Source organism: Magnetospira thiophila (assembly GCF_054657015.1).
On record NZ_BAAHXF010000001.1, the window covers coordinates 1,469,168 to 1,526,838 of the forward strand.

The following is a 57,671-nucleotide window of genomic DNA, read 5'->3' on the forward strand; positions in this document are numbered from 1 at the left end:
GCTGATCCGGGCGCGATAAGCCGCAGGCTCCATCCGCCACCGCGATCAGCTCGAACAGAAACCGGCTCGGGGCCAGCGCGCTGAGGGTGCGGGACTGGAACTTTTCCACCTCGAAGGTCTTGAGACTGTGGAAACAGTTGTCCCATTGGCGTTCCCCCCCCGACCGCCATTGTTTCCATTGATCGGCGGGCAGTAACAGATGGGTCACCCCGAGGGTATGCAAGGCATCAAGGAACTCCTGCGGCTCCTTGGCGGTCGGCGCGAGATCGACGACCCCCTGCGTATAGGGAGAGACGAACAGGTTGGGGATGTCCAGATAGTACATGATTTGCCGCTCCGAATGGAACAGCAGATCGGACTTTGATAAATGGGCGTTGATCCAGGGCACCACGGAATAGCCCGACAGGCTGCGCGTCAGATAGGCCTCTCGAGTCTCCGAGCCCAAGACATAACGCACATATTTCAAGCCGAAGACAGTGGCTCCGGCAAATTGCAGCGCGATGACCGCGACCATGGCAGCCAACAGGGGAGCCCGAAGTTGCCGGGTGTCGGTAAAGCGCACGGCGGCGACGGTAAAACAGATCATCAGAAACGGAAAGACTGTCAGGAGATGGCGGACCCGCTGCGAGGGGCCACTGAAAAACCATAAGACATAAAACAGCAGCGCCAAAAGGGCGTAGGTGCTGACGGCACTGTTCCGCAGCCGCGCCCGGAAAGCCCAGACCCCGGCCAGGGCGAACGGCAACAGGACCAGCCCGAAGGGGCCAAGGCCGATGCGACGGCCTTCGGTCGCCGCCGGGGCGTCCAGGGTGACCAGGAAAGGATAGAGCAGGAAATTGAGCGGGGTGCGGTCGAACACGCGCTCGTTTTTCAGAAAGTTCTGACCGAAAAAGTCGTTCTGCGCCTGCGTCCAGAGGACCAGATCGTCGCGGCCCAGCCACTGAAACAGCATGGGGAAAAAGGGATCACCCGTGTGGACGGCGTTCCAGACATACCACTGGGACCCCATTGCCAGGGCTGCCAGTCCGAACAACAATCCGTGCAAAAACCAGCGTTTTTGCATCAAAAGGGCAATGCCGCAAACGGCGGCAAACAACAAACCGATATATTTGGAGCCAATATAAAATCCCGTTGCCAGCCCGGCCAGCAGGGCAAAGCGCGGATTGCCGGTGGACAAGGCTCGGGCGACAGCCCAACCGGAAAGTAGGGCAAATAGCGTCATCCTGACTTCCACCTGACCGGTTCCGGCCCCGTAAATCACCGCTGGAAGGGTCAGAAAGATCAGCGCCAGTGCCAGCCCCCAGTTGCGCGTCAGCACCTCCCGCACCAGAATGTAGACCAGGGCTCCGGCGGCCCATCCGGTAGCCATGGTCCAAAGAGTCATGGCCCGTTCCCCCCCCAGGGCGAGGACCGGCAAAAAGGTCATCTGGGTGAGGTAGGGAATGGCCCCGTCGAGCGGGCGCAGAATGAACAACAGGCTCCCCCGCTCGAGAAACAGCTTCGGGGCGTTGAAGTGATAGGCCAGGGTATCGGCATCGGCTGGCGGTGAAAGAGCCTCCGCCAAATCCAGAAACAGCACCCCCCCGATCAATACAACAAGGGTCCAGCCCCAGGAATCGAGCTTGTCCGTGGCGGCGAGGGCGCGCCAATCCAGGAACGGCAACCCGGCGGCACCGATTAGAAGCAGGGCGGCCAGCCAACCGGGCGTGAGCATTCCCGCCAGTCCGAGGAAAAAAACCAGCCACCCCAGGAGACCGACGCCCAGAGCGAACGAAAGAATGCCGCGCGTTCCCGGTGCCGTACATCGTGTCAATCCGAGCAGGCGCAGCAGCCCGGCGCCCCATCCCAGGCAACTCAATACCTGCAAGGAGAGGGCAAGCAGGGCGCTCATGTGCCCCTCAAGGCGCGGAGGATGGGTCCGGCGAGCTCACCAAATTGGGCGAGATAGGCGGCCACGGCCAGGATCACCCATAGCCAAAAAATTCCTGCGATCAGAGGCCTGTTTTTCGGTGTCATTCGGGGACCCATCGAATTCAGTTCGTCTTGCTGCCGGTTGGTCGTCTGGAGGTGCCGGCGGCGAGGCAGGCGGCACAAATCCAAAGCGTTCCCTGCCACCAGCTTGACCAAGTGCTATAGGCCAGCAGCCAGATGACCAGACCGGTCATCAGCGCGCCGATGTCGAATCCGCGCTGGAAAACCGAAACTTCCCGCTGGATGCGCCCGATGAGCGCGATCACGAAACCTGATATCAGCACGGCTCCAAAAACCCCGAGCTCAAGCCAGATTTGCAGGGCGGCATTGTGGGGGTGAAGGGGAATCGCTTCCGTCTGCCGGCTTTGTGCCGTTCCCGGAATAGTGAAGGTGACCTTGGACTCGGAGGAGGAAAGGGTTCGCGAGGTGTTCAGCCCGAGACCCACAATCGGAGCCTGCTCGATATAATCAACAGCGGATTTCCAGATAAAAATGCGTGGATATACGGCATTGGGAAGTCCCGGATGGTCGACTTCCAATTGACCCGGATCGGGCAGCAGCGGCGGCAGGGTTGGCATCGCGAGAATGCCCAGAGTGAGCCCGGCGGCAAACAGACGACCGGCCCATTTGGGGCAGACCAGGAAAATCGCCAGGGAGGCGGCTCCGGCAGCCAGCCCCAGGAAGGCGGCCCCACTGTCACTCGCCCAAATCACGCCGCCCGCGAAAAGACCGAACAAGGCCATCACGCTCGTCCGTCCGGCCCGCCACAGGGCGGCCAGCGCGGGCCACAGCATGACCGCGGCAACACAGGCGCCCGCTTTGTAAAAATTGGCCGCCGTGTAATTGTAGATGACGTTTTCACCGAGCAGCAGGCGCCGGAAGAACGTGGTCAAAACAAGAGGCGACCAGATCTCGATCGCCAGAATCACCAATCCGGCCAGGACGCCAAAAACCACGTATCGGTCAATGAGCCGCCGATTGTCTGCATCGGCATTCGACACCACGCCCACCAGGAAAAATCCGCCGACAAACATCGCACTCAGGACCGGGAGATAGCGGATCCCTTCTGCGGGCGACACGGACCAGCTCAAACTGAGCGCCGCCCACAACACAAAGGCCAGCGCCGTCAAACCCGTCGCCCAGTCCGGTCGTGGCAGCGGGGATTTTTCCAGCAGCAGGAAGGCCAGACCGAAAATCACCGCTGCGACGAATACAGGGGCGAGCCCTTTGGTGGCAAACATGGCCAGGGGAACGGATGACGCGGCCAAAAAACCGAACAGGTGCCCCAGACGGAAAGCATGAAACGTCATAAATTTGACTACCTTCAGCGAGGAACAAGAAGAGGGCGGGATGGCCAACCGGGTAGGGGGACCTCTTAATCAAGCACTGGGTTATAGCGTCAGGCCTCTAAAACCGCAAGATCCCGGCCCCTTTAGAGAGATGGGGTCTTTTCGTTGAAAACAGGGCTCCCTATATGTAGGGTGCAGCAGCGCGCAAAGTGCCTTTGCCCGGGGGCGATTTCGTCTTGATGGCAAGGTGTCGGGTATTCACGAAAATATTTTCTGAGGGTTATGCACACCATGGCAGAGATCGTCCTAATTCAACCCTACACCGGGAGCTGGGACGAAATGTCTCTGCGCTATCCTGAATCCTTGTTGGCAGTGGCTTCGGTTCCGGTTTCCAAAGGGTACGATACCGTGCTCGTCGACCAGCGGGTTTCGGATGATTTCGAGGGCGATCTGGCGCGCGCCGTGGGGCCGGAAACCGTGGTTTTCGGAGTGACCGCCATCACCGGCGAGCAGATCAAGTACGCGCTCAAGGTTTCCCGCCTCCTGAAAGAGAAATACCCGCGGATTCCGGTGTGTTGGGGCGGTATCCATGCAACATTGGTGCCCGAGCAGACGGCCTCCCACGAACTGGTCGACTATGTGGTGGTCGGGGACGGCGAGTATGTGTTCTGTGAACTGTTCGAGCGCCTGCGTGATGGTCAGTCGCTGGAGGATCTGCGGGGCCTGGTCTATAAAACCGGCGATGCCGATCTTGTCTCCACGGCGGGTCAACTCGAACGGCAGGCTGTCGGGAAAAAAGACAGTTACATCTATGTGCGCAAGAACGGCTCGGCCGATGTGATCCGCGACATGGACGCCCTGCCCCCCATTCCCTACGAACTGCTCCAGTTGGATAAATACAACGTCTTTCATGTGGATGGGAATTTTCGCTCGGCGACGCTCAATACCTCGCGAGGCTGCCCGTTTCGCTGCAAGTTCTGTTCCGACCCGGTGATCAATGAGGGGCGTTGGCGGGGCTATTCCGCCGAGGTGGTAATCAAGAAGGTGCGGGAGCTCTATGACCGCTACGGCGTCCGCATGGTGTATTTCCAGGACGACTATTTTCCCGGCAGCAAAAAGCGGTTTATCAGTATTCTCAATGGATTGGCCGAATTCGGTCGGGACCTCAAATGGTCCACCCTGGGGATTCGGGCCGACACCTTGTCGAAACTGACCGACGAGGAGTGGGACCTGCTGTGGCGCTCGGGCTGTCATTCCCTGGAGGTCGGGATCGAAAGCGGCAACGAGCGGGTCCTGAAAGCCCTCAGCAAGGGCGAGACCCTGGAAGAGATGCGTGTGGTCAATGAGCGGCTGGCAAACTATGACATCAAGGTCAAATACACCCTGATCGTCGGCTTTCCTGGGGAATCCGAGGCGGAAATCAAGGACAGTCTCAAGTTTGCCGCCGATCTGGAGGCGGTCAACCCCCATGCCTATTGCCTGATTTTCAACTTCATGCCGATCATCGGCACGCCGTTTTACCATGATGCCCTGGCCGAGGGGTTCAAGGAGCCCCAGACTCTTGAGGAATGGGCCTACATGGACTTCGACAAATGGCTCCAGCATTACCAGGGCTGGGCGGCAAAGGATAAGATTGGCTGGTTGCAGGCGGTCAATTTCGTCTCCTACTTCCACAACAAGAACGTGGGCTACAAATTCGGCAACTCACCGCTCCTTCGGTTTTGCTTCATGCTCTACCATCCGGTGGCCCGCTGGAGGTTCAATCACAGCTTCTACGACTATTGCTTCGAGATCAAATTGCAGCGCTTCCTGGTGGCGACCAAATTCGCCCTGCGCCGCTGGCGCCAGAGCATGAAAATCGGCGTGCGGGCGGAGGAGACTTCCCCCCAGGCGGCCAAACAGGAAGTCTAACCCGCCGAATTGTTTTTGAGCCACAGAGTCAGTCCCGCGCAGGGGAGCGGCTGGCGCGTGTAGTGCGTCAGCCGCCCTCCGTCGTGGCTGTCCCCGTCGTGGGACAGGGCGATGGAGGCAAAATATCCCTCCTCGACCAGGCCGCCGATGCCGCCCCGCTCGAACGGAACTCCGGCGGCCCGCTGGAGCGGATAATTGTAGTTGAGAATAAAGGCCTGCTCGGAAAGGTTCATCCAGGGCAGCGACAGATACTGCGTATCGGTCAATGTCGGCTTCGGCAGGTCGGCAATGCAGGCTTTGTATCGGCTATTGAGCTGGTGTTGGTCATCGACCGAAATCACGCCCTGCACGCCGCCCAGGACCAGTCCGATGGCGGCGATATTGGCCGACCACCCTGCCGCTCCGAAATGCAACGGCAGGCGCCGCCAGGGGCCGTCTGACTGCAAAGCCAGGACCAGCGCATGATGCGTCGCGGCCAGCAGGAAGAACATGGGCATGAAATAGTAGTTTTCCGCCGCACCCTCCTTGGCGGTGCCCGGCAGCATGAACAGGAACGAGACGAAAACGCCGATCCCCAAAAACAGGCTGGAGGGTGCCCGGTGCAGGTCGCGCCGGAAACCGGCATCGCGGACATAAAGCAGCAACAGGGCGGCCAAGGGCAGGAGGACCGGCGTGGCCTTGACCATCCAATTGACAAAGATATGAACAGTCCCGGCCAAATTCCAACTGACCTGGGCGGTTTGAAACAGGGAACTGAAATAGAGCGGCCCGCCTATGACGAAGGTCAGGCCATAGGCACCGAACAACAGGGCGGAAAACAGCATTGCCAGACCCCAGCGTCGCGTGGCCAGCAGGTAGAGGGCAACGGTCACCGTCGCAGTGACATTGACATGCTTGAAAGACCAGGCCCCATAAAACAGCAACGCCGCCATGCCCACGGCGACCAGCGGTCGCCGGGGCAGGTTGCGCCAGAAAAGCAACAAGCCCAGGATTTCCAGAGCCATGGCCCAGATATCCGGGCGCACGGTGAACCCCCAGAAACCGACCAGCGGGCCGAAAAACAGCAACAAGGCAAAGGGCAGGGCAAGCCCGAGCGGAGTGGGTTCCGATCCGTCCCCCGTACGCCGTAACAAAGAGGTCGTCCACCCCACGCCGAACAGGCACCCCGCCAGGGTAATGAACCGGGCCACGGTCGGCAGCCAGGCATCGCCCAGATCGAGAAGGCGCAGCCCGAGAGCCGTGAGCTCCCCGTAGAAGGCGTAGAAACCCCAATTATAAAAAGCGATGGCATAGGGGATGCGCGTCACGTCCGTGTAGAGGGGCATTCCCTTGACCGCCCGCCAGATGTCGTAGAGGGGCTGTTGTTCCCAACCGCTGGTGATCAATTGCAGCGGCTCGCGGGTGGAGAAGGATGAATCGATCCGTAGACCCATCAACAACAGACAAGCCAGCACGCCCAGGAAGGCGGTAGACAAAAAGAGCCGGAAGCCGGGATTAGTGCTCATCGGAAGCGGTGTCGTTGTGGGCGGGATAAAGGGTCTCGGTTTCCATGACGAACTTCGCGTAATCAATGATCGGGATGATCATCCGATGCATGCGACCGGAAAGGATCAAAAACACCATCAGAATGGCGGCCACCAACAACTGGAACAAAATACTGCCCAACAAGGTCAGAATTTGTGACGTCCAGCCCAGGATAAACAGATCCGTGAACAATCGGAGCAGGATAATGCCGCCCATGCTCAGGGTTAGGATCAGGCCGAAAATCAATATGCCCAGGAGCATGCGCACGACCACGATGTCCGCATGAACGGCCAAGCCGCTCAGGCCATGGATCAACAGGCGGACGAAGGCCATCTTCGATTGCCCGAAACGCCGCTTCCCCCGGCTCGACGGCAGGGTCGCGAGGGGCACCCGGGCCCGCATGATTCCGGCTGGGAAATGGCTGCTGATTTCCGAGATTCCCGCCACCCGCTTGACCAGCCGCGCCGGAATGGCACTGAAGTTGCCGATGGAAATGGGCAGCCCGGTCAACAGCTTGTAGAGCCACTTATAGACCGCGTAAAACATCTTGAAAGAACGGCTTTCCGAACGCTGGGTCCGTTCGGCGAATACGATGGAGGTCCCCAGTTGACGCGCCTCGGCGACCAATTGCGGCACATAATGGGGCGGGTCCTCGAAGTCGGAATCCATCAAAACCGTCAGGTATCCGGGCATTTCATTGGCGATGTAGCCAAGCCCAATGGCCTGAGCCCGCTGGTTACCCATGTTCCGCAGCAGGGTCACCAGACGAATTTCCGAAATATGATGCAGGTTCAAGGCGGCAAAGGCCGCGGTGTCGGCGAAATGCGGTGATCCGTCATCGACGATCACGATTTTGGCCTTCATCGCTGCGGCCCCGAGTACTTCGTCCAGGCTGTCGATCAGAGCCAACACGGATTCCCAATCATCATAAATCGCGGTGAGAATGATGATTTCGTCGTTTTCCGACACCGATGCAAGACTCTGGGGCAATGGGACAACAACTGAAGTGGCGGAAACGCGGGCTAAAGTGGCGGCAGTCTAGTCGGGATGCCAGGCTTGTTCAATTGCTATTGAGGTCCCTCTCGCCATCCCCGAGCACCTTTACCACATCAACGGCGAGCTTCAGGGAGGCCAGGTCGGTCCCCCCTTTTCGGATTGCCGCCGCGAAATCCAGAACCACCTGATCCAGAGGCAGGATCTCCGGCAGGTCGGGTTCGGGAAAGGCCCCGGTCGGGGTCCGCGAAACCAGGGGCCGGGGACCCACAGCATCGTAAATCAGGGTGTCCTCGTCCCGTTCGACGGTCAGGGAACGCCTTTTTTCGGGCCTCAGGTTGCTGAGTTCCAGATGAGCCGTGACACCCCCGGGAAACGTCAAGTCGAGCCTGACCGACTGGCCCGGGCCCGCTTCCGTGTCCCGTGTTTCGACGATCCGGGCGCGGACCGAGGTGGGTTTTTGTCCCAGCAGGTCGAGGCACAGGGCGACGTCATGCGGCCCCCAGTCCCAGAGCACAGAGGTGTCCGGGCGAAAGGGTCCCCAGGCTCCGGCCTGTCCGTGAATCGCGCGGATCGCTCCCCCGCTCTCGCAGCGCTGCTTCAGGCGGCGATAGGCGGGATGGGCCAGATGAATATGGTCCACCTGCACGATGGCATGGGGCTGTTGTTGGGCGTATTGCAGCAGGGACAGAGCTTCGGCGACGTTGAGGGTCAGCGGCTTCTCGATCAGGACCGGGGTGCCGACGGCCAGGGCGGCGCGGGCCATCGGGGCATGCAGGTCCGGCGGCGTGGCGATGATGAGGCCGTCCAGATCCGTCGCCCTCGCGACTTCGTGCCAATTGTCGCTGATTTGGCAGGTTTCCGGCACCAGTGTCCGGCTTTCCGGGTTGCCGCTGGCCAGCCGCGTCAACGTCAGTCCCGCCAGCCGCGCCAGGGTGCGGATGAAGACCCGTCCCCAGCGCCCGGCCCCGATCAGTCCGAGCCGTAGCGGTGGGTTATTGTTCGCCGGTATAGATGCCATCCGACCAGTCGAAGAACCGTTTCAGGCCTTCATCCAGCTTGACCGAGGGTTCGTAGTCGAGTTGCAGCCGGGCCTTGCGGATGTCCGGGGCGCGCCGGTTCGGTTCATCGGCCGGGTAGCTGTCGGGGTATTCGACGATGTTGTAGCTGACCGGCTTTTTCGACAAGGTTTCAATCCGTTTGACCAGATCGACCATGGAGATTTCCGGTTTCGGATTGCCGATGTTGTAGGCCTCGCCGGGCACCCCTTTGAGAATCACCAGCATGAAGCCGACCATGGCGTCGGTAATGTAGCAGAAGGTCCGGGTCTGGTTGCCGCTGCCATACACGTTCAGCGGCAGTCCCGCCTTGATGCGGCTGGCGAAATTGGGCAGTACCCGGTAATCGGTTTCCTGCATCCCCGGCCCGAAGACGTTGAACGGGCGGATGGTGTTGGTTTTGGTGCCGTTGGTGGTGTGATAGATGTAGCACAGGGTTTCGCCGACCCGCTTGCTTTCGTCGTAGCAGGCACGCGGCCCCTGACAGGAAACATTGCCGCGATAGCTTTCGGCCATCGGCACATGTTTCGGGTCCGGGTCGCCATATATTTCACTGGAGGAGAAGAACGTGAATCGTGCCCCGTGCCGGTCGGCCAGTTCGAGCATCAGCCGGGTGCCGGTGATGGCGACCTCCAGGGTTTGCAGAGGGTAGGCGCGGTAATAGAACGGCGAGGCGATCCCGGCGGCATGGATGACATAATCCAAAGGCCCCTCCCACTCGAAAGGCTGGATCACATCGTGGTTGACGAAGGTAACGTTGGCCATCTCGGGGATTTCGGCCCCTTCCTTGCCCGCCGTGATCAGATTGTCCAGAGCGACCAGCTTCACCGGCTTTTCGAGCACGGTTTCGTTCAATCGGGAGAAAATCTCCATGAAATATCGCCCGAGGAACCCGCGGGCTCCCGTCAGCAGCACGGTCTTGCCGGAGAAATCCTGGGCCGCCTCGGTCAGGCGCTGGCAGATCTCATCGATATCGGATTTGAGCAGGAAGTCGGACATGGGGTTCCATTTTCTCTTGTGTGATCAATATACGGCGACAGTCGGCAGAGGGACGATGAATTGACCCCCGGACTCTCGGAAGGCTTTGTGCTTGTCCATGATCGGCTGGGCGAAGTTCCAGGCGAGGATCACGATGTCGTCGGGCTTTCTATCGTATATCGCCGTCGAAGGCACGACCGGAATGTGCATCCCCGGTGAATAGAGTCCCTGCTTGAGGGGACTGTCGTCGACGATGAAGTCGATGACGTCCGGCCCGATCGCGAAGTGGTACATCAAGGTTGTCGCCTTGGCCGGAGCCCCGAAGGCGGCAATGGTCCGTCCTTGGTGTTTTTTCTGGCGCAGCAGCCCGGACAGTTCGAGCTTCAGGCTCTGGATACGCTGCCCAAAGTCCCGATAGGTCGCGGCCCGATCCAGACCCATTTGTCGTTCCCGGTCCATCAAGGAGTCTACCGAAGAGGACAGCGGCCTTTTGCCCCCCGATTTTTGCGCCACGGCACGTAATGATCCACCATGCGAGGCCACCCGCTCCGCACCGATTAGCTCCATGCCGTGGGCCTGCATGAAGGGGACCAGAGGGGCCACCGCATGGTAGGCCAGATGCTCGTGGTAAATGGTATCGAACAGGGTGTTTTCGAACACATCAAGCAGATAGGACACCTCGAAGACGAAGACTCCGTCATCGGCCAACAGGGTCCGTACGCCCTCCACGACCCCACCCAGGTCGTCGATATGAGCAAAGACATTGTTGGCGGTGATCACGCTGGCCGGGCCGTGGTGGTGGCGGATTTCCGTGGCCTGAGAAGGCGAAAAGAAGCCGCAGATGGTCTCGATTCCCGCCGCCGTCGCCTGCGCCGCGATGTCGCGGGCCGGGTCAATGCCGAGCGTCGTATATCCCTTGGCCTTGAAGGCTTTCAGCAAGGTGCCGTCATTGGAGCCGATATCGAACACCAGCGATCCGGGAGCCGGGGCGTAGCGTTCGATGACGAAGGCGGCATAATCCTCGAAGTGCTTGACGAACACCGGCGAGGTGCCGGAAACGTAAACATAGTCCTCGAACAGGACCGCCGGATCAACCACGTCGAGCAACTGGACGTGATGGCAATCCTCGCAGAAAAACACATCGAGTGGAAAAGTCGGCTGTGGTTTGCCCAGATGGGCCCGGGACACAAAGGCATTGGCCGGCGGCGTCGGGGCCAGGGAGAGGACCTCGCTCAGGTTCGAACGACCGCAAAGACGGCACGTGGTTCGGCGATGACAGGCAATGGTCATGGGTCTAGGAATCGTCGTCCGGTCGCCAGGAAATGCTCCCCGCGTCGTCGAGCATGTCCACCCGCACCACGTCGGCCTCGTAGGTCGCCTGGTCGCGGGGGTTGCGGGACAGGGTGAGGAAGGTCGTGTCGACCGGGAATTTCATGCCATGATCGACCATCGGCGGGGTGAAGACCATCTGTCCTGCTTGGACCAACAGCAGTTCGGGGTCTTCGGTACTGCCGGTCGGGCGATGGTAATATTCGATGGTCCCGGACAGGACGTAGCAATAATGCCAATCGGTCTTGTGGTAGTGGTTGGCGCGCAGGGCACCTGCCTTGGAGTCGATGAGCACCGCGCTTTTCATCATCCGATCGACCAGCGGCTGGATGGCTCCCCGGTCATCCACGAACGGCCTTTCCAGCGGTACGATGGCCTGATCGGGCCAACTCATTTTTTCCTGGTCGCTGACCGGGTCGATAGGGGTAACTGACATGGAAGGCGCTCCTCTTGTTGCCATTCCTTGGATCACCTTCGATTGCGCGGCGATACTAACCAACTCGCCATGGCATGGGAATAGCTTTTAAAGCAAATTTCACTCGGTTTCAGGATAGGTCTGTACTGTGCAGCCGAGTGTGATATTTTCCTGCCACTTCGCCCGGCAACTCTTAGACAAGAAATTGATGTCCCATACAGCCCTTTCAAAACTGTCCATCGTCATTCCTTGCTTCAACGAAGAAGCAACACTTGAAGCCTTGGTTGATCGGGTTCTCGGGTCGGATACCCTGGGAATGGAAATGGAATTGGTCATCGTCGATGATTCCTCGCGGGACAACTCGCGCGCGATCGCAGAGAAGCTGGCTGCGGCGGATCAGCGCATCCGGGTCCTCACCCATGACCGCAACCAGGGCAAGGGGGCGGCCCTGCGCACCGGCTACAGCGCGGCGACCGGCGATATCATCCTGGTACAGGACGCCGATTTGGAATACGACCCGGCGGAATATCCGAAGTTGTTGGCCCCGATTATCGATGACCGGGCCGATGTGGTTTATGGCTCCCGTTTCCGGGGCGGCAGTGTGGTCCGTGTACTGTATTTTTGGCATACGGTGGGCAATCGGTTTCTGACCCTGCTGTCCAACATGATGACCGACATGACCCTGTCCGACATGGAAACCTGCTATAAGGTTTATCGAGCAACAACCTTGCGACAGATCATCATCCAAGAGAACCGCTTCGGCATCGAGCCGGAGGTGACCGCCAAGATTGCCCACCTGAAACCGCGTCCGCGTATCTACGAGGTCGGCATCAGCTATTATGGCCGGACCTACGAAGAGGGCAAAAAGATTGGCTGGAAAGACGGGGTGCGGGCCATTTATTGTATCTTGAAGTACAATCTATTTCGATAACCCAACAGGTGAGCGGCCCCAGCCATGTGCGGTATTGCCGGAACGACCCGTGCCGACCCCGCGACCCTGGCCGCTTTTACCGAACGGATGCAGCATCGCGGCCCCGACGCCCGGGGGATCTGGTCCGAGGATGGCTTCGGACTGGCCCATACGCGGCTGGCGGTGATCGACCTTAGTCCCGGCGGGGCGCAACCCATGGCCTCGGATTGTGGGCGCTATGTGCTGGCCTTCAACGGCGAGATCTACAATTACCGCGATCTGCGTCGGGATCTGCAAGCGGCAGGTGACGTTTTCCGCTCCGACAGCGATACCGAAGTCCTCCTCAACCTGTTGCGCCGCTATGGGGCGGGTGCGCTATCCAAATTGGTCGGTATGTTCGCTTTTGCTTTTTGGGACAAACAGGAAAAAATTCTGTTACTGGCCCGCGACCGGCTCGGCATCAAACCTTTGGTTTATGCGCCACTGACCGGGGGGCATCTGGCGTTCGCCTCCGAGATCCAGGCCCTGCGCGCCCATCCGGGGATCGAACTGGCGGTGGACCGGGACGCCTTGTCAGAGTATCTGGCCTGCCTTTATGTCCCTGCGCCGCGTACCATCCACCGGGGGATTCGCAAGTTGCCGCCGGGCCATTTATTGACCTGGAAAAACGGCCATACAGCAATCACACCCTATTGGGTGCCAAATTTTGACGGTCATCGGCACCCCTCCTTCGACGAAGCGGTAGAGGAAATCCTGCCGCTGGTCCGTCAGGCGGTGGTGGATCGACTGGTCTCCGATGTCCCGGTCGGCTGTTTTCTTTCCGGCGGGATCGATTCCTCGGTCATTGCCGCATTGATGGCCGAGGAGGCGCGACGCATCGGGGCACCGCCGGTGCGCAGCTTCACCATGACCTTCGATGAGGCGGCCTACGACGAGCGGCGCAACGCCCGCCGGGTGGCGGAACATATCGGCAGTGAGCATGTGGAGCTGCGGGCCAGCCCGACCCTGGTCGATCTGTTGGATGACTATCTGGACGGTTTCGGCGAACCTTTTGGCAACCCCACCGCCTTGCTGATCAACGATTTGTCGCGCAAGGCCCGCGAGCATGTGACCGTGGCCCTGGTCGGCGATGGTGGCGACGAAGTGTTCGCCGGGTATCCGCGTTACAAGGGGGGGCTGCTGGCCCGGCGCTACCGCAAGCTGCCGGGATGGCTGCGTCGGGGAATCATCGGCCCTGCCGCCGAAATGATCCCGGAAAGCAGTACGGGACGCCACGGACTGCGCCGGGTACGGGAATTTCTGAGTGCCGCCAACCTGCCCGATGCCCAGATGTACGCGGCCTGGGTGGAATATTTCGACCCCCGGGAGCGCCGGGACCTGCTCGGATTGCCCGACCTGCCCTCCCGCCCCATTGCCGAACTTTACGACACCGCGCCGTCGGATGATCCGCTGGACGCCATGCAGCAGACCGACCTGTTGTCCTTTCTGTCGGGCAATCTGTTAGCCTATGGAGACGCCATGAGCATGCGTCACGCCCTCGAACTGCGGCTGCCCTTGATGGATCACCGGCTGCTGGAGGCGGTCGGCAAGATCGCCCCCGGACTTCGTGTCGAACACGGAATGAAGTCGCTATTGCGTGGCGTGGCAAGGCGTTTGCTGCCCCCGGATATCGTTGACGCCCCGAAACGAGGCTTTAATCCGCCGATGGGGGTCTGGTTGCGCCAGGATCTTGCGCCGATGGTCGCCGAGCGACTCACCGCGGGCCGGATGGCCGATCTGGGTCTGGACCCCAAGGCCGTGCAGCGTCTGCTGGCGGTGCAGGCGACGGGCCGCCGGGATGTGGCGTTGAAGGTTTGGGCCTTGCTGGTGTTCGAGGCCTGGGAGCGGCGGCTATGAAAAATCTGGGACGGTTGCTGCGCACTTTGCGTTATCTGCGCCCGGAACAGATTTGGCATCGTTTGTGGCTGCGTCTGCGCCGTCCCTGGCATCGCACCGACTTATATCGTCGCCTGCGCCTGGAGCGGGGGGCGGAGCCACAGATAGTGCGCTTTATGCCCGATTTATGGCCCGGCAACGGGGCGCATGGAGTCACACTTCTCGGCGGTCGGATCACCCTGTTGGGGCAGACACACCCGTTCATCCTGCCGGTGGATTGGGCGGCGGCGGACAAGTCGCTACTGTGGCGCTTCACCCTGCATTATTTCGAGTGGCTGGCCGACTTGCAGGCCGAGGGCTCGGACGCGGCGGCGGAGTTGGGACGGGCGACGGTCGAGGACTGGATCGCACACCATTCCACGGCGGACAGCGTGGCATGGCATCCCTACCCCCTGTCCCTGCGGCTGGTTGCCTGGTTGCGCCACGGGCCGTTTCTCCTGGCTGGGGCGTCGGCGGATTTTCAAGCCCGTTTCGAGACCGCCCTGGCCCAACAGGCCCGCCATCTGGCGCGGGTGCTCGAATGGGACGTGGGCGGCAATCACCTGATCAAGAATCTCAAGGCGCTGACCGCCGCTGCGGTCTGCCTGGGTCAGCGGGAGATTCCCCTGGCCGCCCTGCAAAAGCAGCTGGCGCGACAGATTCTGGCCGATGGTTGTCATTATGAATTATCCCCGAGTTATCATCTCCAGGTGCTGATGGATCTGATGGATTTGCAGGCGCTATTGGAAGAGGACTCGCCTTCCTGGCTGTCCGACAGCATTGACAGGATGTCGGCGGCATTGGCCTTTTTCCGCCATGGCGACGGCGGTCTGGCCCTGTTCAATGACGGGGACGAGGGATCAAGGCCGTTGATTGAGGCCCTCGACGCTCGTTGTGGTGGACGGCCCAAGACGCCAGATTCCCTGCCCCAGGCCGGGTACTACCGGCTGCAACAAGGGGGGCTTCATGTGCTTTTCGATTGTGCCAAATGCGGTCCCGATGATCTGCCCGCCCATGCCCATGCGGATGCCCTGTCGGTCGAGGTCTCGGTGGGGGCACAGCGGCTGATCGTCAATTGCGGTACCTATGCCTATCAGGACCCGGTCTGGCGGCAGAAACTGCGCGGCACGGCGGCCCATAGCACCCTCAGCCTGGACGATGAGGACAGTGCCGAGGTCTATGGGGTGTTCCGTCTGGGGCGGCGTCCGCAAAAGGTCAGCGGACAACGGGACGGCACCCGGGTCATTGGTCGTCACGACGGCTATCGGCACCTGGGGGTGAGTCATCAGCGCATATTGAATCTGACCGGCACGCCGGCCCGTCTGGAGGGTCTCGATCGTCTGGACGGCAAGCTGGACGGTCGTCTGGCACGGGCGCATTTTCATATGCATCCGGACATCACGGTCACCCGCGAGGCCGATCACCTTTTACTGACCCTGCCCGATGGAGAGGTTTGGACTTTTCAGGCCAAGGGCGGGCGGCTGGCGTTGGCCGAGAGTGTCTATTCTCCGCAGATGGGTCGGCTGTTGCCGTCCCGGCAGATCATCGTGGAGATGAAAGCGTCGGGCGACAGGTTGCTGTTCTCCTGGACCCTGCGTCCGGCAGCCTTGCCAGGGCCGAAGGCCGCCGTGTAGAAGAGTCGTCATGTCCTGGACCTTCCTCGCCCCGTTCTTGGTGATTATCTTTACCGCCAGCACCCTGGCGGTCGGGCTGCTGGTACGCCTGTTGCGTCAGCGGGAGATTCTGGACCATCCCAATCATCGCAGCAGCCATGATCATCCGACCCCGCGGGGCGGCGGTCTGGCGGTGATCGGCGTGCTCCTGATCGCCTGGGTCGGGGTCGGTTGGTCGTTCCCGCCTCTGCCCGGGGGCTGGATCTTGCCCGGTGCCGCCCTGGCTCTGGCCTTGCTGTCCTGGGCGGATGATTTGTGGGGGCTGTCGGCCCCTTTGCGGCTGGGAATCCATCTGCTCGCGGTGGTCGGTGCGCTTTTGCTTTGGGCACCGGCATTGGGCATGGCGGCCCTACTCGGTGCGGCCCTGTTCTGGGTCTGGTTCATCAATCTGTATAATTTCATGGACGGGATCGACGGCATTACCGGTGTCGAGACGGCCAGTCTCGGCGGCGGCATTGCCCTCGTCGCGGCGCTCTCTGCGGATCTGGAGCCGACGTTGATTCCGCTCGGCTTGAGCGCCCTTGCGGCGGCCTTGGGCTTTCTGGTCTGGAACCGTCCACCGGCAAAGATTTTTCTCGGCGATGTGGGCAGTGTGCCGCTGGGCTTCCTGCTCGGCGGTCTGTTGCTGACCCTGGCCGCCGAGGGGGCCTGGGCGGCGGCCCTGATATTACCGGCCTATTATCTGACCGACGCCACACTGACCATTGGCAAACGAATGTTGCGCGGCGACAATATATTACAGGCCCACCGGGAGCATTATTACCAGCTGGGGGTGCGCAGCGGACTTTCCCATGGGGCGGTGAGCGGGCTTGTTCTGCTGGTCAATCTGCTGCTGACGGCCCTGGCGGTCATTTCCCTTTCTCACCCGGGGGTGGCGTTGGCGGGAGCCGGTCTCGTCTCGGGCGTTGCGCTGATCTATTTACACCGGCGTTTTTTACATTCCCAACGGGCGGTCCCATGAAAATCCTGTTTCTCACCGAAAATTTCCCGCCCGAAACCAATGCTGCGGCGACCCGGGTCTATGAGCGGGCGCTGTATTGGGTGCGCGACGGCCATTCGGTGACAATTCTCACCTGCGCGCCCAATTTTCCCCAGGGCAAACTCTATGACGGCTGGCAGAACAAGTGGGTGCAGATCCAGCATATGGACGGACTGAAGGTGGTGCGGGTCAAGACCTACATGGCGGCCAATGCCGGGTTCGGGCGTCGGATGCTGGATTTCCTCAGCTTCATGGTCAACGGCTTCGTGGCCGGGCTGTTCCAGACCCGTCCGGATGTCATCGCCGCCACCTCGCCGCAATTCTTTTCCGCCGTCGCCGGCTGGGCGTTGGGCAAGGTGCGCCGGGTGCCCTTCGTGTTCGAACTGGGGGATATCTGGCCCGCCTCCATTACCGCCGTGGGGGCAATGAAAGACAGTCTGGCCCTGCGCTGGATGGAAAAACTGGAACTCTATCTGTATCGCTCTTCGGCCTCGGTGGCGGCACTGACAAAGGCCTTCAAGGTCAACCTGACCGCTCGCGGCATCGACCCGGACAAGATCGCCGTGGTGCGCAACGGGGTCGACCTGCAACGCTATGCGCCGCGCGAACTGGATCAGGCGTTGGCCGAGGAATGGGATCTGCTGGATAAATTCGTGGTCGGCTATGTGGGCACCCATGGCATGGCCCACGGGCTGACCAATGTGCTGGAGGCGGCGGCGCTGCTCAAGGATCTGCCCGATTTCCGGTTTCTGCTGGTGGGGGCCGGAGCGGAGCGCGAGATGTTGAAGGAAATGGCCCAGCACAAGCATTTAACCAATGTGGTGTTCGGGCCGCCGCAGCCCAAGGAGGCCATGCCCCGGGTGTGGTCGCTGTGCGACGTGGCCTTGGTGCATTTGCGCAATACGCCGGTATTCGCCGAGGTTATTCCGTCGAAAATGTTCGAGGCCATGGGCATGGGGCTGCCCATCCTGATGGCGCTGCCGCGGGGCGAGGCCAGCGAAATCCTGGAAGCCGACGGGGCCGGGCTATGGGTGGCCCCGGAAAACCCACAGGCGCTGGCCGACGCCTGTCGTAAACTGGCCGACCCGGCGTTTCGCCGGGTCCTGGCGGCGCGCAGTCTGGCCGCCGCGCCGCTGCATACCCGGGAGAAGCAGGCCGAGGAGATGCTGACGGTGCTCGAAGCGGCGGCGGCTGGAAACGGTGCGCAGGTGGCTAACGATTGAGCCGCTGTTCGATTTCGGCGCAAATGTAATGATAGATTCCCAGATGCGCCTGTTGGATGTCAGGCGTATGGCGCGACGGCACATCAAGCAGGATGTCGCTGACCCCGGCCAACCTGCCGCCGCCTTCGCCGGTGAGTCCGACCGTGGTCATGCCCTGCTTGCGGGCTTCGACAAAGGCCAAAACGACGCTTTCCGAGTTGCCCGAGGTGCTGATCCCGAACAATACGCCCTTGGGGTGGGCATGGGCTTCCACCTGGCGGGCAAACACCGAATCGTAGCCGCAGTCGTTGCTCCAGGCGGTCAGAACCGCCGGATTGGAGGCCAGGCAAATGCAATTCAACGCCCGGCGCTCCATCAGGAACCGTCCCACAAGCTCGCCGGTGATATGCATGGCATCGGCCGCCGAGCCGCCGTTGCCGCAAACCAGCATGGGATGACCGGCCCCCAGGGCGCGGGTCATGGCGACGATCGCCGCTTCCACTTTTTCCTCGGCCAGGGAACCGGCAGTTCGATCCAGAACCTGGATGGCATTCAACAGGTAGGCGGCGAGAGTCATGCGTGGGAACCTTCGGTCATCGGTTATCAAGGTCGTTTGGTATAAACCCTCGTCTTGCAGGCGCAAAGGGCTTTGCTCCATTGACGCCATCGAGTGCACGGGGTAGTTCCCTGGTCAATCATACCCACCACCATTCACGGAAGATGATGAGCAAGCGGGTTCTGGACTGTGTTTTGTTCGATTTCGACGGCACCCTCGTCGATAGCGCGCCGGACGTGCGTCATGGGCTGAACAAGGCGCTGGCCCGTCGTAACCGGGGGCCGCGGAGTCTGACCGAGGTCAAGTCCTGGGTCGGCAGGGGGGCGCGCGATCTGGTGATCGCGGCACTGGAAGCCGGGGGCGGGAGTCTGCCCGAGGCGGAAATCGACGCCTTGAATCAGGATTTTCTGTCCGCCTATGCCGCCGAGCCGATTATTGATACGGTGGTTTTTCCCGGGGCCATAGAGATGCTCGACGAGTTGCGACGACGGGGGAAGAAACTCGGCATCTGCACCAACAAGCCGTCACTGACCTGCGCCCCGGTGATGGCGGCATTGGATCTCGACAGGTACTTCGAGGTGGTGCTTTGTGGGGATCAGGTGACCCATCGCAAGCCCGATGGCCGCCACGTCCACGACTGCATCAACGCCCTGGGCGGCGTGCCGGAACGGGCGGTGCTGGTCGGCGACAGTGAGAATGACGCCTATGCGGCCCGCAATGCCGGGATCGCCTGTGTCATGGTCTCTTTCGGATATACTCAGGAACCCCTGGAAAGCTTACCTATGAATTTGTTGATCGACCACCTATCGGAACTGCCTGGCGCTTTGGACCGTCTACGATGAGCCAGCGCCGTTCTGTTCTGGTCACCGGGGCCAATGGGTTCGTCGGTCAGGCTCTATGCACCTCATTGGAGGTCTGTGGCGACCGGGTGGTGCGCGCCACCCGCGACCGGGTCGGCCCCATCGGCTCGCAAACCGATTGGATGCCGCTGCTGTTCGGCGTCGATGCGGTGGTGCATCTGGCGGCGCGGGTGCATGTAATGCAGGACCGTTCCCGTGACCCTCTGGCCGAATTCCGTTTGGTCAATGTGGAGGGTACCCGGCGGCTGGCCGAACAGGCGGCGGCGGCGGGCGTGCGACGGTTCGTCTATCTCAGTTCTGTCAAGGTGCATGGGGAGGCAACCGCTGACCGGCCATTCCGCGTCGAAGATGTGTTGGCCCCCCAGGACCCCTATGGTGTTTCCAAGATGGAGGCCGAGCAGGTGCTGCGGGCGATCAGCGAACGGACGGGACTTGAAGTGGTCATACTGCGTCCGCCCCTGGTCTATGGTCCACGGGTGAAAGCCAACTTCCTGGACTTGATGCATCTTTTACGTCGCGGCCTGCCGCTGCCCCTGGGAGCAGTGGACAATCGACGCAGTCTGCTCTATCTGGGAAACCTCGTTCGGGCCTTGCGATTGGTGCTGGAGCATCCGGCGGCGGCGGGGGGGACCTATTTGATCCGCGATGGCGAGGATTTATCGACCGCCGAATTGGTGCGCCGCATCGCCCGGGTGATGGATCGTCCGGCGCGTCTGCTGTCTTTGCCGCCGCCGCTGTTGACCCTGGCCGGTCGGGCCAGCGGCAAGTCGGCGCAGGTTGGACGGCTGATGGGCTCGCTGACGGTGGATGACGGTAAGCTGGTCAAGGACCTGAACTGGGTGCCCCCCTTCACGGTCGATCAGGGATTGGCGGAAGTGGCCGCCTGGTACAGGAGAACCCATGGCTAGATTGGCCCAATTGCGACGCGGTTCGGTGGTCTTTCTGCATGACGTGGTGATGTCGGCGGCCTCCTTCGCATTGGCCATCTATCTGCGCACCGGAGACGATTTTCAGGAGATCTGGCGCCATGGTCATGGCGGCGAGGCGATGGCGCTGTTTGCCGTCATCTGCGGCATCGTGTTCTGGATGATGAATCTCTACCGCGGCATCTGGCGCTATGCCTCGCTCAACGACATGGCGGCAATCACCCGCTCGGTGACCCTGGCCATTTTGATTTTCACCGCTGTGATGTTCATCTGGACGCGGCTGGAGTTGGTGCCCCGTTCGCTGCCCCTGCTCAACTGGTTCATCCTCATGGCGCTGCTGGGGGGGCCGCGCTTTCTCTACCGGCTGGCCAAGGACCGGCGCATCGACCTGACCGAAGAGGGCAACCGACCGGCGGTGCCGGTACTGCTGGTGGGGGCCGGGGACGGCGCGGAACTGTTTCTGCGCGCCCTGCGCAATGGTGGCATGGGCTATCGGGTCGTCGGCATACTCTCGGAAACAACCGGCCGGGTCGGTCGGCGTATTAGGGATATCCGCGTGCTCGGCACTCTGGAGGAACTGGAAACGGTTCTTGATGCCCTGGACGAAGAGGATCAGCCGCAAAAATTGATCGTCACCAAGGATTCCATGGATGGCCCACGTCTGCGCTCCCTGCTCGAACAGGCCGACAGCCTGGGTCTGACTCTGGCCCGTCTGCCGCGGCTGACAGATTTGAAAAGCGGTCTGGCCGACGGCATGGACGTCCGTCCCATCGACGTGGAGGATCTGCTCGGACGTCCTCAGGCCATTCTCGACCGGGACGCCATGCATGGGCTGATTGCCGGCAAGCGCATTCTGATCACCGGGGCGGGGGGGTCGATCGGGTCCGAGCTGGTGCGCCAAGTGTCGGATCTGGGGCCATGTTTGTTGGTCCTGTTGGAAAATTCCGAATTTGCCCTGTACCGCATCGACCAGGAAATGGGGCGACGGCACCCGGGGATCGAGCGCCGGGCGGTGATCGCCGACGTGCGGGACCGGAACCGGTTGGAGCGGCTGTTTGATGAGATCAAGCCGCAGGTGGTGTTTCATGCCGCCGCCTTGAAACATGTGCCGCTGGTCGAGGCCAACCTGCTGGAAGGCGTACGCACCAACGTGCTGGGCACCCGCAACCTGGCCGACGCCTGTGTCACCCATGGGGTCGAATGCATGGTGATGATTTCCACCGACAAGGCGGTCAATCCCTCCAGCATCATGGGATTGACCAAGAGGATGGCGGAAATCTATTGCCAGGCTCTGGATATTGCCCAAGCGGGTCAGGCCACGAATTTCGTCACCGTACGGTTCGGCAATGTGCTCGGTTCCACCGGTTCGGTGGTGCCGCTGTTCCAGAAGCAACTGGAGGCGGGCGGGCCGCTGACCGTCACCCATCCAGACATGAAGCGTTATTTCATGACCATCCGCGAGGCGGTGGAACTGGTGCTTGAGGCCTCGTCCCTGTCCGGCCGCAGCCACGACGAAGGCAAGATCTTCGTGCTCGACATGGGTGAGCCGGTGAAGATCGTCGATCTGGCGCGGCAGATGATCCGGCTGGCCGGGCTGCGACCGGACGAAGATGTCAAAATCGAATTCACCGGCATCCGTCCGGGGGAGAAGCTGTTCGAGGAAATCTTCCACGGGGCCGAGGATCTGGTGCCGACCGAATACAAGGGCATTCTTCTGGCTGCGCCGCGATTGGTCGATCTGGAGAGGCTGATTTCTCTTCTCGACCGCCTCGACACCCTGTGCAATGAAGGTGCGGAAATTGAAGTGCTCGGTCTGGTTCGGGAGTTGGTCCCGGAATACCAACCCGGCGGATAAGGTCGACAGACGAGGAATCGAGCGACATGCCGGAAACACGCGACGCGCAAGTCTACGAAGGCCGAGAATTCGAGGCGACAGCCAATCTGCAAAATTACTATCGTTGGATCACCGAAATCTTCGCTCCCTATCTGCACGGCGAAGGTGTCGAGATCGGGGCCGGGCAGGGCAATTATGCGCGCTATCTCAAGCCCTATTTCAGCCACCTGGATTTGGTCGAGCCGTCTTCGGCGCAGACACGAAAATTGCAGGAGCTGGCCGACGAAGGAGCGGTCAGCGTCTACGCGTCGACCATTGAAGACTATCGAGCCACGGTAGGTCTGCATTCGCGGGATACCCTTTGCTTGATCAATGTGCTTGAACATATCGAAGATGACAACGCCGCCCTGAGAGAATTTCATGCCCTGTTGCGTCCCGGGGGCCACCTTTGTCTGTTCGTTCCGGCGTTGCCCCTGCTCTATAGCAAGCTGGATGGGATCGTCGGTCATCACCGCCGCTATCTGCGCGAGGATCTGAACCGCAAGGTCGGCGTTGCCGGTTTTGATGTTGTGCTCAGCCACTACATGGATTTTAGCGGCATTTTTGCCTGGGGTTTGATCAATACGCTGCTGGGTAGCACCAATCTCGATCCGCGCATGGCGCAGATTTATGACCGGTTCGCGGTGCCGGTGACCCGGGCCTTCGAACGGCTCGTGCCCCTGCCCTTTGGCAAGAGCCTGATTATGGTGGCGCGCAAGACGGGATAGGCGGACGGTTTCGGGACTTTCTCCCCGCCGCCGCACCTGCTATACCCGGCGAAGCTTTCATACATGCAGGGGGATACCGTCATGGCCGACAAGATCCGGCGCGCGTTGATTTCCGTTTCCGACAAGTCGGGACTGGTGGAGTTCGGGCGATTCCTGGCCGATAACGGGGTCGAAATCCTGTCCACCGGCGGCTCCGCCAAGGCGTTGGCCGAGGCCGGGGTACCGGTCAAGGAAGTGGCTGACCATACCGGGTTTCCGGAAATCATGGACGGCCGGGTGAAGACCCTGCATCCGAAAATCCACGGCGGCCTGCTGGCTGTGCGCGGCAATGCCGAGCATGAAAAAGCCATGGCTGACAATGACATCCAGCCCATCGACCTGCTGGCGGTCAATCTCTACCCCTTTGAATCGACGGTCGCCCGGGGGGCCGACTTCGAGACCTGCATCGAGAATATCGACATCGGCGGGCCGGGCATGATCCGCGCCGCCGCCAAAAACCACGATGGGGTGACGGTGCTGGTCGATCCGGCCGACTACGAGACCGTGAAGGCCGAGATGCTGGCCCATGGCGGCACCACGACGCTGGACTTCCGGCGTAAGATGGCGGCCAAGGCCTATGCCCGCACCGGGGCCTATGACGCGGCCATTTCCGGCTGGTTCGCCGAGCAACTGAACGAGCCCTTCCCGCCGACCATCGCCCTCGGCGGCACCTGGGTGCAGACCATGCGCTACGGCGAGAATCCGCATCAGGCGGCGGCCTTCTACAAGAGTACCGAGAACCGTCCCGGCGTTGCCACGGCGGAACAGCTTCAGGGCAAGGAGCTGAGCTACAACAATCTCAACGACACCGACGCCGCCTTCGAACTGGTCGCGGAATTCGACGAGGAAGCGGTGGTCATCGTCAAGCATGCCAACCCCTGCGGCGTCGCCCTGGGCCGGGATCAGAAGGACGCCTACCTGCGCGCCTTCTCCTGCGACACCGAAAGCGCCTTCGGCGGCATCGTCGCCTTCAATCGGCCGCTGGACGCCCCGACCGCCGAGGAGCTGGCGAAGATCTTTCTCGAAGTCATCATCGCGCCGGAAATCACCGACGCGGCGCGCGAGATCCTGGGGGCCAAGAAAAACCTGCGGGTGTTGCGCACCGGCGGCCTGCCCGACCCACGCGCTGGCGGCATGACCTTCAAGAGCCTGTCCGGTGGTATCCTGCTCCAGGGCCGCGACAACCGGCTGATTCAGGACGAGTTGAAGGTGGTCACCAAGCGCGCCCCGACGGCCCAGGAACTGAAGGACCTGCAATTCGCCTTCACCGTCTGCAAGCACGTCAAATCCAACGCCATCATCTATTGCAAGGACGGTATGACGGTGGGCGTCGGCGCGGGGCAAATGAGCCGCGTCAACTCGGCCCGTATCGCCGCCTGGAAAGCCCAGGCCGCCGCCGACGTGGCAGGGGACAAGGAAAGCTGGGCCAAGGGCTCGGTGGTCGCTTCCGACGCCTTCTTTCCCTTCGCCGACGGCCTGCTGGCCGCTGCCGAAGCCGGGGCCACGGCGGTCATCCAGCCGGGCGGCTCGATCCGCGACGACGAAGTCATCGCCGCCGCCGACGAACAGGGCCTCGCCATGGTGATGACCGGCATGCGGCATTTCCGCCACTGAGGCACGGGGGCGAGGGGGCTGGGAGTGTGGGGTCAATCACCCCCATGACTCCCACCTCTCCCTCCTCATGCTGAGATGGCCTGTCGAAGCATGAGCATGCTGGTGGGGAACGATGGGTGAAATGATGGCGTTCTGTCGTGATCTAAAAGAATAATTTTGTTAAGATTTATAATTCATGTGGTGGTCAATTAGGTATTTTTGGGCCGACGACAAGAAAAACATAAATTGTTCATTTCCAGTATCCTCGCCCTTAATCTCTCTTGCTTTAATGATATAGGACTTTGCCTTTTCAAGACTTGTTACGGATAAACCTCTCCTGTAAAATTTCTTACAAATTTCAATGTGGGATTCAACTTCATGTAATAAAAAATCAAGCTCAACCATTAAATGGTGAGACAAGCCTCTTCCGCTTGCCGATTGTAATATCGACTTGCACCGAAAAATCATTCGTTCATGCTCAATTAATCTATGTTTAAATGTATCAGTTCTATCAGGAGGGTGGCCCAAGGCTTTTCCCTTTCAATGGATTTGTCGAAGAAATAAATCCATTTATAAACAGTGTATACATTATGACATCATTAGTAAATAAGCATATAATTATAAATTGTACTAAATAAGGATGGCGCGGCGGGCCCAAACCGGGATTCCCGGATCAGAGATAAGGTAATAGTACTTTTTTTCGCAGAGTGTCGGCTGCCAGTCGGGCCCCGCTGCCCCAGTCCTCACTCTGGCCAAATGTTGTTTCGGTCCAGCTCTCAAAGGATTTTCTGGGTGAGATCATTTCCTGTGTTGGATCAGAGGAGGCCCGCTTATCAGGATTGCCCGCCCAATGGATCTGCTGGGGTAACTCTGGCCGAAACCAGTAAAATCGTGGCTCATTGTGGGATTTCGGATGAGCGAGTTTGACGCCGATGAGGCCGCTTGCCCAGTCGCGCCAGGCTTCCGCCGCCGGGAATAGAGACATCAACTTCGTTGTGATCAGGGTGGGGTCTGGACAATGCTTGATAAACCAAGCGTCGATCTCTCGGATCGCCGTCTCCGGTGGGGTCGTGCCGAAAGGCACAAAAGAGTAACCATCAATATAAGCCCCTCCGGTGGCTTCGGTCAGTTGCAGCCAAGCGACGCCACCCTGGCGTATTTTATCGCAGAGCGAAGCCTCCGCAGAGGATCTGGCGAGCAGATCAGAAATGTTTTCACCAACGGAATTTAAAAAACGCATTTTCTCCCCAGTCAGCCAGGTTGACAGGGCAAGGGCGTAATAATCCGCAGTCTTCGCGCATTGGGCACGGGTCTCCAGGCTCAGGTGACGGGGTGTCGGATGATGACAGGCAATCAATCCCCACAGCTGCTTCCGTACCATGATGGATAATGAAAATGAGGCACCGACGCCCATGTTTTTCAGGTATTGGATGTGAACGGGCGAGACGCTGCGCAAATCGGCATGGGTCAGGTCCAATATCCCGTTTTCGGTTTCACCCAAAATGGGCTCCGGCGATTGCGAAACGTCTGAAATCAGTCGATAGGCGTTTTGTTCGTAAAGCTTGCGGGCAATTCTGGGTATGTCGGAGGCGGGAAACCGCAGTCCCAGATAGGAGTCAAACGCCTCGGATCGGGACAATTCAGTGATCACCTCCCCCGACCAGTCGTCGTGAAAGCGATAAATCATCACTTTCTCAAAGCCGGTTAAGTCCTGAATCGTTTGCGCCGCATTCCGATGCAATGCCATCACTTCTGCTGCCGCTTCGGGGACCTTGAAAAATCTCAAAACAGAGAAAAGATCGGTGTCTTTTTTTCCCGGTTCAGCCGTGGGTTCCAACTCTATCAACAGACGATCCTTTTGAGGGATCAAGGTGACTTCGCACACCACTCCAGAGCCCAGGGATCTGATGCAGGGTAAGGTCCGAGGGGTTCCGCCATCCTTCACCCCACGAATGCCGGCGATATCGAATCCCAAGATTTGATCTGCGGCCTGTCCGATGATTTCCGTAAGGGGGCGATGCAAAAGGGCCGATGCGTTTTCACTGGCATGCGTAATTGAGCCGCCCACGCTGTCCACGGCAAGCAGGACACCAAATGGTTGGATGGCTGAAGAATGGTGGAGTTGCTCCAGTTCACATTGCTGCAAAAGCTGCGTTAATTTCTGGGCTTCGTCCATTCGATGACCTCATGGGGGGTGGCGGCGGAACGACAGTCACGCAAACGACAAGGAGGGGCGTTCAATCGGATATATATTGGAAAAAGCGAACTTCGGTTTCAGAAGGGAGCACCTTCAAACCCGGCGGCATATCTTTGTGAGAGTCTTTGAAATGATGACTCTTATGCCATTTGTCATAGCTGCTCTTGTCTGTCCAATAGGTGAGTAGCCATATTTCCTGCGGATGATCGTCCGGGCTGATGACATCCATGCGCAGAAAACCGGGTGCAGAATCGACCAGTCTTGGACGGTTTCGGAAAGCCGCCTTCACCGTGTCTTCCAGGCCTTCGATCACCACAAATCGGCTTGACGCGACGTATCCGGGATTTGGGCTCACTTTCTTGACAGGCATTTGCTCTTCCTTTTTCGCATCTCAAGAATAAAGAACATTCATTCCAAGTACTCAACCCAAATTTGATCCGGCTCGAAGCTTATTTGTAAAGTATTCTATAAACAATGGCGGAAAATCATTCATCATCGTCAGTCGGGAGTTTAGTGCCTGAGAATCAAATGTTCCTTCCAGCGCCAGTAAATCTCTCAGGTGATGGATATCCTCCTGAACGAATCCCATTGTCCAGTCCGGGAAAGACCGCTTTTCGATGCTTTCGTTAAGCAGTACGTGAATATTCCAGTGACGATAATCCTGGATTATGGCTCGGAGCGTGGTATCGACGCGATGGCTCTCCCCCTCCAGAATTTGAATGAAAAGGCCATCAGCGTAAACGAGGAGTCCCGTCAGGCCATTTTTCTGATTGTTCAGCCTGGATTTTTCCAGGATGGACTGCAAATCAGTCTGACCGAGTCCATCTTGGAAATTGGAACTGTATATCACATGCTTCAGGCCCATTGGGACGCAATCCTGGTTAATCTAATACCGCTCGGAGTCTTGGGCTTCGCCTCAGGAGAACATAGTCTCGCCACATCACATATTAAAGTGCAGGGGTGGGTTTATGTCAGCACTATTGACCTAGTTGCCCCTTTGGGACACAATGGGGGCCACATGTCGGATTCTATCCACTAGGGCTTCCGAAGCCGGGCCGGACATGGTAAGAGCCCCCACGCGCCCGCCACAGCGCGTGAGTTTTTGGCGCGCTGTCGGCGGCGCGCGACACGACGAAAATGCTTGATGGTCGTTGCCTGCGGCCTTCAGGAGAAGACGAAACCCCGCTTTTGAGGGAGTGAGTTGATGAGAGCTGCTGGTTATCCGGCGCCGCAGGGTCTGTATGACCCGGCCCATGAACATGATGCCTGTGGCGTCGGTTTCATCTGCCATGTGAAGAATCAGAAAAGCCACCATGTGGTCACCCAGGGTCTGGAGATCCTGAAGAACCTGACCCACCGTGGGGCCGTCGGCGCCGATCCGCTGGCTGGCGACGGGGCCGGAATCCTGATTCAGATCCCGGATGCCTTTTTGCGCGAGGAAGCCGCAGCGCTGAACATCACCCTGCCGGACATCGGATTCTATGGCGTCGGCATGATCTTCCTGCCGAAAGAGGAAAGCAGCCGCGCCACCTGTATCGCGCGAATCGAAAAGATCGTTGCCGAAGAGGGTCAGACGGTGCTCGGCTGGCGCGACGTGCCGACTGACAATTCCGGTCTTGGCGAAAGCGTGGTGAAGGTCGAACCGGCGATTCGGCAACTGTTCATCGCCCGCGCCGCCACCCTGGCCGAACAGGATGCCTTTGAACGCAAACTCTATGTGATTCACAAGCGGGTGCAGATCGAGTGCCGCCAGATCGACGTGCCCGACGCCCGCATGGTCTATGTGCCCTCCATGTCCTCGCGCACCCTTGTCTACAAGGGCATGTTGCTGGCCGATCAGGTGGACGCCTACTACGCCGACCTCAACGACGAACGCATGGTTTCGGCCCTGGCCCTGGTGCATCAGCGGTTTTCCACCAATACCTTCCCAAGCTGGGAGCTGGCCCATCCGTTCCGCATGATCTGCCACAACGGCGAGATCAACACCCTGCGCGGCAACATTAACTGGATGAACGCCCGCCGCAACAACATGGTCTCCGACCTGCTGGGTGAGGATTTAGGCAAAATCTGGCCGGTGATCGCCGAGGGGCAGTCGGATTCGGCGAGCTTCGACAATGCGCTGGAACTGCTGGTGCAGGGCGGCTATTCCATGGCCCATGCCATGATGATGATGATTCCCGAAGCCTGGTCGGACAATCCGTTCATGGATGCCCACCGCAAGGCCTTCTACGAATATCACGCCGCGCTGATGGAACCGTGGGACGGTCCGGCCGCCGTCTGTTTCACCGACGGGCGGCAGATCGGGGCCACCCTGGACCGCAACGGCCTGCGTCCGGCGCGTTATCTGGTCACCGACGACGATTTCGTGGTCATGGGTTCGGAAATGGGCGTGCTGCCGGTGCCGGAACACAAGATCGTGCGCAAGTGGCGGCTGCAACCGGGCAAGATGCTGCTCATCGACCTGGAACAGGGCCGCATCATCTCCGACGAGGAAATGAAAAAGCAGCTCTCGCGTAGCCAGCCCTATCGCCGCTGGCTGGCCGAAACCCAGATCATGCTGGAACATCAGGCCCCCCAGGTGGCGGCCATGGCCCCCGACGACGACACTTTGCTGCTACGCCAGAAGGCCTTCGGCTATACCCAGGAAGACATCAAGTTCTTCCTCAAGCCGATGGCGGTGAGCGGCCAGGACCCGGTGGGCTCCATGGGCTCCACCTCGGCCCTGGCGGTGCTGTCCGACAAGTCGCGGCTGCTCTATGACTATTTCCGGCAGAAATTCGCCCAGGTGACTAATCCGCCCATCGACCCGATCCGCGAAGAGCTGGTCATGTCGCTGATTTCGCTGATTGGCCCGCGGCCCAATCTGCTCGACCTACGTACCGGCGGCAAACATATGCGCCTGGAAGTGCGGCAACCGATCCTGACCAATGTGGATCTGGAAAAAATCCGCCGCATCGACGACGCCCTGGGAGAATCCTTCCGCACCAGTACGCTGAGTATCTGCTATCCGGCAGAACAGGGCGAAGCCGGTCTTGTGCTGGCCCTTAAGGCGCTGGTGGATAAGGCCGAACGGGCGATCCGGGAACAGGGCTATAACATCCTGATCCTGTCGGACCGCGACGTGGATGCCGACCATGTGGCCATTCCGGCCCTGTTGGCGACCTCGGCGGTGCATCATCATCTGGTGCGTCAGGGCCTGCGCACGGAAACCGGCCTGGTGGTCGAAACCGGCGAGGCCCGCGAGGTGCACCACTTCGCGGTGCTGGCGGGTTACGGGGCCGAGGCGATCAACCCCTATCTGGCCCTGGATACCCTGGCCAGCCTGCAACCCCTTCTGCCCGATGAACTCAGCCTCGATGAGGTCCATCACCGCTACATCAAGGCGGTGGCCAAGGGGCTGCTCAAGGTGATGTCGAAGATGGGCATCTCCACCTATCAATCCTATTGCGGAGCGCAGATTTTCGACGCGGTGGGGGTGTCCAAGGAGTTCATCAAGACCTACTTCACCGGCACCGATACGACCATCGAAGGCATCGGCCTCGCCGAGGTGGCCGCCGAGACCCTGCGGCGTCACCGACTGGCCTATACCTCCAGCAAGACCGACGATCTGGAGCCGGGCGGCTATTTGAGCTATCGCCTGACCGGCGAGGAGCACGTCTGGACGCCGGAGACCATCGGCGATCTGCAACATGCGGTGCGCATGAACGACCAGCAGCGCTATGACCAATATGCTCAGCGGATCAACGACCAGTCGCGCAAGCTGTTGACCCTGCGCGGCCTGTTCGACATCCGGGACGGCGCCGCGCCGGTGCCCCTGGACGAGGTCGAACCGGCGACTGAGATCGTCAAGCGGTTCGCCACCGGGGCCATGTCGTTCGGCTCCATTTCCTACGAGGCGCACAGCACCCTGGCCGTGGCCATGAACCGCATCGGCGGCAAGTCCAATTCCGGCGAGGGCGGCGAGGAACCGGAACGGTTCGTGCGCGAGGCCAACGGCGACTTGAAGCGGTCGGCCATCAAGCAGGTGGCCTCGGGCCGCTTCGGGGTGACCACCCATTATCTGGTCAATGCCGACGACATCCAGATCAAGATGGCCCAGGGCGCCAAGCCCGGCGAGGGCGGTCAGTTGCCCGGTCACAAGGTCAACCGGACCATTGCCCGGGTGCGTCATTCGACCCCCGGCGTCGGCCTGATTTCGCCGCCGCCGCACCACGACATTTATTCCATCGAGGATCTGGCGCAGCTCATCTACGACCTGAAGAACGTCAATCCCAAGGCCCGCATTTCAGTCAAGCTGGTGTCCGAAGTGGGCGTCGGCACGGTGGCGGCGGGGGTCTCCAAGGCCCATGCGGACCATGTGACCATTTCCGGGTTCGACGGCGGCACCGGCGCGTCGCCGCTGACCTCCATCAAGCATGCGGGCAGTCCGTGGGAAATCGGCCTCGCCGAGACCCATCAGACCCTGGTCCTCAATAAGCTGCGCGGTCGCATCGCGGTACAGGCCGACGGCGGCATGCGCACCGGGCGGGACGTGGTGATCGGGGCCTTGCTGGGGGCCGACGAGTTCGGCTTCGCGACGGTCGCCCTGATCGCCGAGGGCTGTATCATGATGCGCAAGTGCCATCTGAATACCTGTCCGGTGGGTGTCGCCACCCAGGACCCGGAATTGCGCAAGAAATTCCTCGGCCAGCCGGAACATGTCATCAGCTATTTCATGTTTGTTGCCGAAGAAGTGCGCAAGTACATGGCGCAGATGGGTTTCCGTCGCTTCGAAGAGATGATTGGGCGTTCTGATATGCTCAACATGCGTCAGGCCATTGATCACTGGAAGGCGCGTGGGCTTGACTACAGCCGCATTCTCACCCTGCCCAATGTCGGCCCCGAGGTGGCACGCTTCAACTGCGAGACCCAGGATCACGGGCTGGACAAGCAGTTGGACAACAGGCTGATTGCCGAGGCCAAGGCGGCGCTTGAGAGCCGTACGGCAGTGCAGATCAGCAGCCCGATCAAGAATACCGACCGCTCCGTCGGGGCCATGCTGTCGGGCCGGGTGGCCGAGAAATATGGTCACGAAGGCCTGCCCGAGGATTGTATTTCGGTCAAGCTCAAGGGCACCGCCGGTCAGTCCTTCGGAGCCTGGGCCGCCCGCGGGGTCACCCTTGAACTGGAAGGCGAGGCCAACGACTATGTGGGCAAGGGTCTGTCCGGCGGCCGTCTGGTGGTCTATCCGGCGGCCGATTGTCCCATCGTCGCTGAAGACAACATGATCGTCGGCAATACGGTGCTCTATGGGGCCATCTCCGGGGAATGCTATTTCCGGGGTATTGCCGGGGAGCGTTTCGCGGTCCGCAACTCCGGCGCCATCGCGGTGGTTGAAGGCACCGGAGATCACGGCTGCGAATACATGACCGGCGGCGTGGTGGTGGTGCTCGGCGCGACCGGGCGCAACTTCGCGGCGGGCATGTCCGGCGGTATCGCCTATGTGCTCGATGAGGCCGGCGATTTCGAAATGCGCTGCAACATGGCGATGGTCGAACTGGAGCCGGTCATCGACGAGGCCGACGCCATGGAGGAACTGGTGCATCAAGGCTTGGATATGGAAACCCATGGCCGGGTGGATGTGATGACCGACATGACTCGCCACGATGCCCTGCGTCTGCGCCAGTTGATCGAGAAGCACGCCCATTACACCGACAGCGCCAGGGCCAAGGAGATCCTGGCCGATTGGGAGGACATGCTGCCCAAATTCCGCAAGGTCATGCCGGTGGAATATCGCCGCGCCTTGCAGGAAATGCAGATTGCCAAGAGTGTGGAAAAGCAAAAGGCGGGCCGTGGCCTGCGTAGGGGGAAGTGAGCCATGGGCAAGCCGACCGGTTTCATGGAGATCCATCGTCAGGCACCCGGCTATGCGCCGGTCCACCAGCGAATCCGACACTACAAGGAATTCGCCATCCAACTGGACGACAAGGAGTTGGGGCGTCAGGGGGCACGCTGCATGGATTGCGGCATTCCTTTCTGTCACGGGGGATGCCCGGTGGACAACCTGATCCCCGACTGGAACCATTCGGTGTTCCGGGGACGCTGGGACGAGGCTTCCCGGACCCTGCATTCAACAAATAACTTCCCGGAATTCACCGGGCGGGTCTGCCCGGCTCCCTGCGAGGCGTCCTGCACGCTGAACCTGACCGACGAGGCGGTCACCATCAAGAATATCGAACTGAGCACCGTCGAACGGGCCTGGAATGATCATCTGATCAAGCCGCAAATCGCCAGCCACCGCACCGGCAAGCGCATCGCTGTGGTCGGGGCCGGGCCGGCCGGACTGGCCGCGGCCCAGCAATTGGCGCGGGTCGGTCATCAGGTCGTGGTGATGGAAAAGAACGCCCGCATGGGCGGCCTGCTGCGCTACGGCATTCCGGACTTCAAGCTGGAAAAATGGACCATTGACCGGCGCATGGCCCAGATGCAGGCCGAGGGGGTGGAATTCCGTCCCGGCTGCCATGTGGGGATCAACTATCCGACCGCCGAACTGATGCAGTCCTTCGATGCGGTGGTGCTGGCCTGCGGGTCAGAGAAGCCGCGTGATCTGCCGGTACCGGGGCGCGAGCTGGACGGTGTCCATTTCGCCATGGACTTCCTGACCCAGCAAAACCGGCGGGTGGCCGACGAACTGTATGACGACGCCAAGGAACTGATTGCCCGCGACAAGCATGTGGTGGTCATCGGCGGCGGCGACACCGGCTCCGATTGTGTCGGCACCTCGATCCGCCATGGGGCGAACAGGGTGACCCAGATCGAGATCATGCCCAAGCCGCCGGAACAGGAATTCAAGCCGACCATTTGGCCCAAGTGGCCGTTGAAGCTGCGCACCTCGACCTCCCACGAGGAAGGCTGCGAGCGGCAATGGAGCATCATGACCACCTCGTTCGAGGGCAACAACGGCCGTCTGAAAAAAATCAACTGCATCCGGGTGGATGACAAGTTGCAGCCAATCAGTGGCACCGAATTCGTGCTCAAGGCCGATTTGGCGCTGCTCGCCATGGGCTTCGTCCATCCGGTGCACGACGGCCTGGTCAGCGATTTGCAATTGGATCTGGACCCCCGGGGCAACGTCCTGGCCGACTACGACAATTTCCAGAGTTCCAACCCCAAGGTCTTCGCCTGTGGTGACATGCGCCGGGGACAGTCTCTGGTGGTCTGGGCGATCAAGGAGGGCCGCCGCTGCGCCCGCGCCGTCGATGCCTTCCTGATGGGCGAGAGTCGCCTGCCGGGGTGAGCCTGCATAGGGGTGAATGAAAAGGGCCGGTGACGGACATCACCGGTCTTTTTCATGTCAAAATTTGCGCAATCCGATCAGGGCCGGGTCCATGTTGTCGAGGCGGATGTATTGGGCCAGAACGTGCATCAATGATTGGTGACAATCCTCAATGACGCCGTAGTTGTCGGCCTCCACATGCAGATGGTAGGTCGCCAGACCGGCCAGCCGCCCACCGTCGAAGCCGGTGAAGGCGATCACGTCCACCCCGTTTTCCCGCGCCCATTGGGCGGCGCGCACCACGTTTTCCGAATCCCCGGATGAACTGATGACCAGCAGCAGGTCCCCCGGGCGGGCATCGGAGCGCAACTGATAGAGAAACACATCGGCATAGGACATGTCGTTGGCGATGGCCGTCAGCATGGGAATGTTCGACGACAGGGAGATGATCCGCGGCTTCAGGGGAGTGTCCGATTGCACCAGCTTGGCATGATCGCCGACGAAGCTGTCGGCAATGGCCGCCGAGCCGCCGTTGCCGCAAACATAAAGCCGCCCCCCCTCCCGATAGGTGGTCTCCAGCCGCGTCCCCGCCTGGGTCAGTCTGTCTCGATCTATAGATTTCAGGGCATACGCTAGGCGGTTGGTGTAAGCGTCGAAGTAGGCGGCAATATCCGTGAACGGCTCATCGGGAAAGGTCATGACACTCTCGGTTGGTGGACTCAGCAGGCACCTCCGACGACGGAGGCTTCGGCCAGCACGCGAAGCTGACGGCTGGACACAGCTAGCATGGAAAAGTCCGGTTTGTCACCCGCCCACATTTCGGAAAGCATCTGTTCGGTCCGATTGACCATATCCTGGTGCAGTTCTACCCAATTTTCGATCGCCTCTTCGGGTTTGTCGTTCACTCGTTTGGGGCACTCCAGAACCTTCGAGGCGAGGGCCATCTGATGGCCGTACAGATCCTCGATAAGGGCCGCCACGGCCAGTTTCTGCCAATGGTTTTCCGTTTTCAGCCCTTCGGCCGCCGCCCGCATGAAGCCGAGGCGGAAGCGCCCACCAACGGCAAAATAATGCCCGGCAACAGTTTCCACCGACAAGCCATGCTGATCGGCCAGACGCACGATGTCGCAGCCTGAAATCAGCACCATCAGCCCGGCCAAGCGGCGAGCCAATTCTTCCGGAACCCCCTCGTCCACATAGGATTGGGTGCGTGTCGCCAGATCCTCGGCGGCACGGGGCGCCAGAACCGCATCGAGTTGCCCGGCAAGGGTCGCCAGTCCGGGGGCGAAGCGCGCCACATTGGCCCCGATATCCAGCGGCAATGGCATCTGCCGCAGGAACCACATGACCCCGCGATCAATCAGCCGATTGATCTCTAACATCATGCGGGTTTGCAGATCCGCCGAAACCTTACTGTCGAGGGCCTCAATCTGGGCCCAAATTTCACGCAACGAGAACACGTCGCGGGTGACCAGATAGGCCCGCGCCACCTCGGCGGCGTGCAGTCCGGTCTTTTCGGCGATCTGGGTGACGAAATAGCCGCCCACCCGATTGATCATGCTGTTGGAAACGAAAGTGGCGACGATTTCCCGACGCAGCCGGTGTTCGCCAATCAGTTTGCGGTACTTCTTGCGCAGGGCGGTGGGGAAGTAGCGGACCAGATCCTCGGCCAGGGCCGGATCGTCGGGCAGATCGGACTCCATCACCTGATCGAACAACCAGATTTTGGCATAAGGCATGAGAATGGAAATTTCCGGCCGGGTCAGGCCCTGTCCGGCGGCCTCCCGTTCGGCCAGGGTCTCGTCGTCGGGCAGGTATTCCACCGTGCGGTCCAGTCGTCCGGTGCGCTCCAGCATGCGCATCAGGCGGGTTTGCTGGTCGAGAATATCGACTCCCTGGCTGGCGACGACGGTCAGGGCCTGGGCCTGCAAGTAGTTGTCGCGCAGCACCAACTCGCCCACTTCGTCGGTCATGGTTTGCAGCAGCTTGTTGCGCTGCTTCGGCGTCATGTCGCCATTGGCGACCACCTTGTCGAGCAGGATCTTGATGTTGACTTCGTGATCGGAACAATCGACGCCGGCGGAATTGTCGATGGAATCCGTATTCAGATGCCCGCCGCGCAGGGCGTATTCAATGCGTCCGCGCTGGGTGACGCCCAGGTTGGCCCCTTCGCCGATGACCTTGCAGTTGAGATCGGTGCCATTGACGCGCACCGCGTCATTGGCCCGGTCTCCGGCGTCGGCATGGGTTTGCTCGGAGGATTTGACATAGGTGCCGATGCCCCCGAACCACAACAGATCCACCTCGGCAGTCAGGATGGCGCGAATCAACTCGTTGGGGGTGATCGTTTCCTTGTCGAGACCCAGCAACGCCTTGATCTGCGGGCTGAGTTTCAGCTTTTTGGCCGACCGCTCGAAAATGGCGCCGCCCTTGGAGAGCAGGCTCTGGTCATAGGCATCCCAGCCCTTGACCTCCTTGAACAATCGCTGGCGCTCGGCAAAGGTCTTGGCGGTGTCGGGGTCGGGATCGACGAAAATATGCAGGTGGTTGAAGGCGGCCACCAGCTTGATGTGCTTGGACAGCAGCATCCCGTTGCCGAAGACGTCGCCGCCCATGTCGCCCACCCCGGCGACGGTAAAGGGCTCGGACTGGGTATCGACCCCCAGTTCGCGGAAATGCCGTTTCACCGATTCCCAGCCGCCACGGGCTGTAATGCCCATGGCTTTGTGGTCATAGCCGTTGCTGCCGCCGGAGGCGAAGGCATCACCGAGCCAGAAGCCGTAATCAATGGCCACCCCGTTGGCGATGTCGGAGAACGTCGCCGTGCCCTTGTCCGCTGCGACCACCAGATAGGGGTCGTCGCCGTCATAGCGCAGCACGTCCGGCGGCGGCAGAACGTCGTCGCCGTTCAGGTTGTCGGTGAGATCGAGCATGGCGGAAATGAACGTCTTGTAGCAGGCGATTCCCTCTTCGATGAAGGCCGCGCGCCCCCCCTCGGTGGGCGGCCGCTTGACCACGAAACCGCCTTTGGAACCGACCGGCACGATGACCGCGTTCTTGACCTGCTGGGCCTTGACCAGACCCAGAACCTCGGTGCGGAAATCTTCCTGACGGTCGGACCAGCGCAGGCCGCCTCGGGCCACCGGGCCACCGCGCAAATGCACCGCCTCGACCCGTGGGCTATGGACGAAGATTTCCTTCCACGGGCGCGGCAGCGGCAGTTCCTCGACCATTTGGCTGTCCAGCTTGAAGGCAATGTAGGACTTCGGCGCGCCCTCGGGCGTGGTCTGGAAAAAGGTGGTGCGCAGGGTGGAATCGACCAGATTAATGAAGCGTTTGAGGATGCGGTCCTCGTCGGCGCTGGAGACTGCTTCCAGGCTGGCCAGCAGATCGTTGCGCAGGGCCGAGACGATATTGTCGCGCTGTTTGGTGCGGGCCGGATCGAAGCGGGCCAGGAACAACTGCACGATCTGCCGCGCCAGATGGGCATTGCGGCTCAGGGTCTGCTCCATATAGATCTGCGAAAAGGGAATGGCGGTCTGTCGCAGATATTTGCAATAGCCGCGCAGGACGGCCACTTCGCGCCAGTCCAGACCGGCGCTCAGAACCAGGGCGTTGAAGCCGTCGCTTTCGGTTTCGCCGGACCAGACTTTTTGCAGCGCCTCTTCGAAATTCTCCCGGATGGCCCCCAGGTCGATGGTGCCGCCATCCTGGGTGCGCAACCCGAAATCATGAATCATCACCGTGTCGCGCTGTTTGGCCGAGGGCGATCCGAAACGCAGGTCGTAGGGCACCTCGTCCATCACCTTGAAGCCCATATGTTCGAGCATGGGCAACATATCGGACAGCGGCACCGCACTCTGCGGATGGTAGATTTTGAGGCGGACTCGGTCCATGGCCATGCCCAGCGGCCGATACAGATTCATGGTCAGGCTGTCGTTGCGCAGGGCGAGATCCACGTGGTCCACGTCGGCCACGGCGGTGGCTACCTGAAAGGTGCTCATATAACCGGCCGGAAAGGCATCCTGATAACGCTGAAACAGGGTCAGCCCCTTTTCCTCGCCGTGCGCCTCGACCAGGGCCTGTTGCAGGCGGTCGGTCCAGGAACGGGCCGCCTCGACAATCTCCGTTTCGATTTCCGAGAGATTGTAGGTCAATTCTGCGTTCGGGTTGGTCCGCAGGATGATGTGCAGCCGGGCCAGGGCGGCATCGGAAACCTGGATGTAATAGGCTGCGGATTCGGCCTCGAAGGCGGCCTCCAGGATTGTCTGAATCTTTTTGCGCAGGGCGGTGGTGTAGCGGTCGCGGGGGATATAGACCAGACAGGACATGAAGCGGTCGAAATCGTCGCGGCGCACGAACAGCGCCACCCGGGGCTGGTGCTGCAGGTGCATGATCCCCTGAACGGTTTCCAGCAGATCCTTCTCGCTGATCTGGAACAACTCGTCGCGCGGAAAGGTTTCGAGCACGTTGAGCATGATCTTGGCGTCATGGCTGGCCCGGGGGAGCCCGGCCTGTTCCTGGATGCGCCGGACTTTCTTGGAGATCAGGGGGATTTCCGTCGCCCGTCGGTTATAGGCCGAGGCGGTAAACAGGCCGACGAACATATGCTGGCCGATGACCCGTCCTTCCGCGTCGTAGCGCTTGATGCACAGGGTGTCCATGTGGGCCGGACGATGCACCGTGGAACGCAGATTGGCCTTGGTCACCATCAGGATATCCTGGCGGTGCGAAAAGGCCCGCAGTTCGGACGGGACCGGTCGTCCGTCGATGAGCTGATTGAACACCAGCACCTGGGGATTGGCGAGCAGACCCAGGGCGCTTTCGGACTGCACCTTGATCAGCTGTTCCCCCTTGGGACCGGCAAATTCGCAATAGCGATAGCCGAGGAAGGTGTAGTTGCCCTGATTGATCCAGTTGAGAAATTCCTTCGTCTCGGCGACGGTGGTCGCTTCCAGATTGGCCGGTGGACTGTCCAGTTCGGCCAGCACCCGGTCCATGGTGTCCATCATGCCCCGCCAGCCGGAAACGGCGGCCTCCACGTCCTTGAACACCGAATCGACGAGGCTCTGCACCTCCTTCAGTCGCGCGGGGTCGGACAGCTTGGTAATCAAGACCTGGGTATAGGATTCCTGATGCGCGCCGTCGTCTTGGGCATCAATCTCGTAGATCCGGCTGACATTGCCGTCGTCGTCGCGGGTCATGGTGATCAGCGGATGCACCAGCCGGTGAATGGTCAGGCCCTCGTTGCTCAGGGCAGCGGTGATGGAATCGATCAGGAAGGGCATGTCGTGGATGACCACCTCGACCACCGTAAGATCGGTGCGCCAGCCATGCTCTTCCAGATTGGGGTTGTAGACCCGGACCTTGTGCGCCCCCGGTTGCCGATTGAGCCCGAACATCCACAAGGAGAGCGCCCCACCGAACAGACGGTCCACCGGGTCGCCGATCATGTCTTCCGCCATGACGCGACGATAGAACTGCCGGATGAACGTCGCGGCAGAACCGGCTAATGGACCTTCGAGGCGAACATTGGCCTCGGCAACCGCCTTCTCGATAAGGTCGGCCTTCTGTTTCAACGGATTCAGTACCATGGGGGGCTCCTCCCAGTAAAAGTGGTGTTTTAGCCCCTCCGAATCATTCCCTCGCCGAAATGCTAGCCGAAGTGGGTAAAAAAACAAATAATTTTGAACCACTTGTTCGTTTGGTCTAGAATTATTGATGTAGAGATGGGATGCCGAATACCAGCCGCGAGGAAAAAATGTCAGGCCAAAGTGAAAATCCTGATTTCGACCTGCTGATCACCCGTCTGCCGTCGCATGTGGTGGACAGTCTGGATGAAGCCCAGCGCTCGGCCATCCATGACGTGGTCAGCGCCGCCACCTGGCGGACCCATCCCATAGATATCCGTTACAGCCTGCCGTTTTTCGGGCGCCGGTTCTATCTGACCGTGGTCGCCGGGGAAGAAAAGCGGATGCCCGACCGGCAGCGCGTGGCGCACCAGGACAAGCCGAAACTGTCGCTGGCCAACCTGTTTTTCTTCATGGGGCTGGGGGCGCTGTTTTTCCTGTTGTTGGTGATCGCCCTGGCGCTGCAATCGGCGCTGGTCGAATTTTAATTTTGATAGGCTTCCAAATCGTCGCGCAGGCGCGCCACCACCAAAGACCAATCGCCGGCCACGGCTTGCCGGTACAGGCTCAGGGCGCGATACCAGGGGCTGTCCAGGCGGTCCAACATCCAGCGCCAGTCGGGTACCCGGGGCAGCAGCACCCAGCAGGGTCGGTCCAGCGCCCCGGCCAGATGCACCATCGCCGTATCGACGGAAATCAGCAGATCCATGCCGAGCAGGAATCGCGCGGTCTGTGAGAAATCGGTGAGCCCGGGGGCCAGATCCTCGATCAGCCCAAAGGCCCCCAGATCGGCGATTTGTTGCCGGGCCGGGCCGGTCTGGAAGGAAAAGAAACGTATCCCCGGCAGTTCCAACAGCGGCATCAGGGCCGCCAGGCCGCAACTGCGGTCGGCATCATTGGCATGCCGAGAATCCCCGGCCCAGACCAAACCCACATAAAGCCGTCGGTCGCTCGTTGGACGCTGGGGGATGTCCAGACTGTCGGGCAGCGACAGATAGGGGGTCTCGCGGGGCAGGGTCCGGGCCGTCACCCCCAACAGATGCGGCAGACTGAGCAGCGGCGCATGGAGGTGGTGGGGCGGCGGCGGACCGGCCAGCGAAACCACCTCGTCAACCCCGTCCGCCGTCGCCAGCAGATCGCACAATATGGGAGGGGCCTGCACCACCACCCGTCCAACCCGTCGGGCCGCCAGGGCGGCAAAGCGGATCGCCATCAGGGAATCGCCCAGCCCCTGTTCGGTCACCAGGAGCAGGGTCGCGTCGGGATGCTCGGCCCCGCTCCAGGGCGGACTGTCTAGCGGTCCGCTCAACAGCGGCACCCGGCGCATGCGGGCTTCATAGGCGGCAAAGCCCTCGTCCAGGCGACCGGCCAGCAGCAGCACCCGCGCCCGGCCCATCTGCGCGCTCAGCAGATCGGGCTGTCGGGCCAGGGCTCGCTTGAAGGCGGCCAGGGACTCGTCAAACCGTCCCAGGGAGCCCAGGCATTGACCGCGCAGGGTCTCGGCGGCGGCGAATTCCGGGGCCAGTGTCAGCGCCTGCCCGGTGGCCGCCAGGGCCTCCTCGAACCGGTTGAGGGCGAATAGGGCGGAAGCCAGATTGTTGTGCGCCTGCGGATCGTCCGGATTGAGCGACCGGGCGCGCCGGAAGCAGGCAAGAGCGGCCGGATATTGCCGCAATTCGGACCGCGCCACTCCAAGGTTCATCCACAGGGCCGGGTTATGGGGGGCGGACAGCAATCCCTGGCGGGCCACCTCCGCCGCGTCCTGGAAGTGCCCCAGCCGTCCGAGCAGCAGCGACAGATTGACCGGCGCGCCGGTCAGATTGGGGCGCAGAGCCATGACGCGCCGATAATGCGCCACGGCTTCCGGAATCCGCCCGGCATCGCGCAGGGCATTGCCGTAATTGTAGAGGGTTTCCGCGTCCTCCGAACCGAATGTGGCGGCTTTTTCCAACACCAGCAGGGCCTTGTCGTGATGGCCCAGGGCGCGCAGCATCACGCCCAGATTGCCCAGCACGGCGGCGTTGCGCGGGTCCAGTTTCTGGGCCCGCAAATAGAGGGCGGCAGCCCCGGCGTGGTCGCCGGACCGGTGGCGGACGGCCGCCTCATTGATCAAATTTTGGACTTCCGGCACCGGCTCGGCCATCCTCCGCCCCTCGTTGCGGCTATTCCCCTTGCTGCAACAGCAAACCCTTGATTCGCGCCACGTGCAAGGTGAAAAGGAACCAGCCCCCGGCGAGGGTCAAGTACACCACATTGAGCCCCACGGCGGCCAGGAAATGGTCCATTCGGAATCCCTCGCCGAGCAGCACCGCGCGCATGCCCTCGAACACATGGCTCGACGGCAGGATCATCGACACCGGTTGCAGCCATTCGGGCAGGGTGGATATGGGGTAATAGATCCCCGACAGCGGTGCGAAGGCGAAAATGGCCACCCAGGCCAGACTTTCCGCCCCCATGCCGAAACGCAGCACCAGCGCCGCCACCACCAGCCCGATACTCCAGCCGAAGACCAGCAGATTGATGAAAAAGACGATCAGCGGGGGGCCGAGGGAAAAGATCCATACATCGTACAGCGGCAACGACAACAGGGCCGCCGGGGTGACGCTGATCACGGTGCGAATCAGGCTCATGGACATCAGCGCCGCCACATGCTCGATGGGGCGCAGGGGGCTCACATAGAGTTGCCCCAGATTGCGCGCCCACATTTCCTCCATGAACGACAGGGAGACCCCGAGGTTGGCGCGGAACAGAATGTCCCACAGCAGCACCGCCGAAATCAGCACCCCCGCCGCCTGCGCCACCCAGGAGGAATGGTCGAGGAAAAAACGGGTGACAAAGCCCCAGGTGATCATCTGCACGAACGGCCAGTAGGCCAGTTCCAGAAGCCGCGGCCAGGAGGAGCGCAGCACGTACAAATGGCGCAGCATCACTGCCCCGACCCGCTGCCAGGAGAAGCCGGGAACGGCGGGGGTGCTCATGGGACGGCCTTCCCGCCGTTGCGGCGGTCACGGGCGATATCCAGAAAGACCTCTTCCAATGTTTGCTGGTCGTAGCGGGTGCGCAAATCCGCCGGAGATCCCGAATCGACGATCCTGCCATGGCGCATCATCAACACCTGATCGCACAGCCGCTCCACCTCGGCCATGTTATGGGAGGCGAGCAGAATGGTGGCGCCCGTGCGTTCCCGGTAGCGTTCCAGGTAGCCGCGAATCCAGTCGCCGGTATCCGGATCGAGCGATGCTGTGGGTTCGTCGAGCAGCAGCAGGTCCGGTCGGTTGAGCAGGGATTTGGCCAGCGCTACCCGGGTCCGCTGACCGGCCGAAAGTTCGCCGGTGCGGCGGTTCATCAAGGTTGCGATGTCCAGGTCCTCGGCCAGTTCGGCAAGCCGCGCCCGGCGGTCGGGGATGGAATAGAGATGGGCATAAACCGTCAGGTTCTCGCGCACCGTCAGCCGCCGGGGCAGGTCCACATAGGGGCTGGAGAAATTCATGCGCGGCAGAATCTGCTGGCGCTGGTGCCGCATGTCCAGGCCGAACAGGGAAATGTCGCCGGAGGTCGGCAACAGCAAGCCGAGCAGCATGGACAAGGTGGTGGTCTTGCCGGCCCCGTTGCCGCCCAACAAGGCCGTGGTCGATCCGGCGGTGACGGTAAAGGAGATTCCGTCCACCGCGGTGATCGTCTCGAAGGATTTCACCAGCCGGGAAATCTCGGCAACGGGAGGCGTGGCGCTCATTCAGGTGCGCCGCCGCTTTCGGCTCAGAAGTTCCTGTTTGCGGTGTTCCTCGGCGATCAGGTTTTCCACGTAGCGGCCCTGGAAGACGCTGATTCCCAGAGCCTGTCCGAAATCCACCGACTGCCGGGTGTCGCAGCGGCACAGCACCACCCGGTCGCCCCCCGCGTGGTCGATCAGGTCACGCAGTTGCGCCATCTCGTCGGCATCCTCGGTGGCCATGTCGGGGGTCCAGATGAGTTTGACCATATCGGCCCCGAGCCCTTCGCGGTCGATCAGCCCGATGGTGTCGCGGCGCAGGCCGTCAATGCACAGGCGATAGCCCCGGTCCTTGATGAATTCGCGGGCGAACATGAAGGCCCCCAGATCCTGGAAGATGTCGATCTGTTGCAGTTCCACCACCATGGTGCCGCGACGGCTGGCGGTCACCGCGTCGTCGAAAGCCAGAAATTCCTGCGACAGCAGGGTCGCGATATTCAAATTGAAGCTGATATCGCCGGACAGGGTGATCTGGTCGGTCTTGTTGAGCAGCGACAGAATCCGCCGATCAAGAATGCTGGTCAGATGCTGGAACAGCCAGCGGTTGGAGGTCAGGTCGACCCCCGGCATCATCGCCTCGCGCAGGTCGCGGATGGAAATGAACAGTTCGCTGAACACCGGCAACGGCGCCCCGGAACCGACGATGGCCGAGGCATATTGCCGCCGCACCATGTTCGACAGGTCGGCGCGCAACAGGCCTTCTTCGAGGCTGGCCAGCAGTTTGGGGGTAATCGGTTCGCCCCGCTCCTGTTTGACCCGCAGGGCGGCCTTGGTCTCTTCCTCGACGACGACCTTGGCCTCTCTGGTGCGCTCCTGGTCGACCATGCCCTTGGCCAGATCGAGAATTTCTTGGTATTGGGAATCGGCGTCGTACCAGGAGCAGAAGCGGTCCTCCTCGTCGCCATTCTTCACCAGCAGCGGGTCGTCGCCGAACATGAAGCGCAGCTTGACCACCGAGGTTTCCACGTCATGCAGGGCGTCCTTGCGGAAGATCAGCAGCATGTCGCTGTTGCTCAGGGTGAACAGCTGACCTTGCAGACTCTTGACCAGGGTCTCGAAGCTGTTGGCGGCGATGCGCAGATGATGGTCGCGGCGGTTATAGGGGCGCAGGGCGGACATGTGAATATGGATCATCAGCCGCCCCTGCTTGTGATCGTCCAGACGCTGAACGTAATCCAGGAACAGGCTTTCCTGGCTCGGCAGGCGCTTTTGACTGTCCATTGCGGCGACCATGGAATTACACCTTGCCCTTCGTCGAGATGGCGGCGACCAGTTTGTCGATGAAGCGGCCCTGGAACCGCTGGACTCCCAACTGCAGGCCGACCTTGACCGCCTCTTCGTTGTCGATGCGGGCCAGGATCACCCGCTCCCGAATAGAGTGCATCATTTTGCGCACCCGGTCCATGCGTCCCGCCTCGGCGCTCGGACGCAGGTCGCCGGACCAGTTGATCTTGAGAAAGTCGGCCTCCAGGCCGGAGGGATCGAAATATTGCAGGCTCAGGGGGTTGACCCCGTCGATGAGGACCCGGAAGCCCTTTTTCTGGAGACTGTCGCGGGCTGAACGGTAGGCTTCCATGTCGGCGAATACGTCCACATGCTGCAACTCCAGAACCACCTTGTCCGTGTGTTCTCCGACCCGTTCGCTGAACACCTGGAAATCGACGGAACGGACGGTGGAAATATTCATGTTCATGCTGATCGGCCATTTCAGGGCCTTGAAATCGCGCCGTCCCAGCACCGCCAGCATGCGTCTGTCCAGGGTCTCGGTCAGATACTGGAACAGCCAGAAATCAGACACGATATGGACCCCCGGCGCGACCCGCTTCTTGAGATCGGCAATGGACATGAAATGCTCGCGGAACAGCACCGAGCCGCCGCTGCCGCTGGTCACATGCAGGGCCGCCTGTTGGGAAATCAGGTCTGCGATCCGGGTATGTTGCAGCCGTTCAACCAGGGCCGACAGGGTCAGCGCGTTCATCGGTTTGCCGAGCAGCGCCTCGGGGGTCTGATCGCGGCCCTTTTGAGTCACTTCGCGGCCCTCGTCCACAATGTCCTCCAGCAGCGCCCAGAAATTCTGGAAATCCTTGTCCAGATCGTACCAACTGGAAAAGCGGTCATGGCCAATGGCTTCATCGGCGAAGATCAGCGGGTCCTCGCTGTAGAAATTCCGCAGCTTGAGAATTACCGAATCGATGTCGGAAACCTTCACGTCTCGGGTGATCAGCACCAGATCGCAATTGGCCATCACGTAAAGCGTGGCATCGTGATTGTTGGACAGATTGTCGAAGGTACGGGCGGCGATGCGCACATGGGTTGGTTCCCGATGGTAGGGACGCAGGCGCGACAGATGCACATGCACCGCCACGCAGCCCGCCCGGTTATGCCGGATGCGCCGAATATGATCGACCAGACGCGGTTCTTCACCGGCGATGCCCAGAGTCGGATTAAAGGTGGTGGTGATCGTATCGTCCATGCCGCTCGCTCTTGCCCTGTTCCTCAGGGGGTGTCGGGCCATCATAGTTCCAGGTTCCCTTCCGACACAAGTGAGGTGGCGAAGGGAGCCGAGAAACGGGACTCCTTGATTCGGCGACGGAAAGCGGGCAAGTTGACGGCCAATCGACAGGCATTCCAGGGAAGTTCATTCATGCATCTACGCAAAAGAGTACTGGTCACCGGCGGCGCGGGGTTTCTCGGCTCGCATCTCTGCGAACGTCTGCTGGACATGGGGCAGGACGTTCTGTGTGTGGATAACTTCTTCACCGGCACCAAGGACAACATTTCCCATCTGCTCGACCATGCCAATTTCGAGTTGATGCGCCATGACGTGACCTTTCCGCTCTATGTGGAAGTGGACAGGATTTATAATCTGGCCTGTCCCGCCTCGCCGATCCATTACCAGCACGACCCGGTGCAGACCACCAAGACCTCCGTCCATGGGGCGATCAACATGCTGGGGCTGGCCAAGCGCACCAAGGCGCGGATCTTCCATGCCTCGACCAGCGAGGTCTATGGCGATCCCATCGTCCATCCGCAAGACGAACGCTACTGGGGCAATGTCAATCCCATCGGGCCGCGCGCCTGCTACGACGAAGGCAAGCGTTGTGCTGAAACCCTGTGTTTCGACTATTACCGGCAATACGGCACCGATATCCGGGTCGGGCGGATTTTCAACACGTACGGCCCGCGCATGCATCCCAACGACGGGCGGGTGGTGTCCAACTTCATCATGCAGGCCCTGCGCAACGATCCGATCACCATTTATGGTGACGGGGGACAGACCCGATCCTTCTGTTACGTGGATGATCTGGTGGATCTGATGATTCGCTTCACCGAGTTCGAGGGCGACTTCACCGGCCCCATGAACATGGGCAATCCGGGTGAATTCACCATCAAGGAATTGGCCGAAATGGTCATTCAGATGACCGGCTCGTCGTCGGAGCTGGTGTTCCAAAAACTGCCCACCGACGACCCCCTGCAACGCAAGCCCGATATCGGTCTGGCCCGCAAGAACCTGGGCTGGGAACCGGGGGTCGGTCTGCGCGACGGGCTGCAAAAAACCATCGAATATTTCCGCGACTTCGTCTGAGCAAGGGCCAATTAATTAGAATTCCTGGATATTTGCGGCCAAACCCTTTATGGTCGCGGGCAAAACATTCATGGGTGAGGCGATGCCCCGGCGTCGTCATGCCTGAACTTGTCTCCAGGACCACAAGGAGTTTCCCATGGCCACTCAGGAACTGACGGCTGAAAACCTCGAATCGACCATCGAAAACAATGAGATCGTGATCATCGACTTTTGGGCCGACTGGTGCGGCCCCTGCAAGAGCTTCGCGCCGACCTATGAAGCCATGTCGGGCAAGCATACGGATATCGCCTTCATGAAGTGCGACACCGAAAAGGAACAGATGGTTGCCGCCCAGTTCGGCATCCGCTCCATTCCGACCATCGGCATTTTCCGCGAGCAGATTTTGATTTTCCTGCAAGCGGGCGCGCTCCCGGAATCCGCTCTGGAAGAAATCATCGGCAAGGTGCGTGAATTGGATATGGACGATGTCCGCAAGCAGGCGGCCGAACAGGAAGCCGCGGCCGCCAATTCCTAAAAGATCCGCCGGACGCGCCCGTCCATTTTGGGGGTGTCCGGCGCTTTCTGGTCGGGATTCTGAGGAGCCACAGGCCCTTGAGCGGTCCCGAATGAAAATAGAATCATCAGTCTAAAACTAAAAAGGACGGTGCCGTTTGAAAAGGCCGCCGTCCATTTTTATTTATATATAGCTCTTTGATTTTAAATGATAAATCATGACATCATTCGAAAGAGCTTAGAAGGCCGCAGGGATTTTCAGGGGACTTAAGCCTTGAAATATCCAAATTTGACGGCCTTTTTCAGATCTTTGAGAGGTCGTCACCGGCCAGCGCCCGGCGCAACAGGGCCAGGGTTTCCGCCTGTCCATAAAGCGCGATGAACGAGCCCATGCGCGGTCCTTGATCCTGGCCCAGCAGGATCTGATAAAGCGCCTTGAACCAGTCCTTGAGGTCAGGGAAGCTGGCCGCATGCTGCTTGCCCACCTCGTAGACCTGCCCCTGTAAATCCTCTGGCGAGGCGGCATCGGGCAGGGTTTCCAAAGCGACGATCAGATCCTCCAGGGCGGACTTTTCCGCCGCCGTGGCCAGCCGGTAGTGTTTGTTGGGCTTGACGAAGTCGCGGTAATAATTGATCGCGTAACCGACCAGCTTGTCCAGCATGGGGGCTGTTTCGGGAGTCGCCTCGGGGGCATAGCGGGCAATGTAATGCCACAGCACCGAGGGGTCTTCCGAATGGCAGACCGAGGCCAGGTTGAGCAGGATGTTATAGCTCAGATGAGCTTTTTCATGGGGCGGCTGTCCGGCGTGGATATGCCATACCGGATTGTCGATCTGTTTGCCGATGTCTTGCGACGGAAACCGGTCGATGAAGGTCAGGTATTCATCGACATTCTTGGGGATCACATCGAAAAACAGCCGCTTGGCGGTTTTCGGCTTCTGATACATGAACAAAGACAGGCTTTCCGGCGGCGCGTAGGCCAGCCAGTCCTCCACCGCCAGGCCGTTGCCCTTGGACTTGGAAATCTTCTCGCCCCGATCATCGAGGAACAATTCGTAGGTGAAGGTCTCGGGCGGCGTGCCGCCGAGGATGCGGCAGATTTTGGTCGACAGCGTGACGGAATCAATCAGGTCCTTGCCCGACATTTCGTAATCCACCTCCAGGGCCACCCAGCGCATGGCCCAGTCGGGCTTCCATTGCAGCTTGCAGCGTCCGCCGGTGACCGGGGTTTCCACCGAGGCCCCGGTTTCCGGGTCGGCATAGACGATGGTCCCGGCTTGCGGGTCGCGGTGCAAGATGGGCACCTGTAATACCACCCCGGTGCGCGGGCAGAGGGGCAGAAAGGGCGAGTAGGTGGCCTGACGTTCGGCCCCCAGGGTCGGCAGAACGGCATTAATTACGGCATCGTAATTGTTCAGCATTCGCAACAAGGCAGCGTCGAACTCGCCTGCCTGATAGGCGGCAGTGGAACTTTTGAATTCATAGGGGAAACCGAAATGATCCAGAAAAGCCCGCAATCGCGCATTGTTGTGATGGCCGAAACTCTCATGGGTGCCGAACGGGTCCGGCACCTGGGTCAGCGGCTTGCCCAAATGGGGGGTCAACAAATCACGGTTGGGCACATTGTCGGGCACCTTGCGCAGGCCGTCCATGTCGTCGGAAAAGGCGATCAGTTTGGTCGGCAGGCCGGTCAGCGTCTCGAACGCGCGACGCACCATGGTGGTCCGCGCCACCTCGCCGAAGGTGCCGATATGGGGCAGCCCGGAGGGTCCGTATCCGGTCTCGAACAGCACATAGCCCTTGTCCGGAATCTTGTTGCCGACCCGTTTGGCCACCCGACGCGCCTCGGCAAAGGGCCAGGCGTTGGAATTCTGAGCAAGGTCGCGAATGTCGTCGGTCATGAAAAATCTCCAGTCAAGGGACGCGCGGAAGGTAGGACTCCGGGCTTGCCACGTCAAGAAAGCGCTGGGTTCTTTTCATCGTGTCGGGGGTGTGACACCCTGCACTCCCTCTGGAGACAACGGAGTCCCATAGCCCCATGGGTCTAGTCAGTGCCGCTGCATTGTTTCGTCTGCTGATTCTGATCCTGGTCCTGGCCGGGGTTGGGGCGGGGATGGTCCTGCTGGTGACCGATGACCGGCCCGCCATTGCCCAGGCCGCGACCCCCGGAGCCGACGATGCGCGGCGCCTCAAGGGGCTGGTGAAATCGGTCAAGCGAGCCTTGGCCCAATCGGACCGCGACCATGTGAGCCTGCTGACCGAACAACAGATCACCGGGCTGCTGGCGCTGGCCGCCCGTGGCGTGAGCACCCCATGGATCGTCCGCGCCCAAATCGAGAGTTCGCGTCTTCACCTGCGATTGACCACGGCCCTGCCCCGGCAACGCTATTTGAATATGGATCTGTCCATATTGAGCAGTCGTCAGGGTCTGCGCTTCGGCGTTCTGAAAGTGGGCAAATTTTCGTTGCCCGGACGGTTGTTCTCGCCTCTGCTGCGTTTGCTGCTCGATCATCAATTGGAAAACGGGGCCGGCAAAGTGCTCCTGGATGCCGTTCGTTCGGTGGCCGTCGATGAATCAAAGGTTCGGGTGGTGTACCGCTTTTTCAAGGGGGATGTGGGCCTGTTGAAAAAGGGCCTGGAACGGGCGGTGGCGCGTCGTCAGCCGTTGGGCGATCCGGCCTTGGTGCGGTACTATTACGAGCGACTGACCCGGGTCGGCACCTTGCAGGCCTGGAACCGGGCCAACCAGATGGGGGACTATCTGTTGCCGCTGTTTTCCCTGGCCTCCCAGCGCACGGCAGAGGGCGGCGATCCCATCGCCGAAAACCGCGCCGCGTTGCTGGCCCTGACCCTCTACTGCGGTCCGCCGCTATTTGAGAAAGCCATCGGCGACGTACGCCAGGGACGATTGCGCCATCACTATTCCCGCTGTCGGTTCACCCATCTGGGTGGACGCCATGATCTGGCATTGCATTTTGCTTTCTCGGCCTATCTGCGCCTGGTCTCCGATGTGGCCCCGGCCTTCGTGGTCGGCGAGGTCAAGGAACTGTTGGACAGCTCCCACGGTGGCAGCGGCTTTAGCTTCGATGATTTGGCCGCCGACCGGGCCGGGATCAAGATCGCCGATTTCGCCTTGCAGTCCGAGGCGAGCGCCCGCCGCATACAGGAAGTCCTGGGATCGGACGCTGCCGACGGCCAATATTTTCCCGAGATCTCCGATCTGCCCAGCAGTCTGGCGGAAGCGGAATTCCAACAGGCTTTCGGGACCATAGAGGACCCGCGATATCAGGATATGCTGAGATTCATCGACAGTCGCATCGCGGCCCTGCCCCTGTATCAATAAAAGAGGTTTCCCGTCCTGTCGTCTGCGCCTACAATGCACCTAACATATTGGTAAATTGTCATTAATCACCTCCCAGGACCCTGAAAGCCGTGCCCCGTACGTCTAAACCCGTTGTCGAGACCGCCCCCTCGGACAAGGCCGCCAATACGGAGGTCACGCCGATGATGGCCCAGTATCTGGAGATCAAGGCGCGGCATCCGGAGGGACTGCTGTTCTATCGCATGGGCGATTTCTACGAGATGTTCTTCGACGACGCGGTGACGGCGGCGGCGGTGCTCGACATCACCCTGACCAAGCGCGGCAAGCATCTGGGCGAAGACATCCCCATGGCCGGGGTGCCGGTGCATAGCCACGAAGCCTATCTGTCCCGGCTGATTCGGGCCGGACACAAGGTGGCGGTCTGTGAGCAGACCGAAGACCCCGCCGAGGCCAAGAAGCGCGGGGCCAAATCGGTGGTGCGGCGTGAGGTGACCCGGATGATCACCCCGGGGACGCTGACCGAGGACAGCCTGCTCGATGCCCGGTCGCACAACTATCTGGCCGCCTGTGCGGCGTTGCGCGGGGCCTATGGCTTGGCCTGGCTGGAAATGTCGACCGGCGAATTCAACATGCAGCCGCTGGCCGTCGGAGACCTGGCCGCCGCCCTGGCCCGGCTGACCCCGGGGGAGCTGCTGGTGCCGGATCGGCTGCTGGAAGACCCCGAACTGTTCGATTTGTTCAACGACTGGAAGGCCGCCCTGACGCCGCTGCCGGGTGCCCGCTTCGACAGTGAAAATGGCCGCAAGCGATTGGAAAGCCTGTTCGATGTGGCGACCCTGGACTCTTTCGGCCAGTATTCGCGCGCCGAATTGGCGGCCGGGGGAGCGCTGGTCGATTACCTGCACCTGACCCAGAAGGGTCAATTGCCGCGCCTGACCCCGCCGCAACGGCTGGCCCAGGGGGCGGTGCTTGAAATCGACGCCGCCACCCGGACAAACCTGGAATTGACCCGCACCCTGAGCGGCTCTCGACAAGGTTCCCTGCTGGCGACCATCGACCGCACGGTGACCGGGGCCGGGGCGCGACGGTTGGCGGCACGGTTGGCCGCCCCGCTGACCGATCCCCGGTCCATCGACCAACGACTTGACGGCCTGTCTTTTTTCATCAATTCCCCGGCCCAACGGGAGAAACTGCGCGACCGGTTGCAGCGTTGCCCGGACATGGAGCGGGCGCTGGGGCGGTTGACCCTGGGCCGAGGCGGTCCGCGGGATCTGGCGGCGCTGCGGGTCGGGTTGGAGGTGGGCGCGGCCGTGCGTGAGGATCTCGACGGCGCGAATCCACCCGACATGGTGGCCGCCGATCTGAGCGATTTGGGATTTCATGGCACCCTGACCGACCGGCTGGCTCGCGCCCTCGAAGCGGAACCGCCGTTGCTGACCCGCGACGGCGGGTTTATCGCTCCGGGTTATGCGGCGGAACTGGACGAACTGCGCACCCTGCGCGACGAGAGCCGCCGCCTGATGGCCGAGTTGCAGTTGCGCTATGTGGAACAGACCGGCGTTTCGACGCTGAAGGTCAAACATAACAACGTACTCGGCTACTTCATCGAAGTCCCGGCCAAACAGGCGGACAAGGTGGCTACTCAAGGCGATAGCCCGTTCATCCATCGCCAGACCATGGCCAACGTGGTGCGCTTCACCACTGTGGAACTGGGTGAATTGGAGACCAAAATCAGCAAGGCCCGCGATGCCGCCCTGGCGCTGGAACTGTCACTGTTTGAGGATCTGGTGGGCGAGGTATTGAGCCGCGCCGAACCCATTGCCCTGTGCGCCGCCGCTTTGGCTTCCTTGGATGTGGCTTCGGCTTTGGCGTCCCTGGCCGTGGAACGGCGCTATTGCCGTCCCCATTTGACCGACGGTTTGGACTTCGAGATCGTCGGCGGTCGTCATCCGGTGGTCGAGGCCATGTTGGCCGGAAGCCAGGAACAGGCTTTCGTGGCCAATGACTGCGATCTGGCCCCGGACAACCGGCTATGGCTGCTGACCGGCCCCAACATGGCGGGCAAGAGTACCTTCCTGCGGCAAAATGCGCTGATTGTCGTGCTGGCCCAGATGGGCGGGTACGTGCCCGCCGAAAGCGCCCGCATCGGCGTGGTGGACCGGCTGTTCAGCCGGGTCGGGGCGGCGGATGATCTGGCGCGCGGCCGCTCCACCTTCATGGTCGAGATGGTCGAGACGGCGGCCATCCTCAATCAGGCCACCGAACGATCTCTGGTCATTCTCGATGAAATCGGGCGCGGCACGGCGACTTTTGACGGCCTGTCCATCGCCTGGGCGGTGATCGAATATCTGCATGACGTCAACAAGGCGCGCGGTCTGTTCGCCAGCCATTACCACGAACTGACCACCCTGACCGCCAAGCTCCCGGCGCTGGCCTGCCATTGCATGAAGGTCAAGGAATGGCAGGGCGACGTGGTGTTCCTGCACGAGGTCGGGCCGGGGGCCGCCGACCGCTCCTATGGCATCCATGTGGGCCAGATGGCCGGGCTGCCGCAAGTGGTGGTGGCGCGGGCCGAACAGGTGTTGGAAACTCTGGAGCAGAGCGAGCAATCCTCGGCCCTGACCCGACTGGCCGACGATTTGCCGCTGTTCGCCGCCCTGGCCAAGGCCCCGCCGAAGAGTGCCGCGCCCGCCGGGCCGACGCCGCTGGAGGCGGCCCTGGCCGAGGTCAATCCCGATGACTTGAGCCCCCGGGAGGCTTTGGAATGGCTCTACCGGCTGCGAGACCTTCTGTAACAATCAGTCTTCGAGCACCAACGACCATTCCCCGTGCACCGCCTGCACATCGCGCTCCTGGCGGCGGGCGAAGCCGCCGGTGGACGGGTCCACGTAGGCGAACGTCTTCTGGGACTTGGGGTCCTCAATCAGCTTGAAAAAGGTGCCCTTGGCGGTGGTGAACAGGTCGCCGCAACGGGCCTCGGTACGGCTGCTGGCAGCCCCGGTCTGGAGGGTCGGTTTGCACTGGTGGTCGAGCAACAGGTCGTCGGGGTCCAGGTAATGAATGCGCTTGTCGGCTTCGGAAGTGGGTCGGGGGTGCAACTGCACCAGATAATGATGAATATAATCGGTGCCGATCCGCTCGGCCTTCAGGAAGAGTGGTCCGTCATCTTCCCGCTGGACCAGGGAGCCGGGGGCGACCTCGGCAGCGCGGCGTTGTTGCGGCGTGGGGCTCATGAACATTTCCTCTTGATGCGTGTTGCGCTTAAAGTCGGGTCCCAGGACGCAAAGATCAACCCCCAAGGAGGTACCGCGTGCCCAGATTGTTTGTTTTTGGCCTCGGTTACAGCGCCACGGTTTTCGCAGAACGCCTGCGTGGCCGGGGCTGGCGGGTGGCCGGAACCCGGCGCGAGACGACCGAGGGCAGTCCCGACCTGTTTCAATTCGACCGTGATCATCCGCTGGAGGGTGCCGGATTGGCGGCCCTTCGGGATGCCAGCCACCTGTTGATCTCGGTGCCGCCGGGAGCCGACGGGGATCCGGTGCTCAATGTTTATGGCGAGACCATCGCCGCCTGTCCGCATGTCGCTTGGATCGGTTATCTCTCGACCACCGGGGTCTATGGGGACAGTGCCGGTCGGGTGGTGGACGAGGAAACCCCACGCCAACCGACCACCGCGCGCTCCAGATACCGGGTGGCGGCGGAGGATGGCTGGCTGGAACTGGCGCGCCGTCATGGGCTGCCGTTGCATCTGTTCCGGCTGGCCGGGATCTATGGCCCGGGGCGCAGCGAATTGGATCGGGTGCGGGCCGGTCGGGCCAAGCGGATTGACTGTCCCGGACGGCTGTTCGGTCGCATTCATGTGGAAGATATCGCCACCGTGCTGCAAGCCTCCATGGCCCGACCGCACCCCCTGCGGGCTTATAACGTCACCGACGATCTGCCGGTGGAGCCGCGCCGGGTGACCGAGAAGGCCTGTGCCCTGTTGGGTGTTGCGCCGCCACCCCTGGAGCCCTATGAACAGGCCCTGGAGGGCATGTCGCCCATGCAACGGACGTTCTGGCAGGACAACCGGGTGATTTCCAATGGACGTCTGCATGAAGAGTTGGGGGTGACCCTGGCCTATCCCACCTACGAACAGGGCCTGGAGGCGATTTTCCGGGCAGAGGCACAAGATGGCGGAACCCATTGAACTGATGATCTGGGACTGTGATGGCGTGCTGGTGGATTCCGAGCCCCTGGCGGCCCGGGTGCTGGCCGAGATGCTGACCGAATGGGGGGCACCGCACAGCTCCGAGGACTGCTTTGAACGCTACACCGGGATCTCCATGGCGTCGGTCATGACAAAAGTAACTGCCCTCACCGGCATTGTCCTGCCGGAGGATTTCGAGGGCCAGGTGCGGGCCCGCGATGAAGCGGTGTTCCGGCGGGAATTGCGGGCCATTTCCGGGGTGGCGGAGGTGGTGCGAGGCTTGCCCCAGCGCCATTGCGTCGCCTCGTCGGGTTCCCCGGCAAAAATCGAACGCTCGCTGACCCTCACGGGGCTGTTCGACCTGTTCGCGCCGAATCTGTTTTCCGCCGCGATGGTCAAGAACGGCAAGCCTGCTCCGGATTTGTTTCTCCATGCGGCACAGATGATGGGAGTTGCGCCGGGCCGTTGTCTGGTCATCGAGGACAGTGTCTCCGGGGTATGCGCCGGACGGGCGGCGGGCATGCGGACCTTTGGCTTTGCCGGGGGCGGCCATTGCGGGCCGGGCTATGGGGAGCAGCTTCAGGAAGCCGGGGCCATGCGGGTGTTTTCCCGGATGACCGACCTGCTGTCGCTCATGCCAACGTGAAGACCAGTGCGCCGAGCACCAGCAGCCCATTGAGCAGACAGGCCACCGCATAGAGATAAAGGGCCTGTCGGATATGGTCGGGCGTTGCCTGGGCGGTGCCGGATTTGTTGATCCAGGGATCTTCGACCACCATTTCCCGATAGCGGCGCGGCCCGGCCAGAGACAAACCGAGCGCCCCGGCCATGGCGGCTTCCGGCCACCCGGCATTGATCGACCGATGCTTTCCAGCGTCCCGGAGCAAGGTTTTCAAGGCCCTCCAGGGGGAGGCCTTGGGGGTGAACAGGGCGGCACTGGCGAGCAGCAGTCCGGCCAGTCGGGCGGGCGGAAAATTCAGCAGGTCATCGAACCGCGCGGCGGCCATGCCGAAAGCCTCGTGGCGCGGCGTGCGATGGCCGATCATGCTGTCCAGGGTGTTGGCAGTCTTGTAGACCAGCAACCCCGGAAAACCGAACAGCAGATACCAGAACACCGGGGCGACCACCCCATCGGAAAAATTCTCGGCACAGGATTCAATGGCCGCGCGGGCCACCCCGTGATCGTCGAGTAACGCCGGGTCGCGCCCGACGATATGGCCGACTTCGCGCCGCCCGGCTTCCAGGCTGTCGTCGCGCAGGGCGACCCCGACGGCGCGCACCCGGTCGAACAATTCGCGCTGCGCCAACAAGGTGATCAGCAACAACAGTTCCACTACCCAGCCCTGGGGATAATGGGTACTCAGCCAGGAAACCCCCCAGCCGATGATCCAGGCCGCCCCGCACAGGGTCAGCACCGTCAACAGTCCGCGCAGCCGCCGGTCATTGACCCCCCGCTGCGGGCGATTGAGTTTGTCGTCCATCCAGCCGATGGCGCGTCCGATGAGCACCACCGGATGTGGAATCCAACGGAACAGAAAGTCCATGCCGCCCAGATAGGCATCCACGGCCAGGGCGGCGAGCAGCAGGATCAGGGGGGGTGGGGCGTCCATGGCGGCAGGATGACCGGCGCGCGTTCGCCCGTCAACGGGACAGCGCTATTCGGCGGCGAGATTGGCCTTGATCTCGTGGGCGTAGCCCATCAAAGGGCCGACCTCGGGGCAATCCCCGGCACAGGGCGGAATGTCTTGCAATGTGGGAAACAGACTGACCGGCCGCGATGGACAGCGACCGCAATAAGCGCGCACGGCCAACAGAATCTCTTCGGCAGCCTGCTGATATTTGACACGTGGCTGAGTGGTCATGATCAAAGGGGTCACCCTGTGGATTAAACTATAGTATAGGATTTATACAAGAAAATCTAGGTAAATTTATAACATTTGGGTCATCTGAGTGGGTTCCTATCGCCTCGGCAAGGTATTATAGTGCGCGCCCACCGTCGGTCGAAGGCAGAGACCAACCGACTCAACACCCTTAGCCCGGAGGCATGGACCAGGCATGACCACACTTCCCCCCGATACCGCCGTGATGATTTGCGGCCATGGCAGCCGCGACCCTGAAGCCGTGAGTGAATTCAACAGTCTTGCCGTTCATTTGCGCCAGCATTTGCCGCAAGTGGACGTGGAAAGCGGATTTCTGGAATTCGCCCAACCGGTGATCCGTCAGGGGCTGGACAAGCTGCGCGACCGGGGGGCCAAGCGGATTTTCTGCCTGCCCGGCATGTTGTTCGCCGCCGGGCATGTGAAAAACGACCTGCCCAGCGAAGTCAATGAGTTCGCCAGCGCTCATCCGCAGTTGGATGTACGGTTCGGGCGGGATCTGGCCATCGACAGCCGGTTGCTGACCGCCGCTGCTGAGCGCATCGCCTCGGTCTGTGATGAAGCCGTGTCCCGCGAAGACACCTTGTTGATGGTGGTCGGGCGCGGCACCAACGATCCGGACGCCAATTCCAA

At 61.0% G+C, this 57,671-nt stretch carries 45 protein-coding genes (3 of these 45 only partly in view); 22 read left to right on the forward strand and 23 right to left on the reverse strand.

Annotation, left to right across the window (positions count from 1 at the left end; translation table 11 throughout):
• On the forward strand, positions 1–19 hold the final stretch of the coding sequence (locus ACYQ1P_RS07190) for a glycosyltransferase (RefSeq protein ID WP_460019660.1). Its footprint begins 842 nt before the window's first position; only the last 19 of its 861 coding nucleotides appear in the window; its start codon lies off the left edge, out of view; its stop codon occupies positions 17–19.
• On the opposite strand, the gene ACYQ1P_RS07195 is transcribed toward ACYQ1P_RS07190, so the two are convergent.
• Positions 1–1,891, reverse strand: the 5' portion of a protein-coding gene (locus ACYQ1P_RS07195; RefSeq protein ID WP_460019661.1) for an ArnT family glycosyltransferase. 29 nt of this gene lie to the left of the window's left edge; the window shows 1,891 of its 1,920 coding nt (coding positions 1–1,891); the start codon lies at positions 1,889–1,891; the stop codon falls past the left edge of the window. The two genes, ACYQ1P_RS07190 and ACYQ1P_RS07195, sit on opposite strands and share 48 nt — an antisense overlap.
• A gap of 142 nt (positions 1,892–2,033) precedes the next feature.
• The gene (locus ACYQ1P_RS07200; RefSeq protein ID WP_460019662.1) at positions 2,034–3,329 is read right to left on the reverse strand and encodes an O-antigen ligase family protein; all 1,296 of its coding nucleotides are present in this window, start codon (positions 3,327–3,329) and stop codon (positions 2,034–2,036) included.
• 270 nt (positions 3,330–3,599) lie between these two features.
• Here ACYQ1P_RS07200 and ACYQ1P_RS07205 point away from each other — a divergent pair, with 270 nt between their 5' ends.
• Positions 3,600–5,171 carry a B12-binding domain-containing radical SAM protein gene (locus tag ACYQ1P_RS07205; RefSeq protein ID WP_460019663.1) on the forward strand — a complete coding sequence of 524 codons (1,572 nt, stop codon included), beginning with the start codon at positions 3,600–3,602 and terminating at the stop codon, positions 5,169–5,171.
• Here ACYQ1P_RS07205 and ACYQ1P_RS07210 read toward each other — a convergent pair.
• The 6 genes from ACYQ1P_RS07210 to ACYQ1P_RS07235 form a co-directional block, all read right to left on the reverse strand.
• Positions 5,168–6,676, reverse strand: a complete 1,509-nt coding sequence (locus ACYQ1P_RS07210; protein WP_460019664.1) for a hypothetical protein — start codon at positions 6,674–6,676, stop codon at positions 5,168–5,170. The two genes, ACYQ1P_RS07205 and ACYQ1P_RS07210, sit on opposite strands and share 4 nt — an antisense overlap.
• Positions 6,666–7,664 (reverse strand): glycosyltransferase, encoded by a 999-nt coding sequence (locus ACYQ1P_RS07215; protein WP_460019665.1) that lies wholly within the window; start codon positions 7,662–7,664, stop codon positions 6,666–6,668. Before ACYQ1P_RS07215 ends, ACYQ1P_RS07210 begins: the two co-directional genes overlap by 11 nt.
• A gap of 91 nt (positions 7,665–7,755) precedes the next feature.
• On the reverse strand, positions 7,756–8,709 hold the full coding sequence (locus ACYQ1P_RS07220) for a Gfo/Idh/MocA family protein (protein ID WP_460019666.1): 954 nt from the start codon (positions 8,707–8,709) through the stop codon (positions 7,756–7,758).
• Complete coding sequence (locus ACYQ1P_RS07225) at positions 8,684–9,745, reverse strand: NAD-dependent epimerase/dehydratase family protein (protein WP_460019667.1); 1,062 nt, start codon at positions 9,743–9,745, stop codon at positions 8,684–8,686. The genes ACYQ1P_RS07220 and ACYQ1P_RS07225 overlap by 26 nt, the downstream gene beginning before the upstream one ends.
• 24 nt (positions 9,746–9,769) lie before the next feature.
• Positions 9,770–11,014 carry a methyltransferase domain-containing protein gene (locus ACYQ1P_RS07230; protein ID WP_460019668.1) on the reverse strand — a complete coding sequence of 415 codons (1,245 nt, stop codon included), beginning with the start codon at positions 11,012–11,014 and terminating at the stop codon, positions 9,770–9,772.
• A 4-nt stretch (positions 11,015–11,018) separates the two neighbouring features.
• On the reverse strand, positions 11,019–11,489 hold the full coding sequence (locus ACYQ1P_RS07235; protein ID WP_460019669.1) for a cupin domain-containing protein: 471 nt from the start codon (positions 11,487–11,489) through the stop codon (positions 11,019–11,021).
• Positions 11,490–11,676: 187 nt separating this feature from the next.
• On the opposite strand from ACYQ1P_RS07235, the gene ACYQ1P_RS07240 reads away from it, so the two are divergent.
• From ACYQ1P_RS07240 to ACYQ1P_RS07260, 5 genes are read left to right on the forward strand one after another with little or no spacing between them, the layout of a single operon-like run.
• Complete coding sequence (locus ACYQ1P_RS07240; RefSeq protein ID WP_460019670.1) at positions 11,677–12,399, forward strand: glycosyltransferase family 2 protein; 723 nt, start codon at positions 11,677–11,679, stop codon at positions 12,397–12,399.
• 24 nt (positions 12,400–12,423) lie between these two features.
• Positions 12,424–14,274, forward strand: coding sequence for an asparagine synthase (glutamine-hydrolyzing) (gene asnB / locus ACYQ1P_RS07245; protein ID WP_460019671.1), 1,851 nt, complete (start codon positions 12,424–12,426; stop codon positions 14,272–14,274).
• On the forward strand, positions 14,271–15,926 hold the full coding sequence (locus ACYQ1P_RS07250) for a heparinase II/III family protein (protein ID WP_460019672.1): 1,656 nt from the start codon (positions 14,271–14,273) through the stop codon (positions 15,924–15,926). Before asnB ends, ACYQ1P_RS07250 begins: the two co-directional genes overlap by 4 nt.
• Positions 15,927–15,936: 10 nt before the next feature.
• Positions 15,937–16,926: an MraY family glycosyltransferase gene (locus ACYQ1P_RS07255; protein ID WP_460019673.1), complete on the forward strand. Its 990-nt coding sequence runs from the start codon at positions 15,937–15,939 to the stop codon at positions 16,924–16,926.
• The gene (locus tag ACYQ1P_RS07260) at positions 16,923–18,167 is read left to right on the forward strand and encodes a glycosyltransferase family 4 protein (RefSeq protein ID WP_460019674.1); all 1,245 of its coding nucleotides are present in this window, start codon (positions 16,923–16,925) and stop codon (positions 18,165–18,167) included. The genes ACYQ1P_RS07255 and ACYQ1P_RS07260 overlap by 4 nt, the downstream gene beginning before the upstream one ends.
• On the opposite strand, the gene ACYQ1P_RS07265 is transcribed toward ACYQ1P_RS07260, so the two are convergent.
• Positions 18,157–18,723: a D-sedoheptulose-7-phosphate isomerase gene (locus ACYQ1P_RS07265; protein ID WP_460019675.1), complete on the reverse strand. Its 567-nt coding sequence runs from the start codon at positions 18,721–18,723 to the stop codon at positions 18,157–18,159. The genes ACYQ1P_RS07260 and ACYQ1P_RS07265 overlap by 11 nt on opposite strands.
• A 146-nt stretch (positions 18,724–18,869) precedes the next feature.
• Here ACYQ1P_RS07265 and gph point away from each other — a divergent pair, with 146 nt between their 5' ends.
• The 5 genes from gph (at position 18,870) to purH (ending at position 24,742) form a co-directional block, all read left to right on the forward strand.
• A complete protein-coding gene (gene gph, locus ACYQ1P_RS07270; RefSeq protein ID WP_460019676.1) occupies positions 18,870–19,544 on the forward strand; it encodes a phosphoglycolate phosphatase in 675 nt (224 codons plus the stop codon).
• Positions 19,541–20,470 (forward strand): NAD-dependent epimerase/dehydratase family protein, encoded by a 930-nt coding sequence (locus ACYQ1P_RS07275; protein WP_460019677.1) that lies wholly within the window; start codon positions 19,541–19,543, stop codon positions 20,468–20,470. Before gph ends, ACYQ1P_RS07275 begins: the two co-directional genes overlap by 4 nt.
• A complete protein-coding gene (locus ACYQ1P_RS07280; RefSeq protein ID WP_460019678.1) occupies positions 20,463–22,343 on the forward strand; it encodes a polysaccharide biosynthesis protein in 1,881 nt (626 codons plus the stop codon). Before ACYQ1P_RS07275 ends, ACYQ1P_RS07280 begins: the two co-directional genes overlap by 8 nt.
• Before the next feature lie 26 nt (positions 22,344–22,369).
• Positions 22,370–23,089: a class I SAM-dependent methyltransferase gene (locus tag ACYQ1P_RS07285; protein WP_460019679.1), complete on the forward strand. Its 720-nt coding sequence runs from the start codon at positions 22,370–22,372 to the stop codon at positions 23,087–23,089.
• Positions 23,090–23,170: 81 nt separating this feature from the next.
• Positions 23,171–24,742: a bifunctional phosphoribosylaminoimidazolecarboxamide formyltransferase/IMP cyclohydrolase gene (gene purH / locus ACYQ1P_RS07290; protein ID WP_460019680.1), complete on the forward strand. Its 1,572-nt coding sequence runs from the start codon at positions 23,171–23,173 to the stop codon at positions 24,740–24,742.
• A 652-nt stretch (positions 24,743–25,394) separates the two neighbouring features.
• Here the strand turns inward: purH and ACYQ1P_RS07295 are convergent.
• The 3 genes from ACYQ1P_RS07295 to ACYQ1P_RS07305 form a co-directional block, all read right to left on the reverse strand.
• Positions 25,395–26,897 (reverse strand): GAF domain-containing protein, encoded by a 1,503-nt coding sequence (locus ACYQ1P_RS07295; protein ID WP_460019681.1) that lies wholly within the window; start codon positions 26,895–26,897, stop codon positions 25,395–25,397.
• A gap of 61 nt (positions 26,898–26,958) precedes the next feature.
• Positions 26,959–27,288, reverse strand: a complete 330-nt coding sequence (locus ACYQ1P_RS07300; protein ID WP_460019682.1) for an antibiotic biosynthesis monooxygenase family protein — start codon at positions 27,286–27,288, stop codon at positions 26,959–26,961.
• 51 nt (positions 27,289–27,339) lie between these two features.
• Positions 27,340–27,783 carry a BLUF domain-containing protein gene (locus ACYQ1P_RS07305; RefSeq protein WP_460019683.1) on the reverse strand — a complete coding sequence of 148 codons (444 nt, stop codon included), beginning with the start codon at positions 27,781–27,783 and terminating at the stop codon, positions 27,340–27,342.
• 339 nt (positions 27,784–28,122) lie between these two features.
• Between ACYQ1P_RS07305 and gltB the strand changes: the two genes are divergently transcribed.
• Together gltB and ACYQ1P_RS07315 are read left to right on the forward strand one after the other, a co-directional pair.
• A complete protein-coding gene (gltB, locus tag ACYQ1P_RS07310; protein WP_460019684.1) occupies positions 28,123–32,772 on the forward strand; it encodes a glutamate synthase large subunit in 4,650 nt (1,549 codons plus the stop codon).
• Between the two features lie 3 nt (positions 32,773–32,775).
• Entirely contained in the window at positions 32,776–34,194 is a 1,419-nt protein-coding gene (locus tag ACYQ1P_RS07315) for a glutamate synthase subunit beta (protein WP_460019685.1), read from the forward strand.
• A 57-nt stretch (positions 34,195–34,251) separates the two neighbouring features.
• Here the strand turns inward: ACYQ1P_RS07315 and ACYQ1P_RS07320 are convergent, their stop codons facing one another.
• Positions 34,252–34,872, reverse strand: coding sequence for an SIS domain-containing protein (locus tag ACYQ1P_RS07320; protein ID WP_460019686.1), 621 nt, complete (start codon positions 34,870–34,872; stop codon positions 34,252–34,254).
• Positions 34,873–34,892: 20 nt separating this feature from the next.
• Complete coding sequence (locus tag ACYQ1P_RS07325) at positions 34,893–39,767, reverse strand: NAD-glutamate dehydrogenase (RefSeq protein WP_460019687.1); 4,875 nt, start codon at positions 39,765–39,767, stop codon at positions 34,893–34,895.
• A gap of 140 nt (positions 39,768–39,907) precedes the next feature.
• On the opposite strand from ACYQ1P_RS07325, the gene ACYQ1P_RS07330 reads away from it, so the two are divergent.
• Positions 39,908–40,291 carry a hypothetical protein gene (locus tag ACYQ1P_RS07330; protein WP_460019688.1) on the forward strand — a complete coding sequence of 128 codons (384 nt, stop codon included), beginning with the start codon at positions 39,908–39,910 and terminating at the stop codon, positions 40,289–40,291.
• On the opposite strand, the gene ACYQ1P_RS07335 is transcribed toward ACYQ1P_RS07330, so the two are convergent.
• From ACYQ1P_RS07335 to ACYQ1P_RS07355, 5 genes are read right to left on the reverse strand one after another with little or no spacing between them, the layout of a single operon-like run.
• A complete protein-coding gene (locus ACYQ1P_RS07335; protein WP_460019689.1) occupies positions 40,288–41,946 on the reverse strand; it encodes a tetratricopeptide repeat protein in 1,659 nt (552 codons plus the stop codon). The two genes, ACYQ1P_RS07330 and ACYQ1P_RS07335, sit on opposite strands and share 4 nt — an antisense overlap.
• A 19-nt stretch (positions 41,947–41,965) precedes the next feature.
• Positions 41,966–42,781 (reverse strand): ABC transporter permease, encoded by an 816-nt coding sequence (locus tag ACYQ1P_RS07340; protein ID WP_460019690.1) that lies wholly within the window; start codon positions 42,779–42,781, stop codon positions 41,966–41,968.
• Complete coding sequence (locus tag ACYQ1P_RS07345; protein ID WP_460019691.1) at positions 42,778–43,536, reverse strand: ABC transporter ATP-binding protein; 759 nt, start codon at positions 43,534–43,536, stop codon at positions 42,778–42,780. Before ACYQ1P_RS07345 ends, ACYQ1P_RS07340 begins: the two co-directional genes overlap by 4 nt.
• Complete coding sequence (locus ACYQ1P_RS07350; RefSeq protein WP_460019692.1) at positions 43,537–44,805, reverse strand: EAL domain-containing protein; 1,269 nt, start codon at positions 44,803–44,805, stop codon at positions 43,537–43,539.
• A 4-nt stretch (positions 44,806–44,809) separates the two neighbouring features.
• The gene (locus ACYQ1P_RS07355) at positions 44,810–46,045 is read right to left on the reverse strand and encodes an EAL domain-containing protein (protein WP_460019693.1); all 1,236 of its coding nucleotides are present in this window, start codon (positions 46,043–46,045) and stop codon (positions 44,810–44,812) included.
• Positions 46,046–46,216: 171 nt separating this feature from the next.
• Here ACYQ1P_RS07355 and ACYQ1P_RS07360 point away from each other — a divergent pair, with 171 nt between their 5' ends.
• Positions 46,217–47,158 (forward strand): UDP-glucuronic acid decarboxylase family protein, encoded by a 942-nt coding sequence (locus ACYQ1P_RS07360; protein ID WP_460019694.1) that lies wholly within the window; start codon positions 46,217–46,219, stop codon positions 47,156–47,158.
• A gap of 136 nt (positions 47,159–47,294) precedes the next feature.
• Positions 47,295–47,672 (forward strand): thioredoxin family protein, encoded by a 378-nt coding sequence (locus tag ACYQ1P_RS07365; protein ID WP_460019695.1) that lies wholly within the window; start codon positions 47,295–47,297, stop codon positions 47,670–47,672.
• A gap of 280 nt (positions 47,673–47,952) precedes the next feature.
• Here the strand turns inward: ACYQ1P_RS07365 and ACYQ1P_RS07370 are convergent, their stop codons facing one another.
• A complete protein-coding gene (locus ACYQ1P_RS07370) occupies positions 47,953–49,551 on the reverse strand; it encodes a lysine--tRNA ligase (RefSeq protein WP_460019696.1) in 1,599 nt (532 codons plus the stop codon).
• 137 nt (positions 49,552–49,688) lie between these two features.
• On the opposite strand from ACYQ1P_RS07370, the gene ACYQ1P_RS07375 reads away from it, so the two are divergent.
• Together ACYQ1P_RS07375 and mutS are read left to right on the forward strand one after the other, a co-directional pair.
• Positions 49,689–50,993: a hypothetical protein gene (locus ACYQ1P_RS07375; RefSeq protein WP_460019697.1), complete on the forward strand. Its 1,305-nt coding sequence runs from the start codon at positions 49,689–49,691 to the stop codon at positions 50,991–50,993.
• A 161-nt stretch (positions 50,994–51,154) separates the two neighbouring features.
• The gene (gene mutS / locus ACYQ1P_RS07380) at positions 51,155–53,767 is read left to right on the forward strand and encodes a DNA mismatch repair protein MutS (protein WP_460020144.1); all 2,613 of its coding nucleotides are present in this window, start codon (positions 51,155–51,157) and stop codon (positions 53,765–53,767) included.
• 3 nt (positions 53,768–53,770) lie between these two features.
• On the opposite strand, the gene ACYQ1P_RS07385 is transcribed toward mutS, so the two are convergent.
• Positions 53,771–54,205, reverse strand: coding sequence for a hypothetical protein (locus ACYQ1P_RS07385; RefSeq protein WP_460019698.1), 435 nt, complete (start codon positions 54,203–54,205; stop codon positions 53,771–53,773).
• Positions 54,206–54,282: 77 nt separating this feature from the next.
• On the opposite strand from ACYQ1P_RS07385, the gene ACYQ1P_RS07390 reads away from it, so the two are divergent.
• Positions 54,283–55,161: an SDR family oxidoreductase gene (locus ACYQ1P_RS07390; protein WP_460019699.1), complete on the forward strand. Its 879-nt coding sequence runs from the start codon at positions 54,283–54,285 to the stop codon at positions 55,159–55,161.
• A complete protein-coding gene (locus ACYQ1P_RS07395) occupies positions 55,145–55,807 on the forward strand; it encodes an HAD family hydrolase (RefSeq protein ID WP_460019700.1) in 663 nt (220 codons plus the stop codon). Before ACYQ1P_RS07390 ends, ACYQ1P_RS07395 begins: the two co-directional genes overlap by 17 nt.
• Here ACYQ1P_RS07395 and cbiB read toward each other — a convergent pair.
• Positions 55,794–56,771, reverse strand: a complete 978-nt coding sequence (gene cbiB, locus ACYQ1P_RS07400) for an adenosylcobinamide-phosphate synthase CbiB (RefSeq protein ID WP_460019701.1) — start codon at positions 56,769–56,771, stop codon at positions 55,794–55,796. The genes ACYQ1P_RS07395 and cbiB overlap by 14 nt on opposite strands.
• A gap of 45 nt (positions 56,772–56,816) precedes the next feature.
• The gene (locus ACYQ1P_RS07405; RefSeq protein ID WP_460019702.1) at positions 56,817–57,023 is read right to left on the reverse strand and encodes a hypothetical protein; all 207 of its coding nucleotides are present in this window, start codon (positions 57,021–57,023) and stop codon (positions 56,817–56,819) included.
• A gap of 193 nt (positions 57,024–57,216) precedes the next feature.
• Between ACYQ1P_RS07405 and ACYQ1P_RS07410 the strand changes: the two genes are divergently transcribed.
• A protein-coding gene (locus ACYQ1P_RS07410) for a sirohydrochlorin chelatase (protein WP_460019703.1) crosses the window boundary here: on the forward strand, positions 57,217–57,671 show its beginning. The gene runs 499 nt beyond the window's last position; only the first 455 of its 954 coding nucleotides appear in the window; its start codon is at positions 57,217–57,219; its stop codon lies off the right edge, out of view.

What these genes read in the sequence shown, in the direction of transcription:
- gltB (WP_460019684.1), top strand. Translation starts at nt 28,123, where the DNA reads ATGAGAGCTGCTGGTTATCCGGCGCCGCAGGGTCTGTATGACCCGGCC.
- ACYQ1P_RS07375 (WP_460019697.1), top strand. Translation starts at nt 49,689, where the DNA reads ATGGGTCTAGTCAGTGCCGCTGCATTGTTTCGTCTGCTGATTCTGATC.
- ACYQ1P_RS07405 (WP_460019702.1), bottom strand. Translation starts at nt 57,023, where the DNA reads ATGACCACTCAGCCACGTGTCAAATATCAGCAGGCTGCCGAAGAGATT.
- ACYQ1P_RS07235 (WP_460019669.1), bottom strand. Translation starts at nt 11,489, where the DNA reads ATGTCAGTTACCCCTATCGACCCGGTCAGCGACCAGGAAAAAATGAGT.
- cbiB (WP_460019701.1), bottom strand. Translation starts at nt 56,771, where the DNA reads ATGGACGCCCCACCCCCCCTGATCCTGCTGCTCGCCGCCCTGGCCGTG.
- gph (WP_460019676.1), top strand. Translation starts at nt 18,870, where the DNA reads ATGAGCAAGCGGGTTCTGGACTGTGTTTTGTTCGATTTCGACGGCACC.
- ACYQ1P_RS07330 (WP_460019688.1), top strand. Translation starts at nt 39,908, where the DNA reads ATGCCGAATACCAGCCGCGAGGAAAAAATGTCAGGCCAAAGTGAAAAT.
- ACYQ1P_RS07350 (WP_460019692.1), bottom strand. Translation starts at nt 44,805, where the DNA reads ATGGTCGCCGCAATGGACAGTCAAAAGCGCCTGCCGAGCCAGGAAAGC.
- ACYQ1P_RS07395 (WP_460019700.1), top strand. Translation starts at nt 55,145, where the DNA reads ATGGCGGAACCCATTGAACTGATGATCTGGGACTGTGATGGCGTGCTG.
- ACYQ1P_RS07320 (WP_460019686.1), bottom strand. Translation starts at nt 34,872, where the DNA reads ATGACCTTTCCCGATGAGCCGTTCACGGATATTGCCGCCTACTTCGAC.
- ACYQ1P_RS07285 (WP_460019679.1), top strand. Translation starts at nt 22,370, where the DNA reads ATGCCGGAAACACGCGACGCGCAAGTCTACGAAGGCCGAGAATTCGAG.
- ACYQ1P_RS07340 (WP_460019690.1), bottom strand. Translation starts at nt 42,781, where the DNA reads ATGAGCACCCCCGCCGTTCCCGGCTTCTCCTGGCAGCGGGTCGGGGCA.
- mutS (WP_460020144.1), top strand. Translation starts at nt 51,155, where the DNA reads ATGATGGCCCAGTATCTGGAGATCAAGGCGCGGCATCCGGAGGGACTG.
- ACYQ1P_RS07300 (WP_460019682.1), bottom strand. Translation starts at nt 27,288, where the DNA reads ATGCCTGTCAAGAAAGTGAGCCCAAATCCCGGATACGTCGCGTCAAGC.
- ACYQ1P_RS07275 (WP_460019677.1), top strand. Translation starts at nt 19,541, where the DNA reads ATGAGCCAGCGCCGTTCTGTTCTGGTCACCGGGGCCAATGGGTTCGTC.
- ACYQ1P_RS07225 (WP_460019667.1), bottom strand. Translation starts at nt 9,745, where the DNA reads ATGTCCGACTTCCTGCTCAAATCCGATATCGATGAGATCTGCCAGCGC.
- ACYQ1P_RS07360 (WP_460019694.1), top strand. Translation starts at nt 46,217, where the DNA reads ATGCATCTACGCAAAAGAGTACTGGTCACCGGCGGCGCGGGGTTTCTC.
- ACYQ1P_RS07280 (WP_460019678.1), top strand. Translation starts at nt 20,463, where the DNA reads ATGGCTAGATTGGCCCAATTGCGACGCGGTTCGGTGGTCTTTCTGCAT.
- ACYQ1P_RS07210 (WP_460019664.1), bottom strand. Translation starts at nt 6,676, where the DNA reads ATGAGCACTAATCCCGGCTTCCGGCTCTTTTTGTCTACCGCCTTCCTG.
- ACYQ1P_RS07220 (WP_460019666.1), bottom strand. Translation starts at nt 8,709, where the DNA reads ATGGCATCTATACCGGCGAACAATAACCCACCGCTACGGCTCGGACTG.
- ACYQ1P_RS07265 (WP_460019675.1), bottom strand. Translation starts at nt 18,723, where the DNA reads ATGACTCTCGCCGCCTACCTGTTGAATGCCATCCAGGTTCTGGATCGA.
- ACYQ1P_RS07305 (WP_460019683.1), bottom strand. Translation starts at nt 27,783, where the DNA reads ATGGGCCTGAAGCATGTGATATACAGTTCCAATTTCCAAGATGGACTC.
- ACYQ1P_RS07230 (WP_460019668.1), bottom strand. Translation starts at nt 11,014, where the DNA reads ATGACCATTGCCTGTCATCGCCGAACCACGTGCCGTCTTTGCGGTCGT.
- ACYQ1P_RS07325 (WP_460019687.1), bottom strand. Translation starts at nt 39,767, where the DNA reads ATGGTACTGAATCCGTTGAAACAGAAGGCCGACCTTATCGAGAAGGCG.
- ACYQ1P_RS07315 (WP_460019685.1), top strand. Translation starts at nt 32,776, where the DNA reads ATGGGCAAGCCGACCGGTTTCATGGAGATCCATCGTCAGGCACCCGGC.
- ACYQ1P_RS07335 (WP_460019689.1), bottom strand. Translation starts at nt 41,946, where the DNA reads ATGGCCGAGCCGGTGCCGGAAGTCCAAAATTTGATCAATGAGGCGGCC.
- purH (WP_460019680.1), top strand. Translation starts at nt 23,171, where the DNA reads ATGGCCGACAAGATCCGGCGCGCGTTGATTTCCGTTTCCGACAAGTCG.
- ACYQ1P_RS07355 (WP_460019693.1), bottom strand. Translation starts at nt 46,045, where the DNA reads ATGGACGATACGATCACCACCACCTTTAATCCGACTCTGGGCATCGCC.
- asnB (WP_460019671.1), top strand. Translation starts at nt 12,424, where the DNA reads ATGTGCGGTATTGCCGGAACGACCCGTGCCGACCCCGCGACCCTGGCC.
- ACYQ1P_RS07240 (WP_460019670.1), top strand. Translation starts at nt 11,677, where the DNA reads ATGTCCCATACAGCCCTTTCAAAACTGTCCATCGTCATTCCTTGCTTC.
- ACYQ1P_RS07205 (WP_460019663.1), top strand. Translation starts at nt 3,600, where the DNA reads ATGTCTCTGCGCTATCCTGAATCCTTGTTGGCAGTGGCTTCGGTTCCG.
- ACYQ1P_RS07365 (WP_460019695.1), top strand. Translation starts at nt 47,295, where the DNA reads ATGGCCACTCAGGAACTGACGGCTGAAAACCTCGAATCGACCATCGAA.
- ACYQ1P_RS07255 (WP_460019673.1), top strand. Translation starts at nt 15,937, where the DNA reads ATGTCCTGGACCTTCCTCGCCCCGTTCTTGGTGATTATCTTTACCGCC.
- ACYQ1P_RS07250 (WP_460019672.1), top strand. Translation starts at nt 14,271, where the DNA reads ATGAAAAATCTGGGACGGTTGCTGCGCACTTTGCGTTATCTGCGCCCG.
- ACYQ1P_RS07260 (WP_460019674.1), top strand. Translation starts at nt 16,923, where the DNA reads ATGAAAATCCTGTTTCTCACCGAAAATTTCCCGCCCGAAACCAATGCT.
- ACYQ1P_RS07295 (WP_460019681.1), bottom strand. Translation starts at nt 26,897, where the DNA reads ATGGACGAAGCCCAGAAATTAACGCAGCTTTTGCAGCAATGTGAACTG.
- ACYQ1P_RS07370 (WP_460019696.1), bottom strand. Translation starts at nt 49,551, where the DNA reads ATGACCGACGACATTCGCGACCTTGCTCAGAATTCCAACGCCTGGCCC.
- ACYQ1P_RS07385 (WP_460019698.1), bottom strand. Translation starts at nt 54,205, where the DNA reads ATGAGCCCCACGCCGCAACAACGCCGCGCTGCCGAGGTCGCCCCCGGC.
- ACYQ1P_RS07345 (WP_460019691.1), bottom strand. Translation starts at nt 43,536, where the DNA reads ATGAGCGCCACGCCTCCCGTTGCCGAGATTTCCCGGCTGGTGAAATCC.